The organism is Modicisalibacter tunisiensis, assembly GCF_020148005.1.
Lineage (GTDB): Bacteria > Pseudomonadota > Gammaproteobacteria > Pseudomonadales > Halomonadaceae > Modicisalibacter > Modicisalibacter tunisiensis.
Map to the genome: position 1 here is coordinate 1,068,385 of NZ_JAGXFD010000001.1, position 55,295 is coordinate 1,123,679.

At 70.5% G+C, this 55,295-nt stretch carries 53 protein-coding genes; 18 read left to right on the plus strand and 35 right to left on the minus strand.

The genetic code is table 11. The annotated features are described in order from the left end of the window. Positions 1-72 precede the first annotated feature (72 nt). From xseB to djlA, 4 genes are all read left to right on the plus strand, one after another. Positions 73-363: an exodeoxyribonuclease VII small subunit gene (gene xseB / locus KGQ91_RS04925; protein WP_224416029.1), complete on the plus strand. Its 291-nt coding sequence runs from the start codon at positions 73-75 to the stop codon at positions 361-363. Beyond that, positions 353-1,243 (plus strand): farnesyl diphosphate synthase, encoded by an 891-nt coding sequence (locus KGQ91_RS04930; RefSeq protein WP_224416028.1) that lies wholly within the window; start codon positions 353-355, stop codon positions 1,241-1,243. The genes xseB and KGQ91_RS04930 overlap by 11 nt, the downstream gene beginning before the upstream one ends. A 134-nt stretch (positions 1,244-1,377) precedes the next feature. Beyond that, the gene (gene dxs, locus KGQ91_RS04935) at positions 1,378-3,318 is read left to right on the plus strand and encodes a 1-deoxy-D-xylulose-5-phosphate synthase (RefSeq protein WP_224420416.1); all 1,941 of its coding nucleotides are present in this window, start codon (positions 1,378-1,380) and stop codon (positions 3,316-3,318) included. A 12-nt stretch (positions 3,319-3,330) separates the two neighbouring features. Continuing rightward, complete coding sequence (gene djlA / locus KGQ91_RS04940; RefSeq protein ID WP_224420417.1) at positions 3,331-4,110, plus strand: co-chaperone DjlA; 780 nt, start codon at positions 3,331-3,333, stop codon at positions 4,108-4,110. On the opposite strand, the gene KGQ91_RS04945 is transcribed toward djlA, so the two are convergent. After that, positions 4,111-4,701, minus strand: a complete 591-nt coding sequence (locus KGQ91_RS04945; RefSeq protein WP_224420418.1) for an NAD(P)H-dependent oxidoreductase — start codon at positions 4,699-4,701, stop codon at positions 4,111-4,113. 71 nt (positions 4,702-4,772) lie between these two features. Here KGQ91_RS04945 and soxR point away from each other — a divergent pair, with 71 nt between their 5' ends. Then, positions 4,773-5,228: a redox-sensitive transcriptional activator SoxR gene (gene soxR / locus KGQ91_RS04950; RefSeq protein ID WP_163647913.1), complete on the plus strand. Its 456-nt coding sequence runs from the start codon at positions 4,773-4,775 to the stop codon at positions 5,226-5,228. A gap of 7 nt (positions 5,229-5,235) precedes the next feature. Here soxR and trhA read toward each other — a convergent pair whose 3' ends face one another. Next, positions 5,236-5,895: a PAQR family membrane homeostasis protein TrhA gene (trhA, locus tag KGQ91_RS04955; protein ID WP_224416024.1), complete on the minus strand. Its 660-nt coding sequence runs from the start codon at positions 5,893-5,895 to the stop codon at positions 5,236-5,238. Positions 5,896-5,935: 40 nt separating this feature from the next. Next, the gene (gene ribA, locus KGQ91_RS04960) at positions 5,936-6,571 is read right to left on the minus strand and encodes a GTP cyclohydrolase II (RefSeq protein WP_224416023.1); all 636 of its coding nucleotides are present in this window, start codon (positions 6,569-6,571) and stop codon (positions 5,936-5,938) included. Positions 6,572-6,743: 172 nt separating this feature from the next. Between ribA and hemE the strand changes: the two genes are divergently transcribed. Next, positions 6,744-7,811, plus strand: a complete 1,068-nt coding sequence (gene hemE / locus KGQ91_RS04965) for a uroporphyrinogen decarboxylase (protein ID WP_224420419.1) — start codon at positions 6,744-6,746, stop codon at positions 7,809-7,811. A 4-nt stretch (positions 7,812-7,815) separates the two neighbouring features. Next, positions 7,816-8,169 (plus strand): VanZ family protein, encoded by a 354-nt coding sequence (locus KGQ91_RS04970; RefSeq protein WP_224420420.1) that lies wholly within the window; start codon positions 7,816-7,818, stop codon positions 8,167-8,169. Between the two features lie 16 nt (positions 8,170-8,185). Here KGQ91_RS04970 and KGQ91_RS04975 read toward each other — a convergent pair whose 3' ends face one another. From KGQ91_RS04975 to fdhF, 4 genes are all read right to left on the minus strand, one after another. Further along, positions 8,186-9,115: an AEC family transporter gene (locus tag KGQ91_RS04975; RefSeq protein ID WP_163647909.1), complete on the minus strand. Its 930-nt coding sequence runs from the start codon at positions 9,113-9,115 to the stop codon at positions 8,186-8,188. Positions 9,116-9,287: 172 nt separating this feature from the next. Further along, the gene (locus KGQ91_RS04980; RefSeq protein ID WP_224420421.1) at positions 9,288-9,740 is read right to left on the minus strand and encodes a hypothetical protein; all 453 of its coding nucleotides are present in this window, start codon (positions 9,738-9,740) and stop codon (positions 9,288-9,290) included. A 151-nt stretch (positions 9,741-9,891) separates the two neighbouring features. Beyond that, the gene (locus KGQ91_RS04985; protein ID WP_224420422.1) at positions 9,892-10,467 is read right to left on the minus strand and encodes a hypothetical protein; all 576 of its coding nucleotides are present in this window, start codon (positions 10,465-10,467) and stop codon (positions 9,892-9,894) included. Further along, positions 10,467-13,445 carry a formate dehydrogenase subunit alpha gene (gene fdhF / locus KGQ91_RS04990; protein WP_224416018.1) on the minus strand — a complete coding sequence of 993 codons (2,979 nt, stop codon included), beginning with the start codon at positions 13,443-13,445 and terminating at the stop codon, positions 10,467-10,469. The genes KGQ91_RS04985 and fdhF overlap by 1 nt, the downstream gene beginning before the upstream one ends. A gap of 346 nt (positions 13,446-13,791) precedes the next feature. Here fdhF and KGQ91_RS04995 point away from each other — a divergent pair, with 346 nt between their 5' ends. The 3 genes from KGQ91_RS04995 (at position 13,792) to KGQ91_RS05005 (ending at position 17,071) form a co-directional block, all read left to right on the plus strand. Next, positions 13,792-14,412 carry a response regulator transcription factor gene (locus KGQ91_RS04995; protein WP_224420423.1) on the plus strand — a complete coding sequence of 207 codons (621 nt, stop codon included), beginning with the start codon at positions 13,792-13,794 and terminating at the stop codon, positions 14,410-14,412. 174 nt (positions 14,413-14,586) lie between these two features. Continuing rightward, positions 14,587-15,015: a host attachment protein gene (locus KGQ91_RS05000; RefSeq protein WP_224416016.1), complete on the plus strand. Its 429-nt coding sequence runs from the start codon at positions 14,587-14,589 to the stop codon at positions 15,013-15,015. Between the two features lie 181 nt (positions 15,016-15,196). Then, positions 15,197-17,071 carry a methyl-accepting chemotaxis protein gene (locus tag KGQ91_RS05005; protein WP_224420424.1) on the plus strand — a complete coding sequence of 625 codons (1,875 nt, stop codon included), beginning with the start codon at positions 15,197-15,199 and terminating at the stop codon, positions 17,069-17,071. 42 nt (positions 17,072-17,113) lie between these two features. On the opposite strand, the gene KGQ91_RS05010 is transcribed toward KGQ91_RS05005, so the two are convergent. After that, on the minus strand, positions 17,114-17,611 hold the full coding sequence (locus KGQ91_RS05010) for a TspO/MBR family protein (protein ID WP_224420425.1): 498 nt from the start codon (positions 17,609-17,611) through the stop codon (positions 17,114-17,116). A 145-nt stretch (positions 17,612-17,756) separates the two neighbouring features. On the opposite strand from KGQ91_RS05010, the gene KGQ91_RS05015 reads away from it, so the two are divergent. Then, positions 17,757-19,448, plus strand: a complete 1,692-nt coding sequence (locus KGQ91_RS05015; protein ID WP_224420426.1) for a methyl-accepting chemotaxis protein — start codon at positions 17,757-17,759, stop codon at positions 19,446-19,448. Between the two features lie 4 nt (positions 19,449-19,452). Here the strand turns inward: KGQ91_RS05015 and KGQ91_RS05020 are convergent, their stop codons facing one another. Then, positions 19,453-21,978: an EAL domain-containing protein gene (locus KGQ91_RS05020; protein ID WP_224420427.1), complete on the minus strand. Its 2,526-nt coding sequence runs from the start codon at positions 21,976-21,978 to the stop codon at positions 19,453-19,455. Between the two features lie 233 nt (positions 21,979-22,211). On the opposite strand from KGQ91_RS05020, the gene KGQ91_RS05025 reads away from it, so the two are divergent. After that, a complete protein-coding gene (locus KGQ91_RS05025) occupies positions 22,212-22,385 on the plus strand; it encodes a hypothetical protein (RefSeq protein WP_163647900.1) in 174 nt (57 codons plus the stop codon). A 15-nt stretch (positions 22,386-22,400) separates the two neighbouring features. Here KGQ91_RS05025 and KGQ91_RS05030 read toward each other — a convergent pair whose 3' ends face one another. Then, positions 22,401-22,994: a gamma-glutamylcyclotransferase gene (locus KGQ91_RS05030; protein ID WP_163647899.1), complete on the minus strand. Its 594-nt coding sequence runs from the start codon at positions 22,992-22,994 to the stop codon at positions 22,401-22,403. A gap of 184 nt (positions 22,995-23,178) precedes the next feature. Between KGQ91_RS05030 and KGQ91_RS05035 the strand changes: the two genes are divergently transcribed. The 3 genes from KGQ91_RS05035 to KGQ91_RS05045 all read left to right on the plus strand — a co-directional run bounded on the left by KGQ91_RS05035 (position 23,179) and on the right by KGQ91_RS05045 (position 27,731). After that, positions 23,179-24,057: a DMT family transporter gene (locus KGQ91_RS05035; RefSeq protein WP_163647898.1), complete on the plus strand. Its 879-nt coding sequence runs from the start codon at positions 23,179-23,181 to the stop codon at positions 24,055-24,057. 109 nt (positions 24,058-24,166) lie between these two features. Further along, positions 24,167-25,963, plus strand: a complete 1,797-nt coding sequence (locus tag KGQ91_RS05040; protein WP_224420428.1) for an assimilatory sulfite reductase (NADPH) flavoprotein subunit — start codon at positions 24,167-24,169, stop codon at positions 25,961-25,963. A 49-nt stretch (positions 25,964-26,012) separates the two neighbouring features. Continuing rightward, positions 26,013-27,731 carry an NADPH-dependent assimilatory sulfite reductase hemoprotein subunit gene (locus tag KGQ91_RS05045; protein ID WP_224420429.1) on the plus strand — a complete coding sequence of 573 codons (1,719 nt, stop codon included), beginning with the start codon at positions 26,013-26,015 and terminating at the stop codon, positions 27,729-27,731. Positions 27,732-28,074: 343 nt separating this feature from the next. On the opposite strand, the gene KGQ91_RS05050 is transcribed toward KGQ91_RS05045, so the two are convergent. From KGQ91_RS05050 to KGQ91_RS05110, 13 genes are all read right to left on the minus strand, one after another. Next, complete coding sequence (locus KGQ91_RS05050) at positions 28,075-28,377, minus strand: DsrE family protein (protein ID WP_224420430.1); 303 nt, start codon at positions 28,375-28,377, stop codon at positions 28,075-28,077. Further along, on the minus strand, positions 28,374-29,174 hold the full coding sequence (locus KGQ91_RS05055) for an ABC transporter ATP-binding protein (protein ID WP_224420431.1): 801 nt from the start codon (positions 29,172-29,174) through the stop codon (positions 28,374-28,376). Before KGQ91_RS05055 ends, KGQ91_RS05050 begins: the two co-directional genes overlap by 4 nt. Next, complete coding sequence (locus tag KGQ91_RS05060) at positions 29,162-29,923, minus strand: ABC transporter permease (RefSeq protein WP_224420432.1); 762 nt, start codon at positions 29,921-29,923, stop codon at positions 29,162-29,164. The genes KGQ91_RS05055 and KGQ91_RS05060 overlap by 13 nt, the downstream gene beginning before the upstream one ends. Continuing rightward, the gene (locus KGQ91_RS05065; RefSeq protein ID WP_224420433.1) at positions 29,920-30,957 is read right to left on the minus strand and encodes an ABC transporter substrate-binding protein; all 1,038 of its coding nucleotides are present in this window, start codon (positions 30,955-30,957) and stop codon (positions 29,920-29,922) included. Before KGQ91_RS05065 ends, KGQ91_RS05060 begins: the two co-directional genes overlap by 4 nt. A 137-nt stretch (positions 30,958-31,094) precedes the next feature. Next, positions 31,095-32,984, minus strand: coding sequence for a V-type ATP synthase subunit A (locus KGQ91_RS05070; protein WP_224420434.1), 1,890 nt, complete (start codon positions 32,982-32,984; stop codon positions 31,095-31,097). Further along, a complete protein-coding gene (locus KGQ91_RS05075; protein WP_224420435.1) occupies positions 32,981-33,667 on the minus strand; it encodes a DUF2764 family protein in 687 nt (228 codons plus the stop codon). Before KGQ91_RS05075 ends, KGQ91_RS05070 begins: the two co-directional genes overlap by 4 nt. Positions 33,668-33,680: 13 nt before the next feature. Continuing rightward, a complete protein-coding gene (locus KGQ91_RS05080) occupies positions 33,681-34,355 on the minus strand; it encodes an ATPase (protein WP_224420436.1) in 675 nt (224 codons plus the stop codon). A gap of 10 nt (positions 34,356-34,365) precedes the next feature. Then, the gene (locus KGQ91_RS05085) at positions 34,366-34,812 is read right to left on the minus strand and encodes an ATP synthase subunit C (RefSeq protein WP_163647889.1); all 447 of its coding nucleotides are present in this window, start codon (positions 34,810-34,812) and stop codon (positions 34,366-34,368) included. After that, positions 34,800-36,599, minus strand: a complete 1,800-nt coding sequence (locus KGQ91_RS05090) for a V-type ATP synthase subunit I (RefSeq protein WP_224420437.1) — start codon at positions 36,597-36,599, stop codon at positions 34,800-34,802. The genes KGQ91_RS05085 and KGQ91_RS05090 overlap by 13 nt, the downstream gene beginning before the upstream one ends. Next, entirely contained in the window at positions 36,596-37,210 is a 615-nt protein-coding gene (locus KGQ91_RS05095) for a V-type ATP synthase subunit D (RefSeq protein ID WP_224420438.1), read from the minus strand. The genes KGQ91_RS05090 and KGQ91_RS05095 overlap by 4 nt, the downstream gene beginning before the upstream one ends. Continuing rightward, positions 37,167-38,543 carry a V-type ATP synthase subunit B gene (locus KGQ91_RS05100; RefSeq protein ID WP_224420439.1) on the minus strand — a complete coding sequence of 459 codons (1,377 nt, stop codon included), beginning with the start codon at positions 38,541-38,543 and terminating at the stop codon, positions 37,167-37,169. Before KGQ91_RS05100 ends, KGQ91_RS05095 begins: the two co-directional genes overlap by 44 nt. A 343-nt stretch (positions 38,544-38,886) precedes the next feature. Then, the gene (locus tag KGQ91_RS05105; RefSeq protein WP_163647885.1) at positions 38,887-39,519 is read right to left on the minus strand and encodes a peroxiredoxin; all 633 of its coding nucleotides are present in this window, start codon (positions 39,517-39,519) and stop codon (positions 38,887-38,889) included. Positions 39,520-39,642: 123 nt separating this feature from the next. Beyond that, a complete protein-coding gene (locus KGQ91_RS05110; RefSeq protein ID WP_377172845.1) occupies positions 39,643-40,191 on the minus strand; it encodes a C40 family peptidase in 549 nt (182 codons plus the stop codon). Between the two features lie 211 nt (positions 40,192-40,402). Between KGQ91_RS05110 and KGQ91_RS05115 the strand changes: the two genes are divergently transcribed. Beyond that, positions 40,403-41,365, plus strand: coding sequence for an ABC transporter substrate-binding protein (locus KGQ91_RS05115; protein ID WP_224420440.1), 963 nt, complete (start codon positions 40,403-40,405; stop codon positions 41,363-41,365). 324 nt (positions 41,366-41,689) lie between these two features. Here KGQ91_RS05115 and KGQ91_RS05120 read toward each other — a convergent pair whose 3' ends face one another. The 7 genes from KGQ91_RS05120 to KGQ91_RS05150 all read right to left on the minus strand — a co-directional run bounded on the left by KGQ91_RS05120 (position 41,690) and on the right by KGQ91_RS05150 (position 50,336). Further along, positions 41,690-42,634: an efflux RND transporter periplasmic adaptor subunit gene (locus tag KGQ91_RS05120; protein WP_224415999.1), complete on the minus strand. Its 945-nt coding sequence runs from the start codon at positions 42,632-42,634 to the stop codon at positions 41,690-41,692. Positions 42,635-42,637: 3 nt separating this feature from the next. Then, a complete protein-coding gene (locus tag KGQ91_RS05125) occupies positions 42,638-42,868 on the minus strand; it encodes a DUF1656 domain-containing protein (protein WP_224415998.1) in 231 nt (76 codons plus the stop codon). Beyond that, positions 42,858-44,939: an FUSC family protein gene (locus tag KGQ91_RS05130; protein ID WP_224415997.1), complete on the minus strand. Its 2,082-nt coding sequence runs from the start codon at positions 44,937-44,939 to the stop codon at positions 42,858-42,860. Before KGQ91_RS05130 ends, KGQ91_RS05125 begins: the two co-directional genes overlap by 11 nt. A 204-nt stretch (positions 44,940-45,143) precedes the next feature. Continuing rightward, positions 45,144-45,680, minus strand: a complete 537-nt coding sequence (gene gloA, locus KGQ91_RS05135) for a lactoylglutathione lyase (protein ID WP_163647879.1) — start codon at positions 45,678-45,680, stop codon at positions 45,144-45,146. A gap of 338 nt (positions 45,681-46,018) precedes the next feature. Further along, positions 46,019-47,167 (minus strand): lipocalin-like domain-containing protein, encoded by a 1,149-nt coding sequence (locus tag KGQ91_RS05140; RefSeq protein WP_224420441.1) that lies wholly within the window; start codon positions 47,165-47,167, stop codon positions 46,019-46,021. After that, positions 47,164-49,674 (minus strand): ABC transporter permease, encoded by a 2,511-nt coding sequence (locus KGQ91_RS05145; protein WP_224420442.1) that lies wholly within the window; start codon positions 49,672-49,674, stop codon positions 47,164-47,166. Before KGQ91_RS05145 ends, KGQ91_RS05140 begins: the two co-directional genes overlap by 4 nt. Further along, positions 49,671-50,336: an ABC transporter ATP-binding protein gene (locus tag KGQ91_RS05150; protein ID WP_163647877.1), complete on the minus strand. Its 666-nt coding sequence runs from the start codon at positions 50,334-50,336 to the stop codon at positions 49,671-49,673. Before KGQ91_RS05150 ends, KGQ91_RS05145 begins: the two co-directional genes overlap by 4 nt. 264 nt (positions 50,337-50,600) lie before the next feature. Between KGQ91_RS05150 and KGQ91_RS16845 the strand changes: the two genes are divergently transcribed. Continuing rightward, a complete protein-coding gene (locus KGQ91_RS16845; RefSeq protein ID WP_224421379.1) occupies positions 50,601-50,711 on the plus strand; it encodes a YSIRK-type signal peptide-containing protein in 111 nt (36 codons plus the stop codon). Between the two features lie 37 nt (positions 50,712-50,748). Here KGQ91_RS16845 and KGQ91_RS05160 read toward each other — a convergent pair whose 3' ends face one another. Further along, positions 50,749-51,711 carry a metal ABC transporter solute-binding protein, Zn/Mn family gene (locus KGQ91_RS05160; protein ID WP_224420443.1) on the minus strand — a complete coding sequence of 321 codons (963 nt, stop codon included), beginning with the start codon at positions 51,709-51,711 and terminating at the stop codon, positions 50,749-50,751. A 101-nt stretch (positions 51,712-51,812) separates the two neighbouring features. On the opposite strand from KGQ91_RS05160, the gene KGQ91_RS05165 reads away from it, so the two are divergent. Further along, complete coding sequence (locus KGQ91_RS05165) at positions 51,813-52,634, plus strand: YrhK family protein (protein WP_163647875.1); 822 nt, start codon at positions 51,813-51,815, stop codon at positions 52,632-52,634. Positions 52,635-52,638: 4 nt separating this feature from the next. Here the strand turns inward: KGQ91_RS05165 and KGQ91_RS05170 are convergent, their stop codons facing one another. From KGQ91_RS05170 to KGQ91_RS05185, 4 genes are all read right to left on the minus strand, one after another. Then, positions 52,639-53,535 (minus strand): metal ABC transporter permease, encoded by an 897-nt coding sequence (locus KGQ91_RS05170; RefSeq protein WP_163647874.1) that lies wholly within the window; start codon positions 53,533-53,535, stop codon positions 52,639-52,641. Next, complete coding sequence (locus KGQ91_RS05175) at positions 53,532-54,254, minus strand: metal ABC transporter ATP-binding protein (protein WP_163647873.1); 723 nt, start codon at positions 54,252-54,254, stop codon at positions 53,532-53,534. The genes KGQ91_RS05170 and KGQ91_RS05175 overlap by 4 nt, the downstream gene beginning before the upstream one ends. Further along, positions 54,254-54,400 carry a hypothetical protein gene (locus tag KGQ91_RS05180; protein ID WP_163647872.1) on the minus strand — a complete coding sequence of 49 codons (147 nt, stop codon included), beginning with the start codon at positions 54,398-54,400 and terminating at the stop codon, positions 54,254-54,256. Before KGQ91_RS05180 ends, KGQ91_RS05175 begins: the two co-directional genes overlap by 1 nt. 87 nt (positions 54,401-54,487) lie before the next feature. Then, on the minus strand, positions 54,488-55,177 hold the full coding sequence (locus KGQ91_RS05185; protein WP_224420444.1) for a hypothetical protein: 690 nt from the start codon (positions 55,175-55,177) through the stop codon (positions 54,488-54,490). Positions 55,178-55,295 lie beyond the last annotated feature (118 nt).

The window sequence follows — 55,295 nt, forward strand, 5'->3', positions numbered from 1 at the left end:
TACTGTGCGCCCAGACCCTGATACTGCGGCGCCGCCTGGCCGGGCGGCCCGTGTCGATGAGCGAGACGCGTCATGGCAGACCAGGAAAGCGCAGCGCCCGGCGCTGACGAGGCAACCCCCGACGACTTTGCCGGCACCCTCGACCGGCTCGAGCAGCTGGTGGCCCGGCTGGAAGCGGGCGAGCTGTCGCTGGAGGCGTCGCTGGCCGCCTTCGAGCAGGGCGTGCGCCTGACGCGCGAGGCCCAGCAGCGTCTCGACGCCGCCGAGCTGCAGGTGCGTGCCCTGGTGGAACAGCCCGACGGCACCCTCGAGGACGCGCCCTTCGGCCCCGACGCCTCGCCGGAGGATGACCATGCTCGCTGACGCACCGGAGGGGACGCGGCGCCTGGATGCCGATCGCGAGCGCATCAATGCGCGCCTGGAGGCACTGTTCGCGGACCGCGTCGCCCCGGCCGAGCGGCTCGACGCGGCGATGCGCCATGGCGTGATCGGCAACGGCAAGCGGCTGCGCGCGATCCTGGTGTATGCCACCGGGCGCGTGCTGGGCGCCGACCCGGACGCCCTCGACCCGGCGGCGCTGGCCATCGAGCTGGTCCACGCCTATTCGCTGGTCCACGACGACCTGCCGGCGATGGACGACGACGACCTGCGGCGCGGCCAGCCCACCGTGCACAAGGCGTTCGACGAGGCCAGCGCGATCCTCGCCGGCGACGCCCTGCAGACGCTGGCCTTCGAGGTGCTGGCCGAGGCCGCGCATCCCCGCACGGCGGCACTGGTGGGCACCCTGGCCCGGGCCGCCGGCCGCGCCGGCATGGCCGGCGGGCAGGCGCTGGATCTCTATGCCGTCGGTCACCGGCTGGATGCCGAGGCGCTGGCGACCATGCACCGCTACAAGACCGGCGCGCTGATTCGCGCGGCGGTGCGCATGGGCGGGCTCGTGGCGGTGCCCGAGGCCGATCCGCGGCTGGCGGCGCTGGATCGCTACGCGGCGGCGGTCGGCCTGGCCTTCCAGATCCAGGACGACATCCTCGATGTGGTCGGTGACACCGGCACCCTGGGCAAGGCCGCGGGCGCCGATGCGGCCCGCGACAAGCCGACCTACCCGGCGCTGCTGGGCCTCGACGGCGCCCGCGCCCGCGCCGATGCCCTGCGCGACGAGGCGCTGGCGGCGCTGGCGGTGCTCGGCGAGGCCGGCGAGCCGCTGGCGGATCTGGCCCGCTACATGATCGAGCGCGACTACTGAGCCAGCATGGTATCGATGACGACTCCACCGAACCGCCGAGACCCGCGCCGTTCAGCCTCCCTCAAGGTGTCCGGGCGACCCGGGGTTGTGGGTCTGCCCATCGAGCCGTGCCTCAACCGACAGAAGACAAGCCCATGAAGCTGTTCGACGAGATTCCGGTCGAGCGCCCGGCCACGCCGCTGCTCGACACCATCGACACGCCCGCCGACCTGCGCGAGCTGCGCCATTCGCAGCTTTCGCAGCTGGCCGACGAGCTGCGGGCCTTCCTGCTCTACAGCGTGGGCTGCACCGGCGGCCACTTCGGTGCCGGTCTGGGCGTGGTCGAGCTGACCATCGCCCTCCACCACTGCCTGGAAACGCCCCACGACCGGCTGGTGTGGGACGTCGGCCATCAGGCCTATCCGCACAAGATCCTCACCGGCCGCCGCGAGCGGATGGCGACCATCCGCCAGCTGCACGGCCTGGCGGCGTTCCCCAAGCGTGACGAGTCGGACTACGACACCTTCGGCGTCGGCCACTCCAGCACCTCGATCAGCGCCGCCCTGGGCATGGCGCTGGCCGCCCGCACGAAAGGCGAGCAGCGCCGCGTGTGCGCGGTGATCGGCGACGGCGCGCTGTCGGCGGGCATGGCCTTCGAGGCGCTGGCCCATGCCGGGCACGTCGATGCCAACCTGCTGGTGGTGCTCAACGACAACGAGATGTCGATCTCCGAGAACGTCGGCGGCATGGCCAGCTACCTGGCGCAGATCTTCGCCAGCAAGACCTACCTCAATGTCCGCGAGGGCGGCAAGAAGGTGCTCTCGCGGCTGCCCGGCGCGCTGGAGCTGGCGCGGCGCACCGAGGAGCACATGAAGGGCATGGTCAGCCCGGCGACGCTGTTCGAGGAGATGGGCTTCAACTACATCGGCCCCATCGACGGCCACGACCTGACCACCCTGGTGAACACGCTGGGCAACCTGCGTGATCTCGACGGCCCGCAGTTCCTGCATATCAAGACCCGCAAGGGCAAGGGCTTCCGGCCGGCGGAGGCCGACCCGATCGGCTATCACGCCATCACCAAGCTGGAGAGGGAGCCCGCGCCGCCGCCCAGGGTCGAGACCCAGGCGCCCGAGAGCCAGGGCGCCGAGCTCCCGGCCGCCAAGCCGCGCAAGTACTGCAACGTGTTCGGCGACTGGCTGTGCGACATGGCCGCCGCCGACGAGCGGCTCATCGGCATCACCCCGGCGATGCGCGAGGGCTCCGATCTGGTGCGCTTCTCGCAGGAATACCCCGGGCGCTACTACGATGTGGCGATCGCCGAGCAGCACGCCGTGACCCTCGCCGCGGGCATGGCCTGCGAGGCCATGAAGCCGGTGGTGGCGATCTATTCCACCTTCCTGCAGCGTGGCTACGACCAGCTGATCCACGATGTCGCGGTGCAGAAGCTCGACGTCACCTTCGCCATCGACCGCGCCGGCCTGGTCGGCGAGGACGGCCCCACCCACCACGGCGCGCTGGATCTCTCCTACCTGCGCTGCGTGCCGGAGCTGGTGGTCATGGCGCCGGCCGACGAGGCCGAGTGCCGGGCCATGCTCAGCGCCGCCTATCACCACCCCGGACCGGCGGCGGTGCGCTATCCGCGCGGCAAGGGGCCGGGCACGCCGATTCCCGAGCACCTCGAGCCGCTGCCGATCGGCCGTGCCGAGCTGCGCCGCGAGGGTGCCGGCGACATCGCCCTGCTGGCCTTCGGCAGCCTCAACGGCCCCGCCGGCGAGGTCGCCGAGCGGCTCGACGCCACGCACCTCAACATGCGCACGGTCAAGCCGCTCGACCGCGAGGCGGTGCTGGCCGCGGCGCGCGGGCACCGGCTGCTCGTCACCCTGGAGGAGAACGCGGTGGCCGGCGGCGCCGGCAGCGGCGTCAACGAACTGCTGGCCGAGGCGGACGAGCGCGTGGCGGTGCTCAACCTGGGGCTGCCCGACGCCTTCATCGAGCACGGCAAGCCGGCCGAACTGCTCGCCGACTGCGGGCTCGACGCCGACGGCATCGAGGCGGCGATTCGCCGGCGTCTCGCGGCCCGACCTTCCGACGACTGACACGAGGATCGCATGCTGACCGTAATACTGATCGGTGCGTTGCTGGGCCTGTGGATCGGCGGCCCCCTGGGCCTGCTGATCGGCGGGGGGATCGGCTACTGGATCGCGCGGCGCTGGCGGCGCAGCGCGCTGGGCCGCCTGGCGAGTGCCCGGGCGCAGTTTCTCGAATCGACCTTCGCGGTGATGGGCTGCCTGTGCAAGGCCGACGGCCGTGTCTCGGAGGACGAGCTGGAAGCCTCGCGGCGCATCTGGGATCAGCTGCGGCTCGACGAGGGCCAGCGCGCCCGCGCGCGGGCCGACTTCAACCGCGGCAAGGCGGCGGACTTCGACCTGGACGCCGAGCTGGCGCGGCTGCGCCCGATCGTCGGCCAGCAGAGCGCCCTGCGCCAGGTGTTCCTGCAGATCCAGCTCGCCGCGATCGCCGCCGACGGGCGGCTCGATCCCGCCGAGCACGAGATGCTGGTGCGCGTGGCCCGCGGGCTGGGCTGCAGCGAGAGCGAGGTCGCCCAGATCGAGGCCATGCTGCGCGGCGCGACCGCCGGTGACGCGGGGCAGGGCGGGGCGCCCTCCGCGCAGGCGCTGGAGGACGCCTACCGGGTGCTGGGCGTCGAGCCCGGGGCCAGCGACAGCGAGATCAAGCGTGCCTATCGCAAGCTGATGAGCGAGAACCATCCCGACAAGCTGGCCGCCAAGGGCCTGCCCGAAAGCATGCGCGAGATGGCCGAGAAGCGCACCCGCGAGATCACCCACGCCTATGACCTGATCAAGCAGGCCCGCGCCGAAGCGGCCTGATCACGCCTTCCCGGACGCGCCCTCCCTGAGCGGGCCCGCCGCGAACGCGGACCCGGCGGAGAGAGCGCCGGGGCCGTCTTGCCGGGCATCGCGCAGGGCCCGGGCCCACCATTGCAAACGGGGGATCAGCCGCGCCAGCCGCCGATCCTCGCCCAGCGGCGCATAGAGCTTGCCGCGTGCCCCCAGCCGCTCCCAGGCATCGATGAAATCCACGTTCTCGCCCAGCGGAATCGCCTGACGGTCGACGAGCCACGGGCGCAGCCGCTCGATGGCCGCGCGGCCGCCGTTCCTGCCGCCGTAGGTGAGAAAGCCCACCGGCCGGGCATGCCAGGCCTCGGCGGGAGTGGCGAACAGCGCTGCCAGGTCGGCGGTGCCGGTCACCGGCTGATCCGGCAGGATGACCAGGAAGGCATCGGTCCGGTGCAGCCGGCGGTTGGCGTCGGCCTCCCACGGCGCCGGGAGGACGAACTCGGCGACCAGGTCGGCGTGCCCGGCCAGCCGACGCTGTGCCCAGTCGGCGACGCGACGCGAGAAGCGCCGGTGACAGGTGCTGCCCGGGAGCAGGGCCAGGGAGAGCGGCGGTGCGGTCATGACGTGGCTCCTTTGACGGTAACGGGGTCATGACGCACTCTAGAAGCTCAAGTTAACTTGAGGTCAAGGCCATGGCACGACGGGTCGATCCGCACAAGCAGGCGCTGTCGGTCGGGGACGTGGCGGCGCGCAGCGGGGTGGCGGTGTCCACGCTGCATTTCTACGAGGAAAAGGGGCTGATTCACGCCTGGCGCAACGCCGCCAACCAGCGGCGCTATTCGCGCGATGTGCTGCGTCGGGTGGCGGTCATCAGGATCGCCCAGCGTACCGGGGTGCCGCTGGCCGAGATCGGTGCGGCCCTGAACACGCTGCCCACCGGGCGCACGCCCACCGCCGAGGACTGGCACCATCTGTCGGCCGGGTGGCGCGACGCGCTGCAGGCGCGCATCGACGCCCTGGTCAGGCTGCGCGACCAGCTGGATGGCTGCATCGGCTGCGGCTGCCTGTCGCTGGCGTGCTGCCCGCTGCGCAACCCCGAGGACGTGCTGGGCGAGACGGACTCGGGGGCGTGCCGCCTGGCGCCCTGACCGATGCTCAGCCGGAGGGGCCGAGCACCGCGGTGTAGACCGCGAAGTAGTGGCAGGCGCTGCCGCCCAGCACGAACAGGTGCCAGATGGCGTGGTGGAAGGGGATGGCGCGCACCGCGTAGAACAGCACGCCCACCGTGTAGGTGATGCCGCCGGCCACCAGCAGGCCGAGGCTGGTGTCGGACAGCGAGGCACCCATCTCGCCGGAGGCCACCACGATCAGCCAGCCCATCAGCAGGTAGACGGCGACCCGCCAGCCGCCGAAGCGCTGCGGCCAGAGCAGCTTCAGGGCGATGCCGCCCGCGGCCAGCGTCCAGATCACCGCCAGCAGCGTCCAGCCCAGCGGGCCGCGCAGGTTGACCAGCAAAAAGGGCGTGTAGGTGCCGGCGATCAGCGCGTAGATGGCACAGTGGTCGGCGATCTTGAAGGTGCGCTTGAGGCGCGGGTGGCGAAAGCCGTGGTAGAGCGTCGAGACGGTGTAGAGGCCGACCAGGGTCGTGCCGTACAGGCTCACGCCGACGATCTTCCAGGGGTCGACGTGCGCCGCCAGGCTGGCCAGCACGATCAGCACCACCATGCCGGCGAGGCTCAGTGCCGCACCGAGACCGTGGCTGAGACTGTGCAGCCACTCCTCGAGGCGGGTGTAGGTGGTTTCCGGAGTGTTCATCAGCACCTCCCGCGGTTCGGCCGGGGGCGCGGGCGAGCCCCTACGGCTTGCGTTCGATGTCCACGTCGTCGGCCGGCGTGAAGTCGTCCAGGGCCATCAGGTGGCCGAGCTTGCCGGCCTTGGTCGACAGGTAGTGCTCGTTGTGCGGGTTGCGACCCGTGGTCAGCGCCAGGCGTTCGCTCACGGTCACGCCGTCCCGGGTCAGGGCGTCGACCTTGCGCGGATTGTTGGTCATCAGCTTGAGCGAGGACACGCCCAGATGCTCGAGCATGGGCACGCACAGGTCGTAGCGGCGCAGGTCGGCGCCGAAGCCCAGGTGTTCGTTGGCCTCCACCGTATCATAGCCCTGATCCTGCAAGTGGTAGGCGCGGATCTTGTTGAGCAGGCCGATGCCGCGTCCTTCCTGGCGCAGGTAGAGCAGCACGCCGCGGCCCTCGGCGGCGATGCGCTTGAGCGCTTCCTGAAGCTGATAGCCGCAGTCGCAGCGCATCGAGAACAGGGCGTCCCCGGTCAGGCATTCCGAGTGCACGCGGCCCAGCACGGGCTCGCCGGCCGCCACATCGCCGAGCGTCAGGGCGACGTGATCCTTGCCGGTAGCCTCGTCCTCGAAGCCGTGCATGGTAAAGGTGGCCCAGGGGGTGGGGAGCCTGGAGGCGGCGATGAAGCGAATCGTCACGGTAACCCTCGACTGCGGACCGGCGGGGCACCAGCGCCCGGCCGATGAAGACGCTCATGATAGCAGGATCGCCGGGCGAGCTCATCCGGTGCGGTGGGGCACAGGGCCGCATGGCTCGCCCCGCGGCGCGCATCCGTTACAATGAGCCAAATCCGCCAGCAGCGAGAGCCCCATGGAACTCAAGAACGATCGCCTATTGCGCGCCCTGGCCCGCCAGCCGGTGGACCGCACCCCGGTGTGGATGATGCGTCAGGCCGGGCGCTACCTGCCCGAATATCGCCGGGTGCGCGGCGAGGCGGGCAGCTTCATGGACCTGTGCCGGGATACCGCGCGGGCCTGCGAGGTGACGCTGCAGCCGCTCGAGCGCTACCCGCTGGATGCCGCGATCCTGTTCTCCGACATCCTGACCATCCCCGACGCCATGGGGCTGGGTCTGTATTTCGAGACCGGCGAGGGGCCCAAGTTCAGAAAGCCGGTGCGCAGCCAGGCCGAGGTCGAGGCGCTGCGCCTGCCCGACGCCGAGCGCGACCTGGACTACGTCATGAACGCGGTGAGCACGATCCGCCGCGAGCTCAACGGCCGGGTACCGCTGATCGGCTTCTCGGGCAGCCCCTGGACGCTCGCCACCTACATGGTCGAGGGCGGCTCGAGCAAGGACTTCCGCCACGTCAAGGGCATGCTCTACGGCAACCCGGAAGCCATGCACCAGCTGCTCGACCTGCTGGCCCACGCCGTGACCGACTACCTCAACGCCCAGATCCGGGCCGGTGCCCAGGTGGTGCAGATCTTCGACACCTGGGGCGGCGCCCTGTCGACTCCGGCCTATCTGGAGTTCTCGCTGCGCTACATGGAGCAGATCGTCGCCGGGCTGATTCGCGAGCACGACGGGCGGCGCGTGCCGGTGATCCTGTTCACCAAGAACGGCGGCCAGTGGCTCGAGCACATCGCCGCCACCGGCGCCGACGCTCTGGGGCTCGACTGGACCACCGAGCTGGCCGACGCCCGCGCCCGGGTCGGCCACCGGGTCGCCCTGCAGGGCAATCTCGACCCCAGCGTGCTGTTCGCCCGGCCGGCGGCGATCCGCGCCGAGGTGGCGCGCATCCTCGACAGCTACGGCCTCGGTGCCGGGCATGTCTTCAACCTGGGGCACGGCATCAGCCAGCACACCGACCCGCAGCGGGTCAGCGACTTCCTCGAGGCACTCCACGAGCTGAGCCCCGCCTATCATCCGCAGGACTGACGGCGTGGCGAGGCGCACCGTCTGGGGGCTGGCCGCGCTGAGCGTCGCCGTGGCCATCGCCTGGGGCAGCCTGGTCCCGGCCGATGCGCTGCCCCCGGACCTGCCGTGGGACAAGCTCAACCACCTGGCGGCCTACGCCGGGCTGGCCGGGGCGCTGGGCCTGGCCGGCCGGCGATTGCCGGTCGCCGGCACTGCCGCCGTCCTCTATGGCGTGCTCATCGAACTGGCCCAGCTCGGCGTGCCCGGCCGGGCCGGCGGCGACCCGCTGGATATCCTCGCCAACACCCTGGGTGTGCTGCTCGCCTGTGGCGGCTTGCTGGCCTGGCGTCGGCGGCCCGTGTCCCGAGGCCGGTCCTGAGATCGTTCCTCACCCCTCACCCCTGCAGCAGATACAGGCACAGCGACAGCGTGAGCAGCGAACCGAGCGTCGTCAGCAGGATGGTGCGCGAGACCACCGCGGCCTCGCGCTGGTAGAACTCCGCCAGCATGAACGGCCCCGTGCCGGTGGGCAGGGCGCTCATCAGCAGCGCCGACTGCGCCCAGAGCGGCGGCAGGGCGAAGACGTGGTAGGCCAGCACCCAGGTGATCAGCGGGTGGGCGACCAGCTTGAGGCCGACCAGCCCCAGGGTGCCCTGGGCCGTGCCGGGCTGGCGGCGGGCCAGGAACAGCCCCAGCGAGACCAGCGCAGCGGGGGTGGTGGCGTCGCCGAGCAGACGCAGGAAGGTGTCGGCGGCGTGGGGCAGCGACAGGCCACCGATCGCCCACAGGGCGCCGAGGATCGGCGAGACCACCAGCGGGTTGCGGGCCAGCGCCCTGCCCACCTTGAGGCCGGCGCGGGCCGCGGAGCGTTCGCTCTGCAGCCCCACCTCGATGCACACCACAGCCAGGCCGAACAGCACGCAGGCCACGAACAGCGTGGCGATCAGCGCCGGCTCCAGGCCGGGGTCGCCCAGCACCAGCAGGCTCAGCGGGATGCCCACGTAACCGGTGTTGGCGTAGGCGGCGCCCAGGGCGTCGATGCTGGCATCCACCAGATGGCGTGTCGCGCGCCGCCGGTAGACGAGGGTCAGGGCGAAGATGGCCAGTGTGCCGATGGCGACCACGGCGATGAACTCGGGGTGCCAGACCTCCGCCCAGGTCGCCGTGGCCGTGGCGCGAAACAGCAGTGCCGGCAGGCACAGCCAGACGACGAAGCGGTTGAGCTCCGAGGCGGCGGTCTCGCCCAGCCGTTCGGTGCGGCGGCACACGTAGCCCACCAGGATCAGCCCGAAGATGGGCAGGATGACATTGACGACCGACGACATTGGCGCAGCTTCCCCATCGTGTTGCGTGGCGCCACCCTGGCGGGCAGGGCGGCGCCGCCCGACGGGGCCGGTGCGGCGCGAGGTGTTCCGTCGGCTGGCAGAAAGCTTTCTAGCCTAAGGGGGTTTGCTCACGTCGTCCATGTCGGCGGGGAGAAGCGCCGCTGCGAGCGTCTCAGCCTCCGGCCGCCCTGGGCGAGTCATCGTCGGCGCCGTGCAGGCGTGTTTTGAGCGAGGGCTCGCGGCGGGTGACGCGGGGCTCGCCCACCGCCTCGGCCGGGGCGACCGGCGAGACGGCGTTGACCCAGCGCTGCTCGGGGTCGTGAACCGCCGGGCGGCGGTCGATCGCCCGGGTCATCACCGCACCGGGGCCGTGCGGGTCGCTCAGGCGGTGCGGCAGCATCAGCAGTTCGGCGAGCAGGCGCACACCGACGCTGGCCAGCAGCCAGAGGCTGACGGCCATCACCCAGCTCGGCCAGCCCGCCACCCAGCCGTCCCGGCTCAGGGCCGGGGCGTGGAGCGCCAGCCAGCCCAGCGCGGTGACGAGCAGGGCCAGCTGGGCCGTGACATGACAGAGCACCAGGGTGCGTCGCGGCAGGGGGCGGCGCAGCAGCAGGAAGTCGCGCATCGTGGATCTCTCTCCTTGGTCATCGCGTCTTGCAGGGCGCCCCGGGGCGCCGGGACGGGCGACGCGGTCGCGGTCCGGCAGTCCCTGCCGGTTAGTTGATACTAACACCGCGGCCGTGTCGGCGCGAAATCCCACGATGGGCGACGACGATTCACTCCCGGTGCGGCGATTCCTCCTGTTCCTGCGGGTCGCGTCCGCTGCCGGCGCGCCGGGGCGGCAGGTCGGCGCCCTCCTCGGGGTCGGGACGCGAGCCCTCCGCGGGGCCCGGCGACGAATCCGCCGCCGCCTGCAGCTCGCCGGTGAAGGCCTTGAGCCCCTCCAGCAGCGGACTCAGCGAGTGCCACAGCGCCTCGTCGTGGAGCAGGTCCTTGACGCCCAGCACGCCGGGCGCCGGATAGGCCTCGCGGGCTTCCTCGCGGGAGGCGGCGCTGATGCCCCGGGCGGCGGCGTCGAGCCAGCGCTGCAGGTCCTCCGGCGGCACCCGGCCGAGGGTGCGCAGCAGCACGAAGAGGTTGGCGCCGCCACGCACGCCGCCCTCGCTTTCGAGTTCCCCCGCGATCAGCCGCGAGGTTTCCGGCAGCGACTCGAGGGCGTCGTTGAGCAGGCGGAAGATCTGGCGGCGGTGCAGGTTGTCGATCAGCCGCGCGAGTTCGTCGTGGGCGTCGGGCGCCGTCTTGCCGCCGAGGGCGCCGGCGGGGACGCGGTCGGACTTGATTGCCTGGGCCATCAGAATCGCTCCGGGTCGGTGGATGCCTGGGGCGGGCGATGGTAGTCGCTGCGCGCCCACTTGCGCTCGACGCCGATGTCGTGGATCGGGATGCGCTGGCCGTTGCGATGGTTGTTGCGCGGCAGCGGCGAGGGGCCGTCGACCTGGAGCACGTCCATCTTCACGGCGATCTCCTTGTAGGCCGGGGTCTCCACGGCGACATCGGCGTGGTCGCCGGTCAGCCGATTGACGTTGCCTTCGCGGGTGTGCAGCGGCACGTAGAGGCCGTGGCCGGTGACGCGCTCGGTGACCAGCACGTTCAGCTCGATCTCGCCGCGTCGCGAGGCCAGCCGCACCCGGCTGCCGGTCTCGACGCCGCGCTCGCGGGCCAGTTCGGGGCTGACCTCGACGAAGACCTCCGAGAGCTTGTCGTTGATCCTTCCTGCGCCGGTCAGGTTGCCCTCGTGGAAGTGCTCGAGCACGCGGCCGTTGTTGAGGTGCAGGTCGTACTCGTCGTCGATGCGCTCGGGGGAGTCGCGCCATTCGAGGGGGTGGAAGCGCGCCATGCCGTCGTCGAAGTGGAACTCAAGGTCCTCGTAGAGGCGCGGGGTGTCGGTGCCGTCGGCGGCCACCGGCCACTGCAGCGACTTCCAGCCTTCCAGTCTCTCGTAGCTGACCCCGGCAAACAGCGGGGTGAGGCGGGCTACCTCGTCCATGATCTCGGAGGGGTGGGCATAGTGCCAGGGATGGCCCAGGCGACGCCCCAGGTCGGCGAGGATCGCCCAGTCGGGACGGGCGTCGCCGAGCGGCTCCATGACCTGGTAGAGGCGCTGGATGCGCCGCTCGGTGTTGACGAAGGTGCCCTCCTTCTCGACGCTCGGCGCCGCCGGCAGCACCACGTCGGCGTACTCGGCGGTGCGCGAGAAGAAGATGTCCTGCACCACCATGAAGTCCAGCCGGCCGAAGTTCTCGCGCACGTGATTGGCGTTGGCGTCGACCAGTGCGCTCTCCTCGCCGATGATGTACATCGCCTTGAGCTTGCCCTCGCTGACCGCGTTGATCATCGAGTGGTTGTTGAAGCCGGCCTTCTCCGGCAGCCAGTCGACGCCCCAGCCGCGGCGCCAGTGTTCGCGGGCCTCGGGGTCCTCGACCGACTGGTAGCCGGGGAAGATGTTGCACAGCGAGCCGAAGTCGCTGGCGCCCTGGACGTTGTTGTGGCCGCGCATCGGGTAGCCGCCGGTGCCGGGACGGCCGTAGTTGCCGGTGACCAGCAGCAGGTTGGAGATCGCCGTGCTGGTGTCGGAACCGTAGGTGTGCTGGGTGACGCCCATCGCCCACACGCCGCAGACCCGCTCGGCGCGGCCGATGCGTTCGGCGGCCTCGATGATCGATGCCTCGCTGAGCCGGGTGATCTCGGCGGCGTAGGTCACGGTGAACGGCTCCAGCGAGCGGCGGTACTCCTCGAAGCCGTGAACGTGGGCGTCGATGAACTCGCGATCGGCGTAGCCGTTGTCGATCAGGTAGCGGGTCACCGCGCACAGCCACACCAGGTCGGTGCTGTTGCGCGGCTGCAGGAACAGATCGGCGCGCTCGGCCATCTCGTGGCGGCGCACGTCGGCGACGATGTGCTGCTGGCCGTGGTGCTTCTGGGCGCGCTTGAGCGACGAGGCGATCACCGGGTGGTTCTCGGCGGTGTTGGTGCCGACCATCAGGACCACATCGGCCATCTCCAGATCGCTGATGCTGCCCGAGTCGCCGCCGTAGCCCACGGTACGGAACAGCCCGGTGGTGGCCGGGTTCTGGCAGTAGCGCGAGCAGTTGTCGACGTTGTTGGTGCCGATCACTGCCCGGGCCAGCTTCTGGGTGAGGTAGGACTCCTCGTTGGTGCACTTGCTCGAGGCGACGAACGCCAGGGCGTCGGGGCCGTGGGCGTCGCGCACCTCGCCGAGCCGGCGCGCCACCAGGTCGAGTGCCTCGTCCCAGTCCGCCTCGCGGAAGCGGTCGCCCTCGCGGATCAGCGGCCGGGTCAGGCGCTTGTCGCTGTTGACGAAGTCCCAGCCGAACTTGCCCTTGATGCAGGTCTTCACGCCGTTGGCCGGGCCGTGCTCGGTGGGCTGGACCTTGAGAATCTCGCGGCCCCGGGTCCACATCTCGAACGAGCAGCCCACCCCGCAGTAGGTGCAGACGGTCTTGGTGCGCTGGATATCGGCGTGGCGCTGGGTGCTGTCGAGTTCCGAGAGCGTGAAGATCGGCCCGAAACCGGTGGTCGGCTCGACGCCCTTGATGGCGTTGGTGAGCGGGCGCTTGATGTCCCACGGCATCGCCGTCAGCGGCCCGGCCCGGCCGAGCATGTCGTTCTCCATCAGGGCGTTGCACGGGCAGACGGTGACGCACTGGCCGCAGGACACGCAACTCGACTGGTCGGCGACCTCGCCACCGTCCCACAGCACGCGCGGGTGATCGCGCTCCCAGTCGATGGTCAGCGTCTCGTTGACCTCGAGGTTCTGGCAGGCCTCGACGCAGCGCCCGCAGAGGATGCACTGGTCGGGATCGTAGGTGTAGAAGGGATGCGAGGTGTCCTTCGCATAGGGCTTGGCTTCGTAGGGGTAGCGCTGGCCGGGCACGCGCATGTCGCGCACCGTGTTGTGCACCTCGCAGTTGCCGTTGTTGTTCTCGCACACCGAGCAGTACAGCTCGTGGCGGGCGATCACCCGGTCGATGCCCTCGTGGCGGGCGTCATCGGCCTCGCGCGGGGCCAGCTCGATGGCCAGGCCCTCTTCGGCCTGCAGGGTGCAGCCCCGGGCCAGGCCGTCGCCGGTCTTCACCCAGCAGGTGTCGCAGGTTTCCAGCGGGCCGAGTTGCGGGTGATAGCAGAGGTGGGGCAGGTCGATCCGGTGACGTTCCAGGCAAGCAATCAAGGGCTCGCCCGGGGTGGCCTCGAGAGGCTGGCCGTCGACATGGATCGTGCAGCGCGCCTCCGTTTGCGCCTGGTCGTGCATGGTGGTTGCTCCCTTCCAGAGAGACACGGTCGGGCCGGACGTCGGTATCCGGTCGCGTATCGGTATCGGAATCCATTCAGCCTTTCAGTAAAGAGGCTCGCGGGCGGGCTCGCCATAGGGGAAAACCCCGGGTCGAGCGACTAGGCTTTGTCTGAAAACTGGCTGCGCTCGATCATGCTGCGTTAAAAATCAGCTCAAAATACTCATTTACACCTCGTAAACTCCGCTTTTTCGCTGATTTTTGCCTTGCCTGATCGTCGCTCGCCGACTTTTCGGACAAACCCTAGGCTGAACGGACGCCGACTGTGTCGGCGTCGTGCCATGGACGGGACACCGAGGAACTGCCATGCCAATCACCCCCACGGTTCACCTCGTCGAGAGCGGCCTGGCGCCGCTGGCGCTGCCCGAGGCGTGGGCGCGTCGGCTGCCCTGGCCGCTGCGGCGCCATGCCAGCGGCCGCGACTTCCTGAACGCCTGGCACCCCGGAGCGGACGAGGCCGCCTGCCTGGTCTGCGAGCTGCGCCTGCCCACCATGACCGGCCTCGAGCTGCAGCGCCGCCTGGCGGCGCGGGACGCCGAGACACCGCCGATACTGCTGCTGGCCGGGCGCGACGATGCCGTGCTCGGGCTCGAGGCGATGCGCGCCGGCGCGGCGGATGTGCTGCTGCGGCCCGTCGATGGCGAGCGGCTTCGCGAGCGGGTCTGCCGGGCGGTGCAGCATCACCTGGCGCGGCGTCGTTCGCGGCATTGCCGGCGCGTCATGCGTGAACGCCTGGCGCGCCTGACCGCCCGCGAGCACGAGGTGCTCGAGCATGTCGTCGACGGCGCCACCAGCAAGGCGATCGCCGCGAGGCTCGGCATCAGCCCCAAGACGGTCGAGCTGCATCGCGCGCACATCATGACCAAGTTCGAGGTGGGCTCGCTGGCGGCCCTGGTGCGCGGCTGGATGCTCTGCGAGGCGCCGTGAAGGGCCATCGCGGCCGGCAGCGCGCGTCGACGTTGCTTGGCGTATCGCTATCGCCCATCCTGAAGGGGAAGGCCGCCCGGGAGGGGCGGTGTGCCCGTTCAGTCGCCGTCCCCTATGTCGGGGCGGCGTGCCATCGACGCTGAGCCAGCGGTTATCACGGAACAAGGAGACTCCATGAGCACCACCTACATCATCGCCACCGACGCGGCCCGCGCCCGGGTCTTCGCCCACGCCGCCGGCGTGATGCGCGAAGTCGAGGATCTGGTCCATCCCGAGAGTCGCGAGCACATCGGCGACCTGCGCACCGGCGGCAAGGGCGACGCCGGCGGCGGCGCCCACCTGCGTCAGACCGGCAACGCCGACGCCACCCTGGAAAAGCACGCCATGTTCTTCGCCAAGGAAGTGGCCCATTACCTCAAGCAGGCCCGCTCACAGGGCAAGGCGGACCACTTCGTGATCATCGCCGAGCCGCGCTTCCTCGGTCAGCTGCGCGACAAGCTCGACGACGCGACACGCAAGCTGGTGGTCAAGGAGCTCGACAAGGACCTGTCCAAGGCGACCAAGGAGCAGATCGCCGAGACGCTGGGCAAGCCCTACGCCTGACGCGGGCCGTCTTCCAGCCTTCTCGTCGCCGGCCCGAGGGCCGGCGACGTCGTTTGTGGGCATGTGATGCGCAGTTCTCGGCTCAAGTTGCAGGGGTGTCCGCCGATAGTCGTGAAGGGTCCATGTGGCCCGAGCGATAACGAGAATGACCCTGACACTTCCGGCTTGAACGAGACCCCTGATGACCTCCCTGAAACGACGACTGCAGGTGGCCTGTGTCGCCATCATCGCCGTCGCCATGCTGGCGGCAGGCGCGGTGAGTTACTTCACCATCCGCGCCCACTACGCAACGACCCTCGACGACAACCTGGCCACCCTGGTCGACGGCAACCGTGACACCATCGAGACCTGGATCGACGATCGCCGTGCCATGATCGAAGCCGCCCGCAAGGCGGTGACTGACGACGCCATGAAGCCGGCGCTGGTCCAGCTGGCCGAGGCCGGCGGCTTCGAGATGACCTACGTGGGAACCCCGGAGGGACGCTTCGTCTCTTCCAACGGCTGGCAGCCGCCGGCGAAGTACGACCACCGCGAGCGCGGCTGGTACAAGGCGGCCAAGGCCGCCGGTCACACCATCGTCTCCAAGCCTTACATCGACGCCAGCAGCGGCAAGCCGGTGGTGACTTTCGCCACCCCGGTCGAGCGCGACGGCAAGCTGTGGGGCGTGATCGGCGGCGACGTGATGATCGACAAGATCGCCGACACCGTCGCGGCGATCCAGCCGACCCCCGACAGCTTCGCCTTCCTGAGTACCGGCGATACCCTGATCGCCCACCCCGACAGCTCACTGACGCTCAAGCCGCTCTCCACGTTGAGCCAGTCGCTCGACGGCGCGCTGCTGGATCGGCTGGCCGCGGGGGACGGATGGCAGGCGGTGAACATCGACGGCCGCACCAAGCGGCTGGCGGTGACGCCGATCGCCGGTACCGACTGGCGACTGGGTGTCGCCCTCGACGAGACCCAGGCCACGGCCGGGCTGCAGGCCGTGCTGAATACCCTGCTGATCACGCTGGTCATCGCCACCGTGGCGGCCGCCATACTGCTGGGGCTGTGGCTCAAGCGTGCCCTGGCCGGGCTGGAGCGGGTGCGTGACGCCCTCGAGAATATCGCTTCCGGCAGCGGCGATCTGACCCGGCGCCTGCCGGTTCAGGGGCGCGACGAGGTGGCGCGCATCGCCGACGGCTTCAACCATTTCGTCGACAAGCTCGAGCATGTGCTGATCGATGTGCGCGACAGCAGCGACTCGGTGAGCACCGCCTCCGCCGAGATCGCCCACGGTAGCCAGGATCTCTCGGCTCGCACCGAGTCGGCGGCGTCGAGCATCCAGGAGTCCTCGGCGTCGATGGAGCAGCTCGCCGGGACCGTCGAGCACACCGCCGACTCGGCGCGTCAGGCGGATCAGCTGGCCGCCTCGGCGGCGGACGTCGCCTCGCGGGGCGGCGAGGCGATGAGCGAGGTGGTGCAGACCATGGACGACATCGAGGCCTCGTCGCGGCAGATCGCCGAGATCGTCACGCTGATGGACGGCATCGCCTTCCAGACCAACCTGCTGGCGCTCAACGCCTCGGTGGAGGCGGCCCGGGCCGGTGAGCAGGGCCGCGGTTTCGCGGTGGTGGCCGGCGAGGTTCGCCAGCTGGCCAGCCGCAGCGCCGATGCCTCGCGCCAGATCAAGGAACTGGTCGATACCTCTGCCGCCAAGACGCGCAGCGGCACCGAGCGGGTTCGGGCCGCGGGCGCGACCATGGACGAGATCGTCGACAGCGTGAAGCGGGTCACCGACGTGCTGGGCGAGATCAATGCCGCGACCCGCGAGCAGAGTCAGGGCATCGGCCAGGTCAATCAGGCGGTGGCCGACCTGGATCAGGCCACTCAGCAGAATGCGGCGATGGTCGAGCAGACCGCCACCGCGGCTGCCGAGCTCCAGGCCCAGGCGCGGCGGCTGGCCGCGGTCGTGGGCGGCTTCACGCTGAGCACCCGATCCCGCGAGGCGCTGCCAGGCGTCGGATCCACGGCGTCCTCGTCACCGGCGCCGCGGGCACTGACCGAGACGGTCTGAGGGGACAGCGGGCGGGTCGCGCCGGCGGCCCGCCCCACGCCGTCAGCCAAGCAACTGCGGGTTGGCCTGCCAGACATGCCAGGTCAGCGCCGTGGCCAGCGAAACCCAGGCCAGGTAGGGCAGCAGCAGCGCCCCTGCCGGTCGACTCACCCGCCAGAAGGCGACCAGCGTCGCCGCGATCAGCCCCCACAGGGCGAGCGTGCCGACGAAGGCGGCGGCACCCAGGTGCCAGACGAAGAACAGCCAGCTCCACAAGGCATTGATTGCCAGCTGGATCAGAAATAGCATCAGTGCGCCTCGAGCATTGCGAAACCCCGCACGACGCCAGACCAGCCACGCGGCGATGGCCATCAGTGCATAGAGTGTCGTCCACACCGGGCCGAAGGCGGCGGCTGGTGGTGCCCAGGTCGGTTGCGCGAGGCGGGCGTAGAAGGTGGCGGCATTCACCGAGGCCACCGCGCCGATGCCGGCGGCGACGAAGCACACCACGAACCAGCCAAGGAGCCCGACGCCCTGACGGCGCCGTGAAAGTATGGGCATGAAACCTCCGTGTCCAAGGTTAAAGAGTAATTAGTATAATAATTGTTAAAGATTTTGGTTGTCCTGCCGATTCTCTCCCCCGTGTATCCGTATCCCATTCAATCGGCTCGTGCATCCGCGAGGGGTGACGAGGGAGAACAGACTCATGCGCAACATATCGGTGAAGCAAGGACTCTTCACGGCTTTCGGCCTGATGGCACTGATGGTCGCGTTGATCGGCGGGCTCGGCTATTACGCCCATGACGTCAGCAGTCGCGGCCTGAACGAGCTGGCCGAGATCAACGTCGAACAGGTCAACACGCTCAATCGCACCCAGGTCAACCTGGCCCAGGGGCAGACACGGCTGGTCAAGTTCGAGAACTTCCAGCAGCGCGGCATGGAGGATCAGGCGCAGGCCTGGCTCGAGAAGGCACAGCGTTCCTTCGACCAGGCAACGGCCCGCTTCGCCCAGTTCGAGCAGGTGGACCTGCCGCCGAATAGTGAGCGACGGCCCTATGTGAAGGCGATCACCGACGCTTACCATCAGGCGATCAGCCAGCCCTTCCTCAGGGCGCTCGAGAACGGTGACGCCCAGGCGCTGCTCGCCAACGACGATGCCTTCCTCGCAAGCTACGGCCGCTTTGCGGATGCCGTCGATGCCTTCGTGCACTACGCCGAGAAGCGCGGCGATACCCTGATCGCCGAGGATGCGAGCTTCGCGGGCCTGGCCAACGGGCTGGGGCTGGCGCTGATGGGGCTGGCGGTCGTGCTGTTCGCGGCGGTCATGCTGGCCGCCAAGCGCTGGCTGCTGGAACCCCTGGACGCGGCGATCGCCCACTGTGAGCGCATCGCCGAGGGCGATCTGACTGCTGACATCCGTACGCGGCGCGACAACGAGATCGGTCAGCTCTACACGGCGATGGCGGCCATGCAGGCCGGGCTCAAGCAGTTGGTCGGCACGCTCAAGGCCAGCAGCGATACCGTGGCCACCGGCGCCGCGGAGATCGCCGCGGGCAGCGAGGACCTGTCGTCGCGTACCGAGCAGCAGGCCTCGGCACTGCAGGAGACCGCCTCGAGCATGGAGCAGATCGCCTCGACGGTGCGCCAGAACACCGAGACTGCCGAGCAGGCCAACAACCTGTCGAGCACGGCCGCCGACCAGGCCGAGAGCGGTGCCGGCGAGGTCGAGCAGACCGTGGCCCTGATGCAGGAGATCGAGTCGAGTTCGAAGCAGATCGGCGAGATCATCGAGGTCATCGACTCAATCGCCTTCCAGACCAACATCCTGGCGCTCAATGCCTCGGTCGAGGCGGCCCGCGCCGGCGAGCACGGCCGTGGCTTCGCCGTGGTGGCCAGCGAGGTGCGGACCCTGGCGACCCGCACCGCCGAGTCGTCGCGGGAGATTCGCGGCATGATCGAGCAGATCTCGCGGACGATCACCTCCGGCTCCGCCCAGGCCGGTCGCAGCGGGGAGAAGATCCACGAGGTGGTGGCCTCGATTCGCCGGGTCGCCGAGCTGATCGACGAACTGGCGATGTCCGCCCGCGAGCAGAAGGCCGGGGTCGAGCAGGTCGGCGCGGCGGTCACCCAGATGGACTCGGTGACCCAGCAGAACGCCTCGCTGGTGGAGGAGACCAGTGCCGCGGCCGGCTCGCTGCGTGGCGAGTCGCAGCGCCTGGCGGAGATGATCGCTCGCTTCCGCCTGGAGGGCGGCGCGGCGCCGGCCCGGGCCTTGCCGAGTGCGGCCGCCGATGAGACCCGCCGGGCGACACCGGTGAGCCAGGACGCCCCGACTCCCCGGCGCCGTCAGACGGTAGCGGACACCGGCAGTGACGAGCCGGAGTGGACCGAGTTCTAGGGCTCTAGCGATCGCTGGCGTCGTCCGCCGTCATGCGTCGCGGCGCCAGCCAGGTGTCGGCGAAGGTGGCGGCGGGGGATGGCCGCCCCATCAAAAAGCCCTGGATCAGGTCGATTTGGTAGGGCTTTAGCCGCTCGAGCTGCTCGGCGGTTTCCACGCCCTCGGCGACCACCGTCAGGCCCAGCTCGCTGGCCAGCCCCGTCACCGCGCCGAGGATGGCGCGGCTGCTGCGGGTGCCGTCGTTGAGGCGGCGGATGAAGGTGCGGTCGACCTTGAGCTCGTTGAACGGCAGGTCCTGCAGGTAGCTGAGCGACGAGTAGCCGGTGCCGAAGTCGTCGATGGCGGTGAAGCAGCCCAGCGACTGCAGGCCCCGGAGTATGGCGGCCGCTGCCTGCGACTGGTCGAGCAGGCAGCTTTCGGTCAGCTCGAAGCCTACCAGTCTGGCAGGCAGGTCGTGATGGGCGAGGCGCTGGCCGACCCACTCGGCCAGCCCGCTCTGCCAGAACTGGCGGGGCGAGAGGTTGATCGCCACCGGAACCGGGTCGAGCCCCGCCTGGTGCCAGGCGCGCAGCTGGCCCATGATGACGTCGATGAGCTGCTCGCCCAGGGGCAGGATCAGCCCCGAGCTCTCGGCCAGCGGAATGAAGTCGCCGGGCGAGATCATCCCCAGGGTCGGATGCTGCCAGCGCACCAGCGCCTCGGCCCCGCGGATCTGACCGCTGTCGCGGTCGAACAGGGGCTGGTAGTGGACCACCAGGCCGTCACCGGTCTCGGCGGTGTTGCGCAGTGCGGTTTCCAGGGCCAGCCGCTGGCTGTCCTGGGCATGCATGTCGGCGCGATACAGGCGGTAGGTGTTGCGGCCCTCCTGCTTGGCACGGTACATCGCCGCGTCGGCATGGTGCACCAGGGACTCGGCATCGTCGCCGTCGGTGGGGTAGAGGCTGATGCCCACGCTGCAGCCGATGCGGAACTGGCGACCGCCGAGCGTGAAGGGCGAACTGATGGTGTCGATCAGCCGTCGTGCCACCCGTGCGGCCTCCGCGGGCGAGCGGACCTCGGGCAGCAGGGCGATGAACTCGTCGCCGCCCAGCCGCGCCAGGCTGTCATCCTCGCGCAGCTCTGCCGACAGACGCCGGGCGACCTGTACCAGCAGCTCGTCGCCCAGGGCATGGCCGAGGCTGTCGTTGACCTGCTTGAAGTGATCGATGTCGATGAAGACCACCGCCAGGGGCTGGTCCTGGCGGTGGGCGTGGCGGATCGCCAGGGAGAGCCGGTCCTCCAGCAGGCGCCGGTTGGGGAGCTGGGTCAGGGCGTCGTAGTAGGCCAGCCGGCGCACGCGTTCCTCGTTCTCGCGCAGGTGGGTGATGTCGTTGAACAGTGCCGCGAAGTTGGTGATCTCGCCCTGCTCGTCGCGCATCGCGGTGATGGTCAGCAGCTCCAGATAGAGCTGGCCGCTCTTGCGCCGGTTCCAGATCTCGCCTCGCCAGAAGCCCCGGCTCTGCAGGGCCTCCCACATCTGCCGATAGAATGCGGCGTCGTGGCGCCCCGAGGAGAGCATGGCCGGGGTGCGACCGACCGCCTCCTCGAGGGTGTAGCCGGTCATGTGGGTGAAGGCCGGGTTGACGAACTCGATGCGGGTCCGGGCGTCGGTGATGATGATGCCCTCCAGCGACGAGTCGATGACCCGTTCGGCCAGCTGCAGGTGCTTGCGCGACTGGGCCAGGGCATGATCGCGCTGTTCCAGGGCCTGGCGCAGGTCATCGAGATAGAGCTGCTCGGCGCCGGCCAGCATGTCCTCGAAGCCCAGCAGGCCGATCACGGCCCCGGCCTCGTCGAGCACCGCGAGATGACGCACGTGATGGTCGATCAGCAGGTCGCGGGCATGGATCAGCACGTCGTCGCGACGCACCGTCAGCAATGGCTGGCTGGCCAGCTCGCCGACGGGAGTGGCACCGGGGTGGTGGGCGATGAAACGCACCAGGTCGCGCTCGGTGAGAATGCCCAGATCCGTGCCGCAGCGCACGATCACCGCGTCACTTGCCTGGCGGCGCATGGTCTCGGCAGTCTCGTCGAGCGAGGCGTCGTGGGCCACCACCTGCGTGACGGGGCGCATTGCCGCGCTCACGTCACGCAGCTTCAGATAGGGCTCGATGCCCTGGCGCAGCACCACGTCGGTCCGCGAGACGATGCCCAGCGGCTTGTCGGCCGCATCGACGATCAGCGCGTGGTGATGATCGTCGTTCTTGAAGCGTACCGCCGCCTCGCCGATCGGCGTGTCGGGCGAGAGGGTGACCAGCGACGGGTTCATCACCGCGGCGATGGGGCGGGTCAGGGAGACGGGATCGGCGAAGTCGACCCGCAGGCTGTCGTGCTCGGTCCAGATGCCGACCACCCGCTCGCCCTCGACCACCAGCATCGAGCTGCAGCGGCGCTCGGCCATGCGCGCGGCCGCCGTGTGCAGGGGCGTGGCCGGGGAACAGGTAAGCAGGCCGGTCTGCATGATGTGCTCGATGGGCAGGTTGTGCGGCATGGCGGACTCTTGCGGACGTTAAGGTTACGGGACGGTGTCCAGCATATCCGAGTGCCATGCCAAGGCAAGCCTGTCTCTGCAAGTCATTGATTTTTTCGTGGCTTCAAGGAACGGTGTCAGTTTTGTTGCGATTTATTCGGCGGCCGGCTTGACGAGCCCCTCTGATAGGTAGCAAGCTATCAGTCTGGTTGCGGCGAAACGCCGCACCCTGCACACCACCGAAGGAGGGTGTCATGAAGGTACTCAATCGCCTTTTCTCCATGCTGGCCGCCGTGGTCGTCTCCGCCATGCTGCCGTTCACCGTCGTCACCGAAAGCGAGGCGAACGCGTTTCAGGATGTCCACGGCACGTCCGGCGTGACCACCAGCATCGCCGGCAAGGAAAGCGACGGCGGCGAGGCCCGCTGAATCCCGACCTGATCCTCAGGCCCCGTCGGCCCGCCCCGGCCGGTCACGCAGCAGGGCGAGCAGTTCGCGCTCCAGCGTGAAGACGTGGGGGTCGTCGACACCCAGCTCGCGCAGTGCCTCGGCCAGCTTCAGGAGATAGTCCCGGTTGGCGCCGCTGGGTCCGTGCGACGCGGCGATCCGCCGCGCGATCTCGGACTCGGGCGCCGGGCCGGCAAAGGCCGCGTTGTCCTCGCCGGCGATATACACCACGCCGGTGTCCTGCCCGCCATCCGCGAACGTCAATTCCGTGATCACGCGCAGATAGCCATTCTTCTCGCGCACGTCCAGCGGCGCGAACACGTCCGGCGTGATGCGGTAGGCCATGCCGTGGCAGACGGCGCCTGCCTCGGCGACCAGGGTCGCCACCCGACCCGGCGCCTCGGGCGTGCCGCGATGATCGTGCGATGCCTGCCAGAAGCGTCGCGTCCAGCCGCGAATCGACGCCGGGCGCCGCTCCCGGTAGGGAAACCCCGCCTTCCAGATCAACGACCCGTAGCCGAACAGCCACACCGAGTCGTGCTGGTCGAAGTGGGTCATGCGGCGATTGAGCGCGGTGGTGTCGAGGGTCATCGGCCTGGCATCTCCGGTGGTTCGAGGGATAGGACGGGGTGTCGTTTTACCAACTCCTGGCAGCGCTTGCACCATCGCGGTGCGTAGCCCGTTCGGCTATGCTCGAAGGCCGGCCGAACGGCCGGTCCGTTTCCTGTCGATGGCCGCGACGCACTCGCGGCCATCGCTCGTCGTGGAGGTCGAGATGTCATCGTCGCTGCTGGGTATCCTGATCATGTGTGCCGGCGTCTTGTGTCTGGCGCTGGGCGACGCGGTGTCCAAGTGGCTGGGCGGTACCTACGACCCGATTCAGATCATCTTCTTCCGCACCCTGGTCTCGTTGCCGCTGATCGCCCTGCTGGCCCGCTGGCGCGGCGGCTGGGCGGCCCTCAGGACGCGCCGGCCGGGCGTGCACCTGCTGCGCGGGCTGATCTTCACCGGCACCATGTTCTGCTTCGTCACCGGGCTGACCCTGCTGCCGCTGGCCGAGACCACGGCGATCGCCTTCGCCGCGCCGCTGTTCGTGACCCTGCTGTCGGGGCCGCTGCTCAATGAGCGCGTCGCGGCGGTGCCGTTCGCCGCCTCGCTGGTGGGCTTCGCCGGCGTGCTGATCGTGGTGCGTCCCGGCGCGGCCGGCTTCCAGTGGGGCGCGCTGATCGTCATCGGGGCAGCGGTCTGCTATGCGCTGATGATGATCACCGCGCGGCGCTACGGCGGCAAGGAACGGCTGTGGGCCATGGTCTTCTACGCCACCCTGGTGCCGCTGGTGGTCAGCGCCCTGCTGCTGCCCGGCGTGTGGCGCACCCCCCAGGGCCTGCATTGGCTGGGATTCGTCGGCTCGGGGGTGCTGGGCATGGGCGCGGTGTCGTTCATCACCCTGGCGTTTCGCTATGCCCCGGCCGCGCTGGCCGCGCCCTTCGACTACACGGCGATGGTCTGGGCGGTGCTGCTGGGCTGGTGGCTGTGGGGCGAGGTGCCGGACGTGTGGGTGTTCGTCGGCGCCGGGGTGATCATCGCCAGCGGCCTGGCGATCGCCCTTCACGAGCGGCGGGTGGCGGTCAAGGCCCGGCCCAGCAGTACCTGATGGATAGATGTCAGGAGAATAAAAAGATAAGCAACGATTCCTTAAAAGCATGAAGGATGGGCGCTAGGCTGGAGGCAGTTTTCCCGCTTCCCAAGGACAGGAAGGTGTCATGTCCCGCACGGCGCTCGATGCCACCAACAGCCCGCTGACCGATGCCCAGGCCGCCGACGCCAATCGGCTGATCCAGGCCCTGTCGGGCGATCAGCGGACCTGGCTGAGCGGCTACCTCGCCGGGCTGCAGGCGGCCCCCGGCGAGGGTGCCGCGCCCCGCGAGCACGCCGCCGAGCCTCACACCCTGACCATCCTCTACGGGTCCGAGACCGGCAATGCCGAGGGCGTCGCCGAACGGCTCGGCGAGGCGGCACTGGCCCGCGAGCTGCCGGCGCGGGTGGTCGACATGGCCGACTACAAGCCCCGCGAGCTGCGCGATGAACACCTGCTGCTGGTAGTCACCGCCACCCACGGCGAGGGCGATCCGCCCGACCCGGCGCTGGACTTCCACGAGTTTCTGCACGGCCGCAAGGCCCCCCGGCTCGAGGGCACGCGCTTCGCGGTGCTGGCGCTGGGCGATTCCAGCTACGAGCACTTCTGCCAGACCGGACGCGATATCGATGCCCGTCTCGAGGCGCTGGGCGGCGAGCGGCTGCTCGAGCGCGTCGACTGCGACGTCGATTTCGAGGAGGCCGCCGAGGCCTGGCGCCGGAACGTGCTCGACGCCGCCGCGGCACACGTCATCGAGGCGCCTGCCGCGGCCGTCGCCGCCCCGGCCCAGCCCGCGGTCACCTATGATCGCCAGACCCCCTTCCACGCCGAGGTACTGGAGAACCAGATCCTCAACGGCCGTGGCTCGGAGAAGGCCACCCACCACATCGAGCTGTCGCTGGAAGGTTCGGGGCTCGACTACCAGCCCGGTGACATCCTCTGCCTGATGCCGCGCAATCGCGAGGCGGTGGCCGGCGAGCTGCTCGAGGCGCTGCGCCTCGACCCCGACCAGACCGTGGCCAGTCACAGCGGCGAGCGGACCCTGGCCCAGGCGCTGCGCGACGACTACGAGATCACCACCCTGACCCCGGCGTTCATCGAGGCCTACGCCGAGCTCGCCGAGGCCGAGGCGCTCAAGGCGCTGCTTGCCGAGGGCAAGCGCGGCGAGCTGATGGACTACCTGCATGGTCGGCATATCATCGACGTGCTCGAGGAACACCCCCTCGAGGGCGGTGTCGACGCCGAGACGCTGCTGGGCATGATGCGCCGCCTCCAGCCGCGCGAGTACTCGATCGCCTCGAGTCACCTTGCCAACCCCGGCGAGGTCCACGTCACCGTCGCCGCGGTGCGCTACGAGAGCCTCGGCCGCGCGCGCCACGGCGTGGCCTCGACCTTCCTCGCCGAGCAGGCCGAGCCCGGCGAGACGGTGCCGGTCTACCTGCGCCGCAACAAGCACTTCCGGCTGCCCGACGACCCCGACACGGCGACCGTGATGATCGGTCCGGGTACCGGGGTGGCGCCGTTTCGCGCCTTTCTCCAGGAGCGCGAGGTGGCCGGCGCCGGCGGTGCCAACTGGTTGTTCTTCGGCAATCCGCACTTTCGCACCGACTTTCTCTACCAGACCGAATGGCAGCGCTGGCTCAAGGAGGGCGTGCTCGACCGCATGGATGTGGCCTTTTCCCGCGACGGCGCGCAGAAGATTTACGTCCAGGATCGCCTGCGCGAGCGCGGCGCCGAGCTCTTCCGCTGGATCGAGGCCGGCGCCCATCTCTATGTCTGCGGCGACGCCGAACGCATGGCACCGGACGTGCACGCCGCGCTGGTCGAGATCGTCGCCGAGCACGGCGGGCGAAGCCCCGAGGAGGCCAGCGAGTATCTCAAACAATTACAACGCGACAAGCGCTATCAACGAGACGTCTACTAAGGGAGCCCGGCCCCGAAGACCGTGGCTCCCGCCCTGAAAGGAGAGTCGCATGGCGGACTCAAGGACCCGCGACATCACCGCGCCGCTGGAGGACAAGCACCCCAACGAGCGGCTCAAGATGGGCAGCCGCTACCTGCGCGGCACCATCGAGGCGAGCCTGGCCGACCCGATCACCGGGGCGCTGGCCGCCGATGACACCCAGCTGACCAAGTTCCACGGCTTCTACCAGCAGGACGACCGCGACCTGCGCGACGAGCGCCGCCACCAGAAGCTCGAGCCGGCCTATCAGATGATGATCCGCCTGCGCCTGCCGGGCGGCACCTGCACGCCCGCGCAATGGCTGGCGCTCGACGACCTGGCGCGGCGCTACGGCGACGGCGGCCTGCGTCTGACCACCCGCCAGACCTTCCAGTACCACGGCGTGCTCAAGCGCGACATCAAGGCCGCCCTGCAGGGCATCGACGCCGCGCTGCTGGACACCCTGGCCGCCTGCGGCGACGTCAACCGCACGGTGATGGCGGCGGTCAATCCGCACCAGTCGCGCGTCCACGCCGCGGTGCAGCGCTGCGCCCGCGAGGTCAGCGATCATCTGGCACCGCGCACCCACGCCTACCGCGAGATCTGGCTCGACGGCGAGCGGGTCGACCCCGACGCCGACGAGGAGCCGCTCTACGGGCCCACCTACCTGCCGCGCAAGTTCAAGATCGGCTTCGCCGTGCCGCCGGTCAACGACATCGACGTCTACAGCCAGGACATCGGCCTGATCGCCGCCGTCGAGGAGGGTGAGCTGGCCGGCTTCACGGTGTGCGTCGGCGGCGGGCTGGGGCGCACCGAGAACGAGCCGGCGACCTTCCCGCGGCTCGCCGATCCGATCGGCTTCTGCCGCCCCGAGCAGGTGAACGCGCTCGCCGAGACCATCGTCGCGATCCAGCGCGACCACGGCGACCGGGTCGATCGCAAGCACGCGCGGATGAAGTACACCATCGACGACCGCGGCGTCGACTGGTTCCGCGAGGAACTCGAGCGCCGGCTGGGCTGGTCCCTCGAGCCCGCCCGCGAGGTGCAGTTCGCGCACAACGGTGACCGCTACGGCTGGGTCGAGGGTGACGACGGCCGCTGGCACTACACGCTGTTCATCGAGAACGGGCGCATCCGCGACTGGGAGGATTATCCGCTGATGAGCGGGCTGCGGGCGATCGCCGAGGTCCACGACGGCGAGTTCCAGCTCACCCCCAACCAGAACCTGACCCTCGCCGCCATCGCCCCGGACGCGCGCGACGCGATCCAGCGGCTGATCACCGACTACGGTCTGGAGCGGGCCGAGCGCATGGGCCGGCTGCGGCGCAACGCCATGGCCTGCGTGGCGCTGCCCACCTGCGGGCTGGCGATGGCCGAGAGCGAGCGCTACCTGCCGTCACTGATCGACGCGCTCGAACGCCGCGCCGCCGACGCCGGCATCGGCGACACGCCGATCGTGGTGCGCATGACCGGCTGCCCCAACGGCTGCGCGCGGCCCTACCTGGCCGAGATCGGCTTCACCGGCCGCGGCCCGGGCAAGTACAACCTGTATCTCGGCGGCGGCTTCCACGGCCAGCGGCTCAACAAGCTCTACCGCGCCAACATCGGCGAGGCCGAGATCCTCGAGATTCTCGATGGCCTTTTCCGCCACTATGCCGCCGAGCGCCAGGCGGGCGAGGCGTTCGGCGACTTCACCATCCGTGCGGGGTACGTCGCGGCGGTGACCGCCGGGCGGCACTTCCACGACTAGCTGTGTAAACCCACCGGGTTGTTCACGGAAAGGGCCAACCGGCTAACCGGAGGGGGCATTCAGGCTGGTCGGCCCGCCGGAGTCTCCTGTGGGAGGGGGTTCATCCCCGACAGCGGTGGCCCGGTGGCGGATTCATCGCGACTGCAGTCGCTCCCACAACGACGGTGGCCATGCTGACCGGCCTGATTGAGGGTCTTGTGGGAGGGGATTCATCCTCGACAGCGGCGGCCCGGTGGCGGGTTCATCGCGACTGAAGTCGCTCCCACGGCCAGGCTTCGCATGAACAGCAGGCCGAGAGATCACAACTGGCCATGCCACCACCGGCGGGCGCGGTCAGAGGGTGTCAGGCGCGAATGTAGGCCCAGCCGTCGGCCTGGCGCTCGGCCAGGAAGACCACCGCGGCCTCGACCTCCTCGTGACCGGCGGTGTTGTCGAGCCCCTGGGCGGTCAGCGTGTTGCGGCACAGGCGCAGCCAGCGATCGGTGACCGGGTCCGGCTCGGCCAGGGCGGCGGGAACCGCGGCGCCGTTGGCGACGATCAGCACCTGGGCGTCGTCGCGCGCCTTGACCAGGTTGCGGGCGTTGCGCCGGGCGCGGGCCAGGCCGTCGGCGGTGGGGGCATGGAGCAGGACGCGAAGCGTACTCATGACGGGGTCTCCTCGTGGGTGACGGCAACGCCGATATGGCGCTCCAGGCGCTGCACGTGGTCTCGGAAGCCGGCCTGGGCGCGACGCTGGTCGAGCGGCAGGTCGATGGTGACGATGTCGCGGACCCCGGCCGGGGTGTGCTCGTCGGGTCGGGCCAGGACCACGACGCGGTCGGCGAGCAGCACGGCTTCCTCGATGTCGTGGGTGACGAAGACGATCGCCGCGTCGCTGCGCCGGCGCAGCTCGGCGAGCTCGCCCTGCAGGCGCTGGCGGGTCAGGGCGTCGAGGGCCGAGAACGGCTCGTCCATGAACAGCACCCGCGGCTTCACCGCCAGCGCGCGGGCGATGCCCACGCGCTGCTGCTGGCCGCCGGAAAGGGTGCGCGGCCAGCGCTCGGCCAGCGGCGCCAGGCCGACCAGTTCCAGCGGCGCCATGGCCCGGGCGCGGCGTTCGGCCCGCGACAGGCCGAGCCCCTCGAGGCCCAGTTCGACGTTGGCGCGCACCCGCCGCCAGGGGAACAGCCGCGGCGCCTGGAAGACCATCGACCAGGCGCGGCTCGCCGGCTCGCCGGCGGCGGAGAGGTGCACCTCGCCGTGCTGCGGCGTGAGCAGGCCGGCCAGGGCGCGCAGCAGGGTCGACTTGCCGACGCCCGAGGCGCCGACCACGGCGACGAACTCGCGCGGGGCCACGTCCAGGTCGACGCCGTCGAGCACCACGTCGCCGGCGAAGCCCAGGCGCACGCCGCGCGCCGAGAGCACCGCGTCGGCGGCGGGGCTCGGGGATGTCAGTTCTGCCACCGCAGGGCCCTCCGCTGGATGCTCATGAACAGGAAATCGAACAGCGCATAGAGCGCGGCGATGGTCAGCATGTAGACCACCACCACGTCGGTGGCGAGCAGCCCCGAGGCCTCCATCATGCGCTGGCCGATGCCGGGGATGCCGAACAGCTCGGCGGCGACCACCGTCATCCAGCCCTGGCCGAGCCCGGCGCGCAGCCCGCCGAGGATGCCCGGTGCTGCCGCCGGCAGGCTGATCTTGGCCAGCCGCGCGGTGAAGCGGCCCTGGCCGAAGGCCTGGGCGACCTCGTAGTAGCCGTCGTCGACGGCACGCACCGCACTGTAGCTGGTGAAGTAATTGATCCAGAACACGCCGATGCTGATGATGAACGCCGCGGCGGTCTCGGTGACGCCGAACCAGATGATCGCGAAGGGGATCCAGGCCAGCGGCGGGATCGGGCGCAGCAGCCGCGCCAGCCAGCTCTGGGCGGCGTCGAAGGTGGGCACCAGCGCCGCGGCGACCCCCACCGCGATGCCCAGTACCGAGCCGATCGCCAGCCCCACGCTGTAGTGCGACAGGCTCGCCAGCACCACCTCGAGCCAGATGCCGTCGTGGATCTCGGCCCACAGCACGGCGGGGATCGACGACGGCAGCGGGACCAGGTTGCCCGGCAGCCAGCCCAGCCGCAGGGCGAGTTCCCACAGCGCTACCAGGCCGACGAGGCTGGCGGCGCTGATCAGGGTGCGTCGGTGGCGCGCCAGGCGCTTCATGGCGTCTCGCTCTCCCCGGCCCCGGCCGTCACGGCGTCATAGATCGAGGTGTCGAACAGGGCGTCGACGTCCACCGGCTTCTTCAGGGTGCCGATATGCTTCTGGAAGTCGGCCATGGTGCGGGTGGCGTCGATGATGGCGTGCGGGTCGGCCAGGTAGTTGGACGACGGCGAGGCCAGCGCGGTCTTGACGGTGTCCTCGCTGATCAGCCGCTTGCCGACGAAGTCGCGCACATAGGGCGCGGCCTGGTCGGGATGTTCCTGGAGCATTTGGGTGGCGCGCACGTGCAGGGCGACCAGCTTCCTGATGGCCTCGGGATGTTCCTTCATCGCCGCTTCACGCACCGCCAGTACCGCGCCGGGCTGGTTGGGCAGCATGTCGCTGCCGCGGGCGACGACCTTGGCATCGGGGTCGCGGCCCTGGACGACGCTCAAGATCGGCTCGAGGGTCGAGGCGGCATCCACCGCGCCGGCGAGCAGCGACTGCTGGACCCGCGAGGCGCCCATGGTGACGATGTCGACCGCGTCGGGATCGACGCCGACCTGTTCCTGCAGCCAGTAGCGCAGCACGGTGTAGGGCACCGAGCCGCTGGGGAAGGTGGCGATCTTGGGCTTGCGGTCGTGCTCCTCGGTGAAGCGGGCGATGGCGGTCGCCGCGTCGTTGCCGTCGAAGGCGTCGGCGAAGTCGCCGCGGGCGATCAGGCCGATCTGCTCCTGGATGCTGGACGCCACCACCTTGAGCGGCACGCCGTTGGCACGCGCGACCATCGCCGGACCGATGCCGAAATTCATCACGTCGAGCTTGCCCGAGGCCAGCGCCTGGACCATCGCCGGGCCGCTGGAGAAGCGCGTCAGCTTGAGGTCGAGCCCGGCCTCGTCGGTCCAGCCGGCGCCCTCCATCACGAACAGCTGGGCCACCGGCAGGATCGGCATGTAGCCGACCTCGAGGGTGGTCCTGTCATCCTGGGCGAGGGCGGCACTCGGCAGCAGGGCGGTCAGCGCGAGCGCGCCGACCCACTGGAACAGTCGTCGCATGGGGATCTCCGGGCGGTTGTTGTCAGGCCCGAAACTATAGCGACTCGCCGCCCGCGAAGAAATTTCTGCCTCTATGATCTTGGAATAACCATATTCCCCGTTGTTGCGGCGAGGCCGGGGAGCGCCGTCGTGGCCGCTCAGCCGCCGTCGCTTTCACTGTCGCTGTCGCTGTCGTCGGGCCCGGGGGCGGGCGTTTGCGCCGCGTCCGGCTTCCCGCTCGCCAGGGCCTCGATACGATCGCGATACTGGCGGTAGGCATCGCTGTCGCTCGCGGTCCCGTTCAGGTTGTGAAACAGGTCGGTCAGGCGGGTGAAGGTCGCGCGGATGGCCGCCTTGTCGGCGAAGGGGCCGCGCATCGCCACCACGTGGTCGAGCAGCTCGAGCATCGCCTTCTGGCGCGCCAGCGGCGTCGAGACGTCGACCGGGTCGAAGGCGTCCTGCTGCAGGTAGACGCGATCGACCAGCGTCGCCTGCTGCTGGGTCAGGAAGTCCGCGTCGCTGATGCCCTCCTCGCCGGTGACCTGCATCATGCGCTGGATGTCGTCGCCGTCGCGCAGCAGCTGCTGCAGGCGCTCGACGCGGTGCCGCCAGTCGCCGCCCATCTCGCGGCGGAACCAGGGGTCGAGCTGATCCCGGTAGCGCGACCAGGAGATCAGCGGGTCGACCGCCGGGTAGAAGCGTCGGTAGGCGCGGTCGTAGCTCAGTCCCAGGAAGGTCTTGACGGTGTTCAGGGTGCCCTGGGTGACCGGCTCCTCGAAGTTGCCCCCGGCCGGCGAGACGGTGCCGATCAGCGTCAGGCTGCCGGTGTCGCCGGCCGGCGTCCGGACCACCCCGGCGCGCTCATAGAGCTGGCGGATCGATGACTCCAGGTAGGCCGGAAAGGCCTCTTCGCCGGGAATCTCCTCGAGCCGCCCGGAGGTCTCGCGCATCGCCTGCGCCCAGCGCGAGGTGGAGTCGGCGATCAGCAGCACGTCGTAGCCCATCTGGCGGTAGTACTCGCCGAGGGTGATGCCGGTGTGGATCGACGCCTCGCGGGCGGCCACCGGCATCGAGGAGGTGTTGCAGATGATGATCGTGCGGTCCATCAGGGTGCCGCCGGTGCGCGGATCGGCGAGCTGGGGGAACTCGTTGATCGTCTCGACCACCTCGCCGGCCCGCTCGCCGCAGGCGACGACGATCACGATGTCGACGTCGGAGTAGCGCGAGATCAGGTTCTGCAGCACCGTCTTGCCGGCGCCGAACGGCCCGGGGATGCAGGCGGTGCCGCCCTTGGCGATCGGGAAGAAGGTGTCGATCAGGCGCAGGCTGGTGGTCAGCGGGGTGTCCGGATAGGTGCGCTGCGTGCGGCCGCCGGCCTGCAGGGTCGCGGTCAGCGGCCGGCGCACCGGCCAGCGCTGGGCCAGCGTCACCGGGTGCTCCCGCCCGTTCTCGTCGCGCAGCCGGGCGATCACCGCGTCGAGATTGACGCTGCCGGCCTGGACCCAGGACACCGTGAAGCGGCCTGCCCAGCCGAAGGGCACGAAGATGCGGTGGGCGAAGCGCCCTTCCTGGACGCTGCCCAGCCCATCGCCGGCGACCACCCGGTCGCCGCTGCGCACCGTCGCCTCGAACGACCAGCGCTGCTGGCGGTCCAGCGCCGGCACGTCGAGACCGCGCTGCAGGAAGCGCCCGCCGATCGCCTCGAGCCGCGGCAGCGGGTTCTGCAGGCCGTCGTAGACCTGCCCGAGCAGCCCCGGGCCGAGCGTCACCGCCAGCTGCTCGCCGCTCTGGATCACCGGGTCGCCGATGCCGACCCCGGCGGTGTCCTCGTAGACCTGGGCGTCGGCGTCGGCACCGCGCACCCGCAGCACCTCGGCCTCGAGATGGGTGCGCTCCATGCCCGGGTCGGGCGGCAGGCACAGGTGCACCACCTCGTTCTTGATCCAGCGGCCGGCCTCGGGGTCGTCGAGCCGCAGGGTGACCACGTCGTCGTTGATGGCGATCACGTGGGCGGTGGCGTCCGGGGTGTCGGGGGTGGTGGCGGTCATGAGTCGGCCTCGAGGGATGCGTCCAGATCGGGGATGGCGTCGAGCAGCGCCCGGAAGCGTTCGGCGGCCTGCTGCGCGTCGCGCTGGCAGCCGCGCTCGACCAGCGACCAGCGCAGCAGGTAGTGGACCACCGCCGCGAGCCCGTAGGGCGGCTCGGGGCGCCGGCGGTCGAGATACTGCCAGGCCAGCTCGAGCAGCGCCTGCTCGGTCGCCGCGGCGTCGCCGGCCTGGATCAGCGGCGCCAGGGTCTCCAGCCAGGGATGGTGGCGGGCCAGGGCGAAGGTCGGGTGCGTCCAGTGCTCGCGCAGCGCGCGCCCCACTCGCGGCGCCTCGCCGAGCACGCCGGGATCGGCCTGGCCGTCGCGGCGGGCGCGCAGGGCGGCGGTCAGCACCTTCACGCTCAGCCACCAGTGCAGCCACTCGCGCAGCGGCGGCGAGTCGAGCTCGGCGAGCAGCCGGGCGGCGTCGCGCAGCAGCGCGTCGGCGTCCGGCGGCGGATCGGCATGCGGCGGCCGGACCAGCGCCTCGATGCGCGCGACCCGGGCCCGGTCGTCGGACGCCAGCATGTCCAGGCGCTGCTCGAGGTGCACCCGCGAGATCGGCGGGCGCTCCCAGTGGAAGGGGCGGCGCAGCGCCGGCAGGGCGCACAGCAGAGTGACGTAGCGGTAGGCGTCGGCGGCCACGGCAGGCTCCCGGTCAGGCGATCACGCCCTCGAGCAGCGCCCGGAAGCGCGGCTGGAGGTGGCGCAGCAGCAGCCCGGCGATCGCCCGGTCGCTGAGATCGACATGGATGCGGCCGTCGTCGAGCACGAAGCGTACCCCGGCCTCGACGGTGTCGTCGCCCTTGAGGACGATGCCGCGCTCGAGCATCTCGCGGGCGACCCGGGCGAGCAGCGCCGGCAGCGCGCCCTCGTGCAGGGCCTCGGGGTTCTCGCGCAGCTCGTCGATGCCCACCACCCGCGAGGGCAGCAGCGCCTCGCCCCGGGCGTCCTCGGGCAGCGGCGCGCGGCGTGCCGCCTCCTGGATCAGCCGGGCGAGCAGCGCCGGGTCGTCGAGGGTGTCGTGGACCAGCGTCTCCAGCTCGCCGGCGAACTGCTGGCTGAAGGTGTCGCGGGCGGTCAGGCACAGGTCGCGATAGGCCAGGGTCAAGGCCTGGCGGCCGGCCTCGCGCAGCCGCGCGGCCTCTTCTTCGGCCTCGCGGGTCAGCCGCGCGGCCTCCTCGCGGGCCTGGTCGACCAGCCAGGCGGCGCGCTGCTCGGCCTCCTCGACCAGCTTGGTGGCTTCCTGCCGGCCTGCCTCGACGCCCTGCTCGCGCAGGGTGTCGAGCAGGGCCTGGATGCCGTGGCTGTCGGGCTGTGACGGTGTGCTCATGTCGCGCTCCTCACTGCGGCAGGGCGCCGCTCAGCACCAGGGCGAAGACGAAGGTGAATACCGCGAAGCCCTCGACGATCGCCGCCGGGGCCAGCGACAGGCCGAACACCTCGGGCTTGTTCTTGACGGTGTCGATGGCGCTGACCAGCGAGCGCCCCTGGTAGACGCCGTTGAACAGCAGCGCCACGCCCGACAGCACCCCGATCGCCGCCAGGCCCGGGGCGTTGGTCAGGGTCACGCCGCGATTGAGCGAGAACATGATGACGATGCCCAGGATCGCCTGGGTCGAGGGCATCGCCGCCAGGCCGATGTACTTGCCGTAGCCGCTCTCGACGTCGAGCATCGCCCCCGCCGCCGCCTGGCCTGCCAGGGTGCAGCCGATCGAGCTGCCGATGGTGCCCAGCGCCACCGGGGCATAGATGCCGAGCCAGCCGAGCACCAGTATCACTTGATCCACGTCGATTCCTCCTTGTTGGCGAATGCCTGATAGGGGCGCCCTTCGCCCTTGATGCCCCAGCGCAGGAACTCGATGAGATTCAGGCGCAGGCCGTGGACGACCCCGCCCATCAGTGCCAGCGCGAAGTTGAGGGCATGGCCGAGCAGCAGCACCACCAGGAACAGCAGCGGGCCGGCGCCGGCCGCGGCGTGGCCCGCGTCGACGGCGAGCTGATTGAAGGTGACCGCCAGCGAGGCGCTCGACAGCCCCAGGGCGAACAGGCGCATGTAGCTGAGCGCGTTGCCGAAGGCCTGCGACAGCCCGCCCAGCGAGATCAGGCCGCCGACCAGGCGCTGGGCGGCGTGGCGCCAGCCGTCGAACGGCGTCGCCCGCGAGAACAGCAGCACCAGCAGGGCGCCGCCGGCCATCAGTGCCAGCCAGGGCAGTCGCGGCGTCGGCAGCGCGCCCTGGGTGACCCGCCACAGGGCGAAGCCGCCGCCCAGCAGCAGGATCCAGCCGAGGTTGCCCAGTGCCAGCCGCCGCGGCCGGGCGTACCAGGCGGCCAGCGCGTTGGCGGCGATCAGGTGCAGCACGCCGATGGCGATCGACAGCGTCATCATGGCGCCGAAGTCGTCGATCGACAGCCACTGCAGGGCGGCGAGCGGCGTGCCCGGCGGCGGGGCGAGGCCGAAGTAGCTGCCCAGCAGGATGCCGTAGAGCAGCGCGCCGCCGCTCATCGCCAGGCCCATGCTGCCCAGGCGGCGGCCGATGACGCTGCGCTTCCAGCGCCGCCGGGCCAGCCATACCAGGGCGCCGAAGGCCAGTGCGTAGCCGGCGTCGGCGAGGATGATGGCGAAGAACAGCACGAACGACACGTAGACCATCGCCGAGGGGTCGGCGCTGCGATAGCCGGGCAGCTGGAAGAACTTCACCGCCTCCTCGCCGCCGGCCAGCCACTCGGGGTTGTCGAGCAGCACCGGCGGTTCCTCGTCGGGGCGCGGCGGGCGTTCGTGCAGCGCCACATCGCCGTCGCGGCACAGCGTCTTCAGCGTCGCCATCGCGCGGCGCGGCACCCAGGCGTCGAGCACGAACAGCTGTGCGTCGTCGTCGCCCTCGCGCATCACCCGGCCCAGCGCGGCGTCGTCGGCGGCGCGGGCCAGCCGGTCGGCGAGGCTGGCGATCCAGCGGGTCAGCACGTAGCGCTCGGCATCGAGTTCCTCGAGCTCGCCGTGGGCGGCCTGCTCGAGGGCGCGGATATCGGTCAGCGAGCGGCCGCCGGTGTGCGAGCGGGCGAACGGCACCTGCTCGGGCGTCGGCTCGTCGGCGGCGATCACCGCCAGGTAGAGGTTGCGGTGGTCGCGGTTGACGATCGCCCAGGGCAGTTCGATGGCATCGATCGCCTCGCGGCGGCCGAGCGGTACCAGGTAGAGCCACAGGCGGCGGCCGCCGAGCTCCTCGAGCGGCGGGAAGCGGAATTCGCCCCAGGGGGCCAGGGCGCGGCGATGGCGGCGCAGCAGCGTCAGGCGGTCGACGACATCCTCGCGGCGGCGGCGGTTGGTGTGAATGGTCTCGAGCAGCGCCGCCAGCTCGGGCATCTCGCCGGGTCGCTGCAGGCGGCGGCGCAGCGGGCTGTCGAGCAGGTAGTCGAGGGCCGCGCGCAGCTCGAGGTGCTCGCGACGGTCCTCCTCGACCGCCGCGCCGCGCATGATCACGTGGGCGACGCCCAGCGCCTGCAGGCGACGCAGGATCTCGCGCTTGCGCTCGGCCAGGCCGATCAGGGTCACCCGCTGCATGGGGGCGATGCTCATCGCATGGCCCCCCGCCCGCCGGCGGCGAGCTTGCGCTTGGCCAGCTTGGCGCGGACCACCGCGGCACGCTCCTGGTCGGCCAGATACAGCTCGATGCGCGCGATGGCCTTCTCGAGGCGCGGGATCATCACCTTGGCGAACAGGTTGACACGCTGGGTGACGGTGCGCACGGCCTCGTCGAGGCGGGCTAGCCGGCGGGTCTCGATGCGCGTCTCGACCTCGAGGCGCAGGCGGGTCTCGAGGCGCTCGACCAGGGTATCGATCCAGTGCGGCTGGGCCAGCCGGTCGTAGGGCGTGCGCTCCAGGGTCAGCTCGGCCAGCGTCGGCAGGCTCACGCCGACGCGGTTCTCGCGGCCCAGGCGCAGCGTGGCCACGCGCACCAGGCCCTCCAGCGGTACGTCGGTATCGGCGAGCATCGGCAGCTCGCGGCCCACCGTGGCCTGCTGGCGCTTGGCGCGTTCGCGCAGGGTCGCCAGGCGCTCGGCGCTCTGCTGGCGCTGGATCAGCAGGGTGCGCTGCTTCATCTCCAGCGCCGGCAGGTAGCGGCGATAGAGCGTGCGCTGGCGCTCAAGACGACTCAGGGAGCTCTTGTTGAGGGCGGGTGTCTGCATGCTCGGGCCAGTAGGTTTCCTTGAGGGACTGCTTGATCACCACCTCGTCGGGCGTGAAGCACTCGGCGAGCAGCGTCCAGCAGGCATCCAGTGCCGCCTCCAGCGGCTGGCGCACGTCGAGGCGCATGAAGCGCTCGCGGAAGGCGGCGGCGAAGCGCATCAGGCGGCGGTCGCGATCCGACAGATCGAAGGCCATCGCCTGCTTCTGCTCGGCCTCCGTGCCCTCGGCGTAGTAGCGGATCATGGTGTTCATCAGCGCGCCATGGTCCTCGCGGGTCTGCTTGCCGATCACGTGCTGCTTGAGCCGCGAGAGCGAGCCGAACGGGTCGAGCATGCCGTCGTGGAGGTAGAACTGCCCCTCGGTGATGTAGCCGGTGTTGTCGGGGACCGGGTGGGTGACGTCGTTGCCCGGCATGGTGGTCACCGAGAGGATGGTCACCGAGCCGGCGCCGCGGAAGTCGCAGGCCTTCTCGTAGCGGCGCGCCAGCTGCGAGTAGAGATCGCCCATGTAGCCGCGGTTGGAGGGGATGTGTTCCATGGCGATGCCGATCTCCTTCAGGGCATCGGCGAAGGCGGTCATGTCGGTCATCAGCACCAGCACCCGCTTGCCCTCCTCGACCGCCAGGTGCTCGGCCACCGCCAGCGCCAGGTCGGGGATCAGGGTGCGCTCGACCACCGGGTCGGAGGCCAGGTTGGCGAACATCACGGTGCGCGACAGCACGCCGGCATCCTCGAAGGCCTGCCGGAAGGTGTGGAAGTCGTCGAAGATCAGCCCCAGCCCGGCGAACACCACCACGTCGGCGTCGGCCTGGATGCCGATGCGCGCCAGCAGGGCGTTGTAGGGCTCGCCGGGCACCGAGAAGATGGGGATCTTCTGGCTCTCCACCAGGCAGTTGAAGACGTCGATCATGGGGATGTCGGTGCGGATCATGCGCGAGGCGAGGATCCGCGACATGGGATTGACGGTGGGCCCGGCGATGGCGATGCGGCGATCGTCGGCCAGCCTCGGGCCGCCGTCGATCGGACGGCCGGCACCGTCGAAGACCCGGCCGTAGATGTTCTCGGAGTAGATGGCGCGCAGCATCTCGCCGAGAAAGCGGATGCCGGCGCGGCTGGACAGGCCCTTTGTGCCGGCGAACACCTGCAGCGAGGCACTGTCGTGGGCCAGACGCACCACCTGGGCCAGCGAGAAGGGGCGGCCGTCCTGCTCGATCAGCGCCAGCTCGCGGTTGCGCGGCATCAGCCCCATGCGCCGGGCGGCGGCCACGTCGATCTCGACGATGTCGCCGACGATCGCGGTGATGCCCTGAAACGAGGTGACGGTTTCCGCCATGCGACGCCTCCTTCGGCGGCTCGGGCCGCCCCGGTTGACGAGGGTGGGCCGCGGCGCGCCCGGCACCGTCGTGGACCCGGGTCCAGCATACTGCGCTGCAGCGTAATCCCCAATCGTCGCGGATTCGCCGTCGCGAGCGGAAGGGGTTCATTTATCCGTCTGATTTTTCAGGGTTGCTTGCCGTGATTCAGGTGGGCGGCAAGGATTCGCTGCTGTCACTCAGCCCCATAAAACGCGCGAGTCTTGATATGGATCAAGCGTGGCAGGGCGGCGGGTCGAGGAAAGCGCTCAGGGGGAGCGGCGGGAGCAACGAGGTCCCGGCCGAGCGGCCGGGACCGAGGGATCACTTGTCGAGCTTGACCATGCGCAGGTAGGGCTTCTTCTCGTCCCAGCCCTGCGGGAAGCGCTGCTTGGCCTCCTCGTTGGACAGCGCCGGCACGATGATGCAGTCGTCGCCCTTGTTCCAGTTGACCGGCGTGGCGACCTTCTCGTTGTCGGTGAGCTGCAGGCTGTCGAGCACCCGCAGGATCTCCGCGAAGTTGCGGCCGGTGCTGGCCGGGTAGGTGATGGTCAGGCGGACCTTCTTGTCGGGGTCGATGATGAACACGCTACGCACCGTCAGGGTGTCGTTGGCGTTGGGGTGGATCATGTCGTAGAGGTCGCTGACCTTGCGGTCGGCGTCGGCGAGCAGCGGGAAGTTCAGGGCGTGGCCCTGGGTCTCCTGGATGTCGCCGGCCCACGCCTTGTGGTCCTCGAGCGGATCCACCGACAGGCCGATGGCCTTGGCGTTGCGCTTCTCGAATTCCGGCTTGAGTCGCGACACCTCGCCCAGCTCGGTGGTGCAGACCGGGGTGAAGTCCTTGGGATGCGAGAAGAGGATGACCCAGTTGTCGCCGGCCCACTCATGGAAATGGATGGTGCCTTCGGTACTTTCCTGGGTGAAATCCGGAGCGGTATCACCGAGATGCAGTGCCATGTCGAACCTCCTTGGTTGGGAGCGATGAGAAACATCGTGACTCGCTACTATGACATCGGGGGCGTGGCCGGGGGAAACAACCCCTCGGACCAAGAAAAGCGCCGCAAGACATAAGTCTCGGCGTCAGGGCGCCGGCCCCGCCGCACCGAGAAAGCGCGTCTGCCAGTAGTCGAGCGTCAGCGCCGTGGTGGTCACCTCGCGGCCGCGGCCCGGCGCATGGATCATCCGACCGTCGCCCAGATAGATGCCGACGTGGGTGGCGCGCGCCCCCGAGCCGAAGAATAGCAGGTCGCCGGGGCGGACGACGTCACGGGCCGGCAGCGCCTCGAACTGCTGCTCGGCGGTGCGCGGCACCTGCAGGCCGGCGGCGCGATAGGTCATCTGCACCAGCCCCGAGCAGTCCACGCCCCGCCGCGAGGCGCCGCCCAGGACATAGGGCGTGCCCAGCGCCTGGCGGGCATTGGCGAGGATCATCGCCCGTTCGATGGATAACGGCGCCGCCTGTCCGCCGTCGAGGTCGGTCGTCTGCAGCCGCGGCCCGGCGCATCCGGCGAGGCTGAGCACGGCCAGCAGCAGGATGAGCTGCATGATCGTGACCAGGGGCCGAGGTGGCAGCACGCGGCATAGCGGGCGGATGGCGAGGCGCGTGGGCAGGAGGGCGCGATACGGCATGCGGCGGACTCCGACGGGCTTTTTCGAGGGCTTGCTCAAGGGCTTTTCGAATAAGCCTAGCCGGGGGAGCGACTTCAGTCGCGATGAATCCGCCCCCGGGCCGGCCAGGATTACCACCCTCCGATCAGCCGGGGCGGGGGCTGGAAGCCAGCCGATAAGTATGTGTTATAGTCACCCCCTTAAAGAATAATGATGCGTTGAGGAGACAAGCATGAAGCTGCAAAACTCGGGTACTCACTGGCTTTGCGCCGTCCTGATGACCGGCACGCTCGGCGCCAGCAGTCTGGCATTCGCCCAGGCGGACGACCCCGTGACCTTCGCCGTGCCGCCCTGGCCGGGGGTGACCGTCAAGACGGCACTGGCCACGCAGCTGCTCGATACGCTGGGCTACTCCACCAAGCAGCAGCAGCTGGGTGCCACCATCACCTACCAGGCGATGAACCAGAACGAGGTCGACGTCTTTCTCGCCGGCTGGCTGCCCGCCCAGCAGAGCATGTACGACGCGGCGATGAAGAAGCAGACCCTCGTCGACCTGGGCAACAACGTCGACGGCGCGCGGATCGGCTTTGCGGTGCCCACCTATGTCTACGAGGCCGGGGTGACCTCCGCCGAGGACCTGAACAAGCCGGAGAACGCCGAGCGCTTCGGGCGTACCGTGTACTCCATCGAGGCCGGCACCGGGATGAGCGACCAGCTCAACGCGGGCGCCGACAAGAACCTCTACGGGCTGGGCGACTGGAAGCTGTCCGAGACCTCCACGCCGGGCATGCTGGGGGCCGCCAAGGCGGCCATGAACGAGCACCAGTGGATCGTCTTCGCCGGCTGGACGCCGCACTGGATGAACATCGAGTACGACATCGCCTATCTGGACGACCCCAAGGATCTGTGGGGGCCGGACGGTGGGCGCAGTGACGTCAGGACCCTGGTGACCAAGGCGTTTGCCGACGCCAACCCCAACGTCACCCGGCTGCTCGATCAGCTGACGTTCACCGCCGACGACCAGAGCGCGATGATCCGCGGCTACGGCTACGAGGAAAAGCCCGCCGACAAGGTCGCCGTCGCGTGGATGCAGGCGCACCCGGCCAAGGTCAAGGGCTTCCTGGAGGGCGTGACCACCGCCGCCGGCCAGCCGGCCTGGCCGGCGGTCAAGGCGGCCTTCGACCTGGACGCCTGATCTCGCACGCGTCGCGCCGGACACGACGAGGCCGCCCATCGGGCGGCCTCGTTCGTTGCGGGGGCTGTGATCCCTCGGCAGGGGGCATCCGGAGCCTGCCCATGGGAGCGGCTTCAGTCGCGATGAACCCGCCACCGGGCCGCCGCCGTCGGGGATGAATCCCCTCCCACAAGAAGCCTCATTGTGAAGGACTGTCTATCCGGAACCTGTCCGCGGAGCGACTCCAGTCGCGATGTACCCGCTTGCGCACCCTCCTTCCGGGCCCGCACTGTCGGCGCACATCCTCTCGTTGCGGGGGACGGTGTCCGCAGCGGGCCGAGGGACTCAGATGCTGATCAGGCTCTCCCACCACCGCCGTACCGTGGCCAGCCAGGGCGGCGTACTGGCGCGCTGCCGGCGGTCCTCGCCGAGGTAGATGGTGGCGGTAAGCCCCGCCGAGAGCTTGGTGCCCGGCGGCACGTCGTCCAGGGCGATGCGCACCGGGATGCGCTGCGACAGGCGGACCCAGTCGAAGGAGGCGTTGACCGCCGCCAGGCCGCTGCCCTGGTTGGCCAGGCTGTTGTCGGTGATGCCGCGGGCGTAGCTGGTCACGTGGCCCCAGACCGGCGCCCGGCTGGAGAGCAGCTGGACGCGCGCCGTGTCGCCGATGTGGATGTCATCGAGCTTGGTTTCCTCGAAGTAGCCCTGGGCGTAGAAGCTGTGGGCGTCGACCAGGGTCAGGGCATCGGCACCGACATTGACGTACTGGCCCGGGCGCAGCTGCAGGTTGGTCACGTAGCCGTCGACCGGGGCGCGCACGGTGGCACGCTCGAGGTCGAGGCGTGCCTTGCGCACCTTGACCTGGGCCTCGGCCACCGCGGCCTGGGCGGAGGCCAGGGTGAAGCGGGCGTTGTCCCGGTCCTCCTGCGAGGCGAACTGCTTGAGCCGCTGGCGGCGGCTGTTGGCGGCGCGGGCCTCGTCGCGCCGCTTCTCGAGCCGCTGGAGGTTGGCCTGGGCCGCGTCCAGCGCCAGCCGGTAGCGCCGGGTATCGATGGTGAACAGCACGTCGCCGGCGTCGACCCGCTGGTTGTCGTGGACCTCGAGGTCGTCGACCAGGCCGGCGACGTCGGTGCCCAGGTGGACGACGTCGGCGCGGATGCGCCCGTCCCGGGTCCAGGGGTCGTGCATGTAGTGGTCCCAGATCCGGGTCACGGCGGCCAGCGCCGCCAGCACCACGGCGACGGTCAGCAGCAGGCGCAGGCTCTTGCGGAGTCGTGGATCGAGTGTCATGGGTCAGCCTCGCGTTGCGGGGTCGCCGATGGGCAGCGCCCCCGACAGGGACAGTACCGCCCACAGCAGCAGGATATAGAGGGCGACATCCAGCAGCAGCGGATGCCAGAACCAGTGATAGAGACGCAACCGCGTCAGCAGGCGCTTGACCAGCAGGTAGAGCGCCAGGGCCAGCAGCACCGGCAGCGCCAGCGGCGGGACCAGGAAGCCCAGCAGCGACCATTCAGCGAGCATGGGGAAGGTCTCCCGGGGCGGCGCGGTCGGCGGCAGCCGGCGCGTCGGCCGTCTCGAGACGCGCGCCCGGTGCGCTGCGCATCAGGTGCGCCAGCATGCCCATCTCGCCGATGACCGCCAGCGGCAGCCGCGTCTGGTGATAGAGGCGCGCCACCCACTGCTCGGCCTGCTCGGCCTGGCGACGCCAGAAGGCGTCGTCGTGGCGGTTGCGGGCGGCGGCCTGGCGGCCGATGTGTTCCAGCCAGGTCTCGATCTCGGCGCGAAACGGCGCGAGGTCGTCGCGCATCCGGCGCAGCCGCCAGCTGCACATCGCCAGGGCGTGCAGGTCGAGGGCCTCGCGCAGGCGCTCCTCGCTGCCGCCCAGCGCCACCAGGCGGCCGAGGCGATCGTAGAGGCGGCTCTCCAGCCAGGGCCGCTCGGGCAGCGCCGACACCGGGTTGCGCGTCAGTCGCCACAGGCCGCGCCAGAACGCCGCCATCAGGGTGTCGATGCGCTCCGCCGGCGACGGCTGACGGAACAGCGAGTAGGTGAGCATGGCGGCGAGCGTGCCGATCACCGCGGCCAGGCCGCCGTTGATGTAGGTCTGCGGCGTATAGCTGTAGGTGGTGTGCAGGTTGAGCAGGGTCATCATGGTGACCGCCCCCGACAGCCCCATCCCCGCCCAGCGCGGGTAGGGCGTGAGCAGGGTGCCGATGGCGATCGGCACGGCCAGGGCCAGGGCCAGCAGGAAGAAGCCGTTGATCAGGGGCAGCACCAGGAACAGCAGCACGCCGCCCAGCAGGACCGCCGAGATCGTGCCCCACAGGAACTGCCAGACCACCGCCGTGGGATTGGGGGCCTTGGCGAACAGCATGCTGAACACGCCGAGCAGCATCTGCGCCAGGTAGCCGGAGTGCCAGCCGCTGTGGATCCAGAACTGGCCGAGCAGCTCGAAGGCGACGAACACCCGCAGGGCGTTGTAGCGGGCCACACCGTGCTCGTTGTCGGTGGTGCGTGCCCGCGGCTGGCGCGGCAGGGCGTCGACCCGCGGGTGCTGCGGATCCTCCAGGGCATGGTGCAGGTGGCGGCCGTGACGCAGCAGGGTCAGCACCTCGCCGAGGCGCTGGCGCACCAGCGTCGCCCGCACGCGGGTGCGCGGCGAGACGCGCTCGTCGCCCCAGTCGAGCTCGGGGAGCGCGGCCGCCGGCGCGTCATCGCCACCGGGGTGGCGCTGGAGCTCCCGGAGCAGGGGCCGGGCATCGTCGTGCAGCCGCGCCAGCCAGCGCGGGCCATCGGGGCAGGCGCGCAGGTAGGCGCAGGCCTCCTCGAGCTCGCGCAGGCCGGTGAGCAGGGCCAGGGCGTCGCTGGCGAAGCGGTCCAGTGCCGGCACCACATGACGCCAGCGGCGGGCCTCCAGGCGGGCCAGCCCGCGCAGCGACTCGAAGCGCTGATAGTGGCCGTGCAGGGCCTTGAAGCGAGCATCCAGGGTGCCCTGCGGCGTGCCGTCGAGCACGGCCAGCGCCTCGCCGGCGGCATCGGCGATCAGCCGCGAGAGCACGCCGGGCAGGCCGTGGCTGCCGAAGCGCGGGGCGATGAGGATATGCATCAGCAGCCCGCAGCCGATGCCCAGCGAGGTCTCGGTGAAGCGGGCCAGCGCCGTCGTCCAGACCCCCTCGACGCCGGTGCCGATCGCCGTCAGCGAGACCAGGGTGGCGGTGTAGCCGCTGAGCATCACCACATAGGAGAGGTAGGCGTCCTGCTCGAGGATCACCAGATACATGCACAGCGCCAGCCAGGCGCCGCCGAACAGCAGGTAGAGCATCGGCTGCTGGGCGCACAGCACGATCAGCACCAGCCCGGCGATGGCGCCGAACAGGGTGCCGAACAGCCGGGCGATGCTGCGCCCGATGATGATGCCGATCGGCGGGGTGCCGCCGGTGAACATCACCGGCTGCAGGGTGACGATCATCACCGCCAGCACCGCCCAGGCGGGCTGCGACAGGTTCAGGCGCATCGACAGGAACAGCGCCAGCCAGGCGGCCAGCACGGTACGCAGCACCAGCAGCCAGTGGTCGAGGGGGATTCGTGACATAGCGGTCGGTCCGCCGGACCGGCGGACGGGTGTCCGGCAAGAGAGTGAAAGTACAAGGCTTAATGTTAGCATGCTAATGCTATAGCCGAATCACTCTCTCGTCCACCTCGCGGCGACCTCGTCACCTCGCGGCGACCCTCGGGAAAGCGGAAAAGCGGGGGGAGAGGGCAGGAGGCGCGCCCGGCGACGGCCGGGCGCGGCGGGTCAGGCGCCGACGTTGCCCATCAGCGCCGGCTCGAGGATCTCGATCCAGTAGCCGTCCGGGTCCTTGACGAAGGCGACGTTCTTCATCTTGCCCTGTTCCGGGCGCTTGACGAACTCGACGCCGTTCTCGTCGAGCCACTGCACGGCGCTGCCGAGGTCGGGGACCGAGAAGCAGATGTGGCCGAAGCCCTGGGGCTCGCTGTTGCCGTCGTGGTAGGCGAAGTCGGCCTGGTCCTCGGTGCCCCAGTTGTGGGTCAGCTCCAGCAGGCCGCGCTGGTTGAAGGTCCAGATGGTGCGGTCGCAGGTCTGCTCGGGGACCTCGTCCTCCTCCTCGAGGCGTGCCAGGAAGTAGAGGGTGAACTGCATCTCCTCGAAGTCCAGCTTGCGCAGCACGCGCATGCCGAAGACCCGGCTGTAGAAGGCCAGCGAGCGCCGGGGATCCTTGACCCGCAGCATGCTGTGATTGAGCGTGAAGCCGGCGGTTTCCGGCGGCACATGGGTCTCGACGCCGGGATGTTCTTCGGTGAACAGGGTCATGGAAGCTCCTTGCTTGAGAATCGAGGGGCGCTGGGTCGCCGGCGCCCCGGGGCCTGTCGTCTAGCTGTGATCTTTCGGCAGGTTGTTCATCCGGAGTCTGGCTGTGGGAGCGACTTCAGTCGCGATGAACTCGCCACCGGGCCGCCGCTGTCGAGGATGAATCCTCTCCCACAAGCACCCTCCAGGGCCCGCACTGTCGGGCCCCCCGCCTGCAGGCTCTTCCGGAAGGCCGACAGCCTGGATTACCGCCCCAATCAGCAGGGTGGGGGCCCGTGAGCAACCTGGCAGGTTTACACACCTAGCCTGCCACGCCGCCCCGGTGCCGCCAAGCGCGGGGCTCAGTAGCCGGTCATCTCCAGGTAGCCGACGCCCCGGGGCGTGCCGTCCTGCGTGTCCGTGACGCGCACCATGCCTTCCCAGTAGGCGAAGGTGGTGGCCATCCACTGGTCGGGATGCACCGCCGCGACGCGCACATCGAGTGCCTGCGCGGGCACCTGCACGCGCCAGGCGGTGGGCAGCTCACGACCGGCGACCGTCTGGCGTGTCAGCGGCGTCAGGCGCAGGGCGTCGCCGTCGAGCGGCGTGACGGTGCCGTCGGCGGCGATCCAGCTCCCCGAGAGGTAGTCGCCGCCCGAGCGGCCGGCACCGCGCAGGCGAAACGCCATCAACTTGGCCCCGCCGGCGAGATGCAGCGAGAACCAGTCCCAGCCCGACTGCCCCGGCCCCAGCAGCTGGCTGCTCCATTCGCGGTCCAGCCAGGCGCGGCCGCTCACCGCGTGCTCTTCGCCATCCACCGTCAGCGTGCCGGCGATCCGGTAGAACGGCTGGCTGTAGTAGATCGAGCCCTGGCCGTCGGCGGACTTGCGGCTGAAGCCGTGGTCGCCGTGGATGACCCGCGGGCCGTGTGCCGCGAGCGTCAGGCGATAGGCGAAGCCGTCGCCGGCGGCGCGCACGGTGAGAGCGTCGAGACCGCTGTCCGTGCCGTCGGGGGCGGCGAGTCGCCAGTCGTCCAGCCAGGCGGCGAAGGGCGCGGCGCGCACCCCCGCCGGCCCCGGGCCCTCGGCCGGGGTCATGTCGCGGGCGAAGCGCTCGGCGGCGCGGTGCCCGTCGGGCGTGGAGACCGCGGCATGGGCCATCCACAGCTGGCGGCTCGTCCAGGGCGAGTCGGGGGCCGCCTCGGTCGCGCCGGGCGGCGCCAGGGCCTGGCGGAACAGCGTCCACTGGATGCCGAACGGCCGGCCCGCGGCGTCCTCGAGGTTGGCGGTCAGGTACCACCACTCGATGCGGTAGTCGGGGTGCGCGCCGTGGTCGGCGGGAAAGACGAGCCGGTCGCCGGGGCGGGCCTCGGCGTAGCCCTCGGCGGCGCTGCCCAGGCCGGCGTAGCCGCGGGCCGTGTCCTGTTCCGGCGTCGAGTGCCAGCCCCGCCAGAGGCCGACGGCCAGCAGGGCGACCAGCACCCCGGCCAGCAGCGTCTTGAGGTGTTTCATGTCGCGGCGAACTCCTGAAGCAGCTGGCGGGGCGGCATCCGCCACAGGCGCCAGGCGGGCAGCAGCGCGGCCAGGCCGGCGACCAGCACCGCCAGCCCCAGGGTGACGAGCAGCTGCAGCGGAAAGAGGTGCAGCGGCAGCCGCCAGCCGAAGGCCGCGACGTTGATCACCGCCACCAGCGCCCAGGCCAGGGCGAGGCCCAGGGGCAGCGCCAGCAAGGCCGTGCCCAGCGCGGTACCGGTGAGCTGCAGGCACTGCACGCCGACCAGCCGCCGGCGCGACACGCCCAGCGCCCAGAGCGGCGCCAGCTGGGCGCGACGGGTCCCGGCCTGGGCCAGCAGGGTGGTCAGCAGGGCCAGGGCGGCCACGCCGAGGGTCAGGGCGTCGAGGGCGCGGGTGATGGCGAAGGTGCGTTCGAAGACCCGGGTCGCGTCCGCCTTCAGCGCCTGCTGGTCGATCGCGGATTCGGCCGTGGCAGGGCCGAAGCGGGCGGCGAGCCGTGTGACGAGGGCGTCGAGCCGCTGGCGACGTGACCCGGGCGCGTCGCGCAGCACCACGCCGAGGCTGCCGGGGGGCGCGGCGAACACGCGGGTCAGCCGTGCCACGGGCATGACCACCTCGGGGCGGGGGTTGCCGTAGTCGGGATAGATCGCGGCGATGCTCAGCCGGTGGCGGCGGCCGTCGGCACCGCGCAGCGTGAGGGTGTCGCCGGGGCGGCGGCGATAGCGGTTGGCCAGCTGCTCGTTGACGAACACCTCGCCCGCCGCCAGCGCCTGCCAGGCCGCGTCACGCTCTGCCGCGGGCAGACGCAGCGGCCAGTGCGCGCGCAGCACCGCCGCGGGGCGGATGCCGAACAGTGCCACCGGGGCCGCCGACTGCGCCGCGGCGTCGAGCAGCGTGGCCTCGGCATGGCGCGCCGGCAGCAGCGTGGCGACCTCCGGCTGGTCGGCGAGCCAGGCCTGCAGCGCGTCGTGGCGCTCGGCCTCGGGGTGGAGGTAGAGATCGGCGAGCAGGCGCTGGTCGAGCCAGTCGAGGAAGGTCAGGCGAAAGCCGCCGACCATGCTGCTCACCCCCAGGTTGGTGGCCAGCGCCAGCAGCAGGGCCATCATCGGCAGCTGCAGGCGCGGCAGCTGCAGCTGCAGGTCGGCCAGCGCCCAGGCCCAGAGTGCCCGGCGCCGACCGAGCCGGGCCGCGAGCCGCCAGCTACCGGCCAGCCAGGCGGGCAGCCACAGGGTCACGCCGAGCAGCGCCGCGGTGACCATCACGAAGCCGGCGACCAGCTGCCGGTCGCCGGTCAGCCACAGCCAGCCGCCGAGCCCCGCGGCCAGCATGATCAGGGCGCCGCCGGCCCAGGCCTGCCGGCGCAGCAGGCCGCCCAGCCGGGCCCGCCAGGCCTGGGCATGGCCCAGTGCCAGCACGTCGAGCCGCGCGACCCGCCACAGCAGGCCCGCGCCGGCGCTGGCCAGCCCACCGAGGATGATGGCCACGCCGCCCAGCCAGAAGTGCCAGGGCAGCGCCAGGCGGGTGCCGACGTGGCTGTCGTAGAGCGACGCCAGGCTGGCGGCGACATCCGGCAGCAGCAGCCGGGCCAGCAGCACGCCGCCGAGGATGCCCAGCCCGGCGCCGACCAGACCCAGGGTCAGCAGTTCCAGACCGAGGGCGACGACCAGGGTGCGGCCCGGCACGCCCAGGGCGCGCAGCGTGCGCAGCAGGCCCAGACGCTGTTCCAGCGCCAGCCCCAGGGCGGCATGCACGATGAACAGGCCGACCACCAGCGCCAGCAGCCCCATGGCGGTCAGATTGAGGTGAAAGCTGTCGGCGAGCTGGCCCGGCGAGGCCAGCTGGCGGGCCGGGATGCGCATCAGGGCGTCGGGCAGCTCGGCGGGAGCCTCGGGGGCGATCACCAGCCGGGTGGGGCCCGCCAGCCCCAGCAGCCGCTGGGCGACGCCGATGTCGGTGACCAGGGTGGCGGGCGGCAGGCCGGGGTCCACTTCCACCGGCGGCAGGCGCGGGTCGCGCCGGGCGGCGTCGGCCACGTCGGGGGCGGCGCGCAGGCGGTGCGGCGGCAGCAGCCAGTCGCGCAGCGAGGCGGCATCGCCGGTGCGGCGGGCCAGCGGCGAGGTCCCGGGCAGGGTCAGCGGGTCGATGCCCAGCAGGCGAAGCGGCGCTTCCCCGGCGGCGCTGCCTGCCAGGGTCAGCTCGCCCGCTACCAGCGGCGAGACCGCCATGCCGTCGCGGCGCAGGGCCGCATAGGTGGCCGGTGACAGCGGCGTGCCGTCACGGCGCTCGATGCGGTCGAGCCGGGTCTCGAACAGGGCCTCGGCCCGGGCGTAGCTGTCGCGGGCGGTGGCGTTGATGGCCTGCACGCTGCTCCACAGCGCGCCGGCCACCCACAGCCCCAGCAGCAGCATGGCCAGCTGGCCGGGATGGCGGCGGTAGTGGGACAGCAGGGTGGCCAGCGTCACGCCCACCACGCCGGCACGCCGGGCCGGACGGCGCCCGCTCATGGCTCGCCCGGCTCCAGGCGGCCGTAATGCAGGCGCAGGCAGCGGTCCAGCGGGGCGGCGACCCGCGCGCTGTGGGTGACCATCAGCAGCGCGCAGCGGCTCTCGTGAATCAGCTCGTGCAGCAGCGCGAGCACCCGGTCCGCGGCGGCTTCATCCAGGTTGCCGGTGGGTTCGTCGGCGAGCAGCAGGTCGGGGCGCGGCGCCAGCGCCCGGCCGATTGCCAGACGCTGCTGCTGGCCGCCGGAGAGCTGCTCGGGGTAGCGCTGCTCGAGCCCGGTCAGGCCCAGGCGCTCGAGCAGGTGGTCGGTCCAGTCGGGGTCCTCGCGATCGGCGAGACGGGCCTGCAGGGTCAGGTTGTCGATCACCGCCAGGCTGGGCACCAGGTGGAACTGCTGGAACACCAGCCCCAGGTGGCGACGGCGCAGGTCGGCGCGGGCGGGTTCGTCGAGCGCCGACAGCGCCCGCTCGTGGAAGTGGATCTCGCCGCGGTCGGGCACGTCGAGCCCCGCGGCCAGGTGCAACAGCGTCGACTTGCCGCTGCCCGACTCGCCCATCAGCGCCAGGCTTTCGCCGGGGGCCAGATGCAGGTCGATGCCGTCGAGGACGAACAGCGGCCCCTGGGGCGTCGGGTAGCTCTTGGCCACGTCGGTCAGTTGCAGCATCGCCGGGCTCTCTTGCGGGCATGTCCGAGCATATTAGCAAAGCCCGGGGAAAACACTCGCTCACCGTTGGTCTTAGAGGGGCTCCCAAGCCTCCACGTGGGAGCGACTTCAGTCGCGATGCACCCGCCACCGAGCCGCCGCTGTCGGGGATGAATCCCCTCCCACAAGAGGCAGCGTTGTGAAAGGTCGTTCATCCGGGGCCTGGCCGTGGGAGCGACTTCAGTCGCGATGAACCCGCCACCGAGCCGCCGCTGGCGGGGATGAATCCCCTCCCGCAAGAGGCAGCGTTGTGAACGGTCGTTCATCCGGAAGCTGGCCGTGGGAGCGACTTCAGTCGCGATGCACCCGCCACCGAGCCGCCGCTGGCGGGGATGAATCCCCTCCCGCAAGAGGCAGCGTTGTGAAGGGCCCCCTATTTCGCCCCGGCGAGGCCGTCATGCATGGTCTTGGCGTTGTGGCGCATCATGCCCTCGTAGGTGGCGGCCTCGCCCTCGGCGGCCAGGGCGCCGGAATAGAGGGTGCCGGCCACGGGGATGCCGGTTTCCTCGGCGAGCTGGCGGATCAGCGCGGGGCTGGTGATGTTCTCGTAGAACAGCGCCGGGATGCGGTTGTGCTTGAGGAAGTCGATCAGACTGGCCATGTCGGCGGCGGCGGGCTCGGCGGCGGTGTTGAGCCCCACCGGGGAGAGAAAGCGCACGCCGTAGGCATCGGCGAAGTAGTCGAAGGCGTCGTGGCCGCTGACCACCACCCGCCTTGAGGCGGGAATGGCGTCGATCAGCCGGTGGATCTCGGCGTCCAGGCTGTCGAGGCGCGTCAGGTAGTCGTCGGCGCGACGGCGATAGGCGTCGGCGTGAGCCGGGTCGGCCGCGATCAGGCCGTCGCGGATGTTGGCCACGTACTGCTCGGCGCGGCCGACATCCAGCCAGGCGTGAGGGTCCAGGTCGCCGTGGTCATGGGTGGCGTGCTCGGCGTGCTCGGCGTGGTCGTCATGGCCGTCGCCCTCGGCGCCGTCCTCGCCGTGGTCGGCGCCGGTGAAGTGCAGTGGATCGATGCCGTCGGTGGCGACGACCTTGACGCCCCGGTAGCCGCTGGCGTCGAGCAGCCGGTTCATCCAGCCTTCCAGCTGCAGGCCGTTGAAGATCACCAGGTCGGCCCCGGCGATGCGGCGCACGTCCACCGGGCTGGGCGTATAGACGTGGCTGTCGCTGTCGGGGCCGACCAGGCTGGTCACCTCGACGTGCTCGCCGCCCACCTGCTCGGCCATGTCGGCCAGCACGCTGAAGCTGGCGACCACGTCGAGCGGTTCGGCGGCCTGGCTGGCGGTGGTGACGCCGGAAAGGCCGACGATCAGGCCGGCCAGCAGTGCATGACGCATGAGATTGTCTCCTTCGTGAGGGCTGCCGCCGGCATCGTCGGCTACGGGATGGGCGGCAGGTTTGCTACGATGGCGAGCGCCCACCGCAAGGACGTCTCGCCGTGCCGCATCTGTTCACCAACCGCCCCAAGCGCTCCGCCCTCAACCGCGACCGGCCCGAATGGCGTGCCGACTTTCGCTGGGAGACCGTGAACGCGATGCTCTACAAGCTGGGCGGGCTGCTGTTCATCGTCGGCAGTGTCTTCTTCTTTCCGCGCTTCCATCCCTACGAGGACGTCGGCGCCTGGGTCTTCTTCATCGGCTCGCTGCTCTACCTGGTGGTGACCGGCCACGACATGCTCGAGGTGCGCAAGTTCTGGCAGGGCAGTCGTCATCACGCCATGGGCAAGCGGCTCGAGATGATCGCCGCCTCCAGCTATCTCGGCGGCACCCTGCTGTTCACCGCCGGCAGCCTGTTCTTCCTCAGCTGGTGGGGCTGGCTCATCGCCGGCGCCTGGTGCTTCGTCATCGGCTCGGCGCTGTTCGTGCTCGGCGCCTGCGTCAACGTGCTGCAGGTGGTCCAGGCACCGTCGCTGCTGTCGCTGCAGATGACCAACCTCACCGCGGTCACCTTCGTCGTCGGCTCGGTGCTGTTCGTGGTCGCGTCCATTCCCTACCTGTGGACCTTCGACACCCACCACGACGCGCAGCGGCTGTTCACCTTCTTCGCCTGGCAGTACCTGGTCGGCAGCGTGCTGTTCTTCCTCGGCGGCGTGTTCAACTACTACCGGGCCTGCCTGATCATGCGCCGCCGTCGCGACGGCGAGGCCCGCCACGCCAGCGACGATGCGCTGCTCATCGCCTACCTGCACGGCGAGATCAGCGCGGCCGAGTTCCGCGCCGCCTGGCGTGCCGAGTCGCTGCCCGCCCGCGGCATGCCCTGAGCGGTCAGGCGCTCTCGTCGGCCGTGTCCAGCGGTGTCGCGCGCCGGCGCACGCGGGCCAGCAGGCTGTGGTAGCGGCCCAGCAGGGTCGACAGCAGATACACCCCGCCGGCCAGCAGGATGATGCTCGGCCCCGAGGGCAGGCCCAGGTGATACGACAGCAGCAGCCCGCCGGTGCTGGCGAACAGCGCGATCACCACGGCGACGGCCATCAGCCCTTCCAGGCGCTTCGACCAGAAGCGCGCAGCGGTGGCCGGCAGCATCATCAGCCCCACCGCCATCAGCGTGCCCAGGGTCTGGAAGCCGGCGGTCAGGTTGAGCACCACCAGCCCCAGGAACAGCCCCTGGATGAGGCCGCTGTGCACGCCCTGGCCGCGCAGGAACAGCGGGTCCAGGCACTCCACCACCAGCGCGCGGAAGGCCATCGCCATGACCAGCACGGTCACGCTGGCGACCCCGGCGATCAGCCACAGCGCCGTGGTGTTCACGGCCAGGATCGAGCCGAACAGCACATGGGTCAGGTCGACGCTGCTGCCGCCCAGCGACACCAGCATCACCCCGGCGGCCAGCGAGATCAGGTAGAAGCTGGCCATCGCCGCGTCCTCGCGATGGCCGGTGAGCTGCGACACGCTGCCCGCCAGCCCCGCCACCAGCAGCCCGGACAGGATGCCGCCGAGGCTCATCGCCGGCAGCGAGAAGCCGGCGAGCAGAAAGCCCAGCGCCACGCCCGGCAGGATGGCGTGCGCCATGGCGTCGCCGAGCAGGCTCATGCCGCGCAGCATCAGGAACACCCCCAGCGGCGGGGCGGCCAGCGACAGGGCCAGGCCGGCGACCAGCGCCCGCTTCATGAAGCCGTAGTCGGTCAGCGGGGAGACGAGCAGGGCCTGAAGGGTATCGATCATCGCGTTGCTCCGCGGGCGAGGTGCAGGGGCAGGGGCGCGGGGGCGGCCGCCATGCCGCCGGATTGCAGCAGCTCCTGCGGGTCGTGCCAGTGGCCGCGGCCCTCGGCCAGCAGCAGCACGCGATCGGCCAGCGCGGCGAGCTGGTCGCGGTCGTGGAGGACCACCACGATGGTGGTGCCGGCCCGGGCCATGTCGCGCAGCACCCCGGTAAGCACGGTGACGGTGTCGGCATCGACATTGGCGAAGGGCTCGTCGAGCAGCAGCAGCTCGGCCTCCTGCATCAGGGTGCGCCCCAGCAGGGCACGCTGGCGCTGCCCGCCGGAAAGCTCGCCCAGCGGCCGGTGGGCGAGCTGCGAGATGCCCAGGCGCTGCATGATCTCGCGGGCCTGGCGGTACTGGTCCGGCCGGTAGCCCCGGAGCGCGCCGCGGGTCGGCCAGCTGCCGGTCATCACCAGCTCCTCGACGCTCATCGGAAAGCTCAGGTCCAGCGCCAGCTGCTGGGGCAGCCAGGCGCGGCGTTCGCGGGGAATCGTGCACTCGATGCGACCGGCGATGGGCGGCAGCACGCCCATGATCGCCTGGATCAGCGTGCTCTTGCCCGCCCCGTTGGCGCCGATCAGCGCGGTGATGGCGGCGTCCGGGAAGGCCCCCGCGAGATGCTCGATCACCGTGCGCCCGCCCTGGGCCAGCGCCAGGTCGTGGAGTGCCAGCCGCGCCATCAGCCCAGCAGCCCCCCGGCCCAGGCCGCCGCCAGCCACAGCACCGCCAGCGGCACCAGGGCCATCAGCAGCCGGCGGCGGGCCGACAGCGACATCAGCGAGAAGTGACAGGGCCCGTCGGGGCGGTGGCGGTGTCGATGCGGCATGGCGGGGCTCGATCTCGGGAAAACGGCAAAAAGTTATAACATAACAAAACAGCGTGGCCAATCGTCCGCGACGGGTCGCCCCCGGGATCAGTAGCGAATCTGCACCCCCACCCGGTCGGGCGCGAGCGTCCAGGCGTACTGGTACTCGAGATTCACGCCACCCAGCGTCAAGCGGGCCGGCTGAAAGCGGTTGAGCGCCACCCCGGCCTGGCCCGGCTGGGTTCTCAGCTGGATCTCGCCGACCAGCATGCCGGTGGCGAAGCTGACCGCGCCGTCGCGCGGGCGGTCGTCGCCGACGCCGATCGCCAGTCCGCCCAGGGTATTGATGACCAGTGAACTCAGCCGTGCCCGCCAGGCCCGGCGCCGGCGCTCCTCGGCGGCGGTGGCGCGCATCAGCGCGCGGGCCTCGGCCAGGTGGGCCGCGTCGCGGTGTTCGGCCAGGGTCTGCAGGCGCCGGTAGGCGGCCGGGTGGGGCTGCGCCTCGGTGATCACCCCGGCCAGCGCCAGCGCCGACTTGATGCCGCCCACCCGAGCGTCGAAGCGGTCATCGGCACCGTCGGCCTCGCTGGCCTGGTAGGCGTTGTCGGCCAGGCTGGCGGCGTAGATCCCGCCCCAGCCGTAGCGCCACAGCGTGGCCTGCTGCGCCCCGCCCTCGAGGGCGTCGAGATAGGCATTCCATTCGGCGTCGGCCGGGGCCGGCTGGGCCAGCGCCGGGATGGCGATGAGTCCCAGTGCCCCGAGCGCGACGACTCGGGCGAAACGGGCAAGGCGAGACATGGGGGCTCCCTGTCAGCGTGGATCCGGAGCGCGGCGGGCGTCCCGCCGGCAAGCCTCTGGAGTATAGGGGATCGCGGGCCGGTACCGGTGTTGACAGGCGATGGTGCGGCGCCTAGAT

Coding starts and splice junctions, on each gene's coding strand:
- KGQ91_RS05185 (WP_224420444.1), bottom strand. CDS start 55,177: ATGTCTCGCCTTGCCCGTTTCGCCCGAGTCGTCGCGCTCGGGGCACTG.
- KGQ91_RS05110 (WP_377172845.1), bottom strand. CDS start 40,191: ATGCCGTATCGCGCCCTCCTGCCCACGCGCCTCGCCATCCGCCCGCTA.
- KGQ91_RS05145 (WP_224420442.1), bottom strand. CDS start 49,674: ATGAGCGGGCGCCGTCCGGCCCGGCGTGCCGGCGTGGTGGGCGTGACG.
- KGQ91_RS05060 (WP_224420432.1), bottom strand. CDS start 29,923: ATGAAGCGCCTGGCGCGCCACCGACGCACCCTGATCAGCGCCGCCAGC.
- KGQ91_RS05050 (WP_224420430.1), bottom strand. CDS start 28,377: ATGAGTACGCTTCGCGTCCTGCTCCATGCCCCCACCGCCGACGGCCTG.
- fdhF (WP_224416018.1), bottom strand. CDS start 13,445: ATGCACGACCAGGCGCAAACGGAGGCGCGCTGCACGATCCATGTCGAC.
- KGQ91_RS05005 (WP_224420424.1), top strand. CDS start 15,197: ATGACCTCCCTGAAACGACGACTGCAGGTGGCCTGTGTCGCCATCATC.
- soxR (WP_163647913.1), top strand. CDS start 4,773: ATGGCACGACGGGTCGATCCGCACAAGCAGGCGCTGTCGGTCGGGGAC.
- KGQ91_RS05070 (WP_224420434.1), bottom strand. CDS start 32,984: ATGACCGCCACCACCCCCGACACCCCGGACGCCACCGCCCACGTGATC.
- KGQ91_RS05065 (WP_224420433.1), bottom strand. CDS start 30,957: ATGCGACGACTGTTCCAGTGGGTCGGCGCGCTCGCGCTGACCGCCCTG.
- KGQ91_RS05105 (WP_163647885.1), bottom strand. CDS start 39,519: ATGGCACTGCATCTCGGTGATACCGCTCCGGATTTCACCCAGGAAAGT.
- KGQ91_RS05180 (WP_163647872.1), bottom strand. CDS start 54,400: ATGCCGCATCGACACCGCCACCGCCCCGACGGGCCCTGTCACTTCTCG.
- KGQ91_RS05125 (WP_224415998.1), bottom strand. CDS start 42,868: ATGCTCGCTGAATGGTCGCTGCTGGGCTTCCTGGTCCCGCCGCTGGCG.
- KGQ91_RS04985 (WP_224420422.1), bottom strand. CDS start 10,467: ATGGCCCAGGCAATCAAGTCCGACCGCGTCCCCGCCGGCGCCCTCGGC.
- KGQ91_RS05020 (WP_224420427.1), bottom strand. CDS start 21,978: ATGCCGCACAACCTGCCCATCGAGCACATCATGCAGACCGGCCTGCTT.
- KGQ91_RS05030 (WP_163647899.1), bottom strand. CDS start 22,994: ATGACCCTCGACACCACCGCGCTCAATCGCCGCATGACCCACTTCGAC.
- KGQ91_RS05150 (WP_163647877.1), bottom strand. CDS start 50,336: ATGCTGCAACTGACCGACGTGGCCAAGAGCTACCCGACGCCCCAGGGG.
- KGQ91_RS05035 (WP_163647898.1), top strand. CDS start 23,179: ATGTCATCGTCGCTGCTGGGTATCCTGATCATGTGTGCCGGCGTCTTG.
- KGQ91_RS04930 (WP_224416028.1), top strand. CDS start 353: ATGCTCGCTGACGCACCGGAGGGGACGCGGCGCCTGGATGCCGATCGC.
- KGQ91_RS05115 (WP_224420440.1), top strand. CDS start 40,403: ATGAAGCTGCAAAACTCGGGTACTCACTGGCTTTGCGCCGTCCTGATG.
- dxs (WP_224420416.1), top strand. CDS start 1,378: ATGAAGCTGTTCGACGAGATTCCGGTCGAGCGCCCGGCCACGCCGCTG.
- KGQ91_RS05130 (WP_224415997.1), bottom strand. CDS start 44,939: ATGTCACGAATCCCCCTCGACCACTGGCTGCTGGTGCTGCGTACCGTG.
- KGQ91_RS04980 (WP_224420421.1), bottom strand. CDS start 9,740: ATGCGCGACTTCCTGCTGCTGCGCCGCCCCCTGCCGCGACGCACCCTG.
- KGQ91_RS05080 (WP_224420436.1), bottom strand. CDS start 34,355: ATGAGCACACCGTCACAGCCCGACAGCCACGGCATCCAGGCCCTGCTC.
- KGQ91_RS05100 (WP_224420439.1), bottom strand. CDS start 38,543: ATGGCGGAAACCGTCACCTCGTTTCAGGGCATCACCGCGATCGTCGGC.
- KGQ91_RS05015 (WP_224420426.1), top strand. CDS start 17,757: ATGCGCAACATATCGGTGAAGCAAGGACTCTTCACGGCTTTCGGCCTG.
- KGQ91_RS05095 (WP_224420438.1), bottom strand. CDS start 37,210: ATGCAGACACCCGCCCTCAACAAGAGCTCCCTGAGTCGTCTTGAGCGC.
- KGQ91_RS05010 (WP_224420425.1), bottom strand. CDS start 17,611: ATGCCCATACTTTCACGGCGCCGTCAGGGCGTCGGGCTCCTTGGCTGG.
- KGQ91_RS05175 (WP_163647873.1), bottom strand. CDS start 54,254: ATGGCGCGGCTGGCACTCCACGACCTGGCGCTGGCCCAGGGCGGGCGC.
- KGQ91_RS05045 (WP_224420429.1), top strand. CDS start 26,013: ATGGCGGACTCAAGGACCCGCGACATCACCGCGCCGCTGGAGGACAAG.
- KGQ91_RS04995 (WP_224420423.1), top strand. CDS start 13,792: ATGCCAATCACCCCCACGGTTCACCTCGTCGAGAGCGGCCTGGCGCCG.
- KGQ91_RS05000 (WP_224416016.1), top strand. CDS start 14,587: ATGAGCACCACCTACATCATCGCCACCGACGCGGCCCGCGCCCGGGTC.
- KGQ91_RS04975 (WP_163647909.1), bottom strand. CDS start 9,115: ATGTCGTCGGTCGTCAATGTCATCCTGCCCATCTTCGGGCTGATCCTG.
- gloA (WP_163647879.1), bottom strand. CDS start 45,680: ATGACCCTGTTCACCGAAGAACATCCCGGCGTCGAGACCCATGTGCCG.
- KGQ91_RS05120 (WP_224415999.1), bottom strand. CDS start 42,634: ATGACACTCGATCCACGACTCCGCAAGAGCCTGCGCCTGCTGCTGACC.
- KGQ91_RS05025 (WP_163647900.1), top strand. CDS start 22,212: ATGAAGGTACTCAATCGCCTTTTCTCCATGCTGGCCGCCGTGGTCGTC.
- hemE (WP_224420419.1), top strand. CDS start 6,744: ATGGAACTCAAGAACGATCGCCTATTGCGCGCCCTGGCCCGCCAGCCG.
- trhA (WP_224416024.1), bottom strand. CDS start 5,895: ATGAACACTCCGGAAACCACCTACACCCGCCTCGAGGAGTGGCTGCAC.
- xseB (WP_224416029.1), top strand. CDS start 73: ATGGCAGACCAGGAAAGCGCAGCGCCCGGCGCTGACGAGGCAACCCCC.
- KGQ91_RS05140 (WP_224420441.1), bottom strand. CDS start 47,167: ATGAAACACCTCAAGACGCTGCTGGCCGGGGTGCTGGTCGCCCTGCTG.
- KGQ91_RS05170 (WP_163647874.1), bottom strand. CDS start 53,535: ATGATCGATACCCTTCAGGCCCTGCTCGTCTCCCCGCTGACCGACTAC.
- KGQ91_RS04945 (WP_224420418.1), bottom strand. CDS start 4,701: ATGACCGCACCGCCGCTCTCCCTGGCCCTGCTCCCGGGCAGCACCTGT.
- djlA (WP_224420417.1), top strand. CDS start 3,331: ATGCTGACCGTAATACTGATCGGTGCGTTGCTGGGCCTGTGGATCGGC.
- KGQ91_RS05040 (WP_224420428.1), top strand. CDS start 24,167: ATGTCCCGCACGGCGCTCGATGCCACCAACAGCCCGCTGACCGATGCC.
- KGQ91_RS05090 (WP_224420437.1), bottom strand. CDS start 36,599: ATGAGCATCGCCCCCATGCAGCGGGTGACCCTGATCGGCCTGGCCGAG.
- KGQ91_RS05160 (WP_224420443.1), bottom strand. CDS start 51,711: ATGCGTCATGCACTGCTGGCCGGCCTGATCGTCGGCCTTTCCGGCGTC.